General features: G+C 40.6%; 33 protein-coding genes. 30 read left to right on the top strand and 3 right to left on the bottom strand.

Annotation, left to right across the window (positions count from 1 at the left end):
- Positions 1 to 179 precede the first annotated feature (179 nt).
- From NML75_RS08360 to NML75_RS08300, 13 genes are all read left to right on the top strand, one after another.
- Positions 180 to 1,454: a glycosyltransferase gene (locus tag NML75_RS08360; protein WP_025170590.1), complete on the top strand. Its 1,275-nt coding sequence runs from the start codon at positions 180 to 182 to the stop codon at positions 1,452 to 1,454.
- Positions 1,451 to 2,431 carry an NAD-dependent epimerase/dehydratase family protein gene (locus NML75_RS08355; protein ID WP_004254079.1) on the top strand — a complete coding sequence of 327 codons (981 nt, stop codon included), beginning with the start codon at positions 1,451 to 1,453 and terminating at the stop codon, positions 2,429 to 2,431. The genes NML75_RS08360 and NML75_RS08355 overlap by 4 nt, the downstream gene beginning before the upstream one ends.
- Entirely contained in the window at positions 2,406 to 3,221 is an 816-nt protein-coding gene (locus tag NML75_RS08350) for an MBL fold metallo-hydrolase (protein WP_004254076.1), read from the top strand. Before NML75_RS08355 ends, NML75_RS08350 begins: the two co-directional genes overlap by 26 nt.
- Entirely contained in the window at positions 3,199 to 4,461 is a 1,263-nt protein-coding gene (locus NML75_RS08345; protein ID WP_004254074.1) for a F390 synthetase-related protein, read from the top strand. The genes NML75_RS08350 and NML75_RS08345 overlap by 23 nt, the downstream gene beginning before the upstream one ends.
- A gap of 14 nt (positions 4,462 to 4,475) precedes the next feature.
- Positions 4,476 to 5,420 carry a 3-oxoacyl-[acyl-carrier-protein] synthase III C-terminal domain-containing protein gene (locus NML75_RS08340; RefSeq protein WP_004254070.1) on the top strand — a complete coding sequence of 315 codons (945 nt, stop codon included), beginning with the start codon at positions 4,476 to 4,478 and terminating at the stop codon, positions 5,418 to 5,420.
- Between the two features lie 171 nt (positions 5,421 to 5,591).
- Complete coding sequence (cls, locus tag NML75_RS08335) at positions 5,592 to 7,124, top strand: cardiolipin synthase (protein ID WP_070678285.1); 1,533 nt, start codon at positions 5,592 to 5,594, stop codon at positions 7,122 to 7,124.
- Between the two features lie 442 nt (positions 7,125 to 7,566).
- Entirely contained in the window at positions 7,567 to 7,857 is a 291-nt protein-coding gene (locus NML75_RS08330; RefSeq protein WP_004254065.1) for a thiamine-binding protein, read from the top strand.
- Entirely contained in the window at positions 7,820 to 8,578 is a 759-nt protein-coding gene (locus tag NML75_RS08325; RefSeq protein WP_074324961.1) for an ABC transporter permease, read from the top strand. The genes NML75_RS08330 and NML75_RS08325 overlap by 38 nt, the downstream gene beginning before the upstream one ends.
- Positions 8,579 to 8,614: 36 nt before the next feature.
- Positions 8,615 to 9,622 carry an ABC transporter substrate-binding protein gene (locus NML75_RS08320; RefSeq protein WP_070678279.1) on the top strand — a complete coding sequence of 336 codons (1,008 nt, stop codon included), beginning with the start codon at positions 8,615 to 8,617 and terminating at the stop codon, positions 9,620 to 9,622.
- Positions 9,622 to 10,350, top strand: coding sequence for an ABC transporter ATP-binding protein (locus tag NML75_RS08315; protein ID WP_004254058.1), 729 nt, complete (start codon positions 9,622 to 9,624; stop codon positions 10,348 to 10,350). Before NML75_RS08320 ends, NML75_RS08315 begins: the two co-directional genes overlap by 1 nt.
- A gap of 326 nt (positions 10,351 to 10,676) precedes the next feature.
- Entirely contained in the window at positions 10,677 to 11,135 is a 459-nt protein-coding gene (locus NML75_RS08310; RefSeq protein ID WP_004254054.1) for a CtsR family transcriptional regulator, read from the top strand.
- A 6-nt stretch (positions 11,136 to 11,141) separates the two neighbouring features.
- Positions 11,142 to 13,574 carry an ATP-dependent Clp protease ATP-binding subunit gene (locus NML75_RS08305; RefSeq protein WP_070678276.1) on the top strand — a complete coding sequence of 811 codons (2,433 nt, stop codon included), beginning with the start codon at positions 11,142 to 11,144 and terminating at the stop codon, positions 13,572 to 13,574.
- Positions 13,575 to 13,647: 73 nt separating this feature from the next.
- A complete protein-coding gene (locus NML75_RS08300) occupies positions 13,648 to 14,421 on the top strand; it encodes an NUDIX domain-containing protein (RefSeq protein WP_004254048.1) in 774 nt (257 codons plus the stop codon).
- 36 nt (positions 14,422 to 14,457) lie between these two features.
- On the opposite strand, the gene NML75_RS08295 is transcribed toward NML75_RS08300, so the two are convergent.
- The gene (locus NML75_RS08295) at positions 14,458 to 14,688 is read right to left on the bottom strand and encodes a hypothetical protein (RefSeq protein ID WP_004254045.1); all 231 of its coding nucleotides are present in this window, start codon (positions 14,686 to 14,688) and stop codon (positions 14,458 to 14,460) included.
- 275 nt (positions 14,689 to 14,963) lie between these two features.
- On the opposite strand from NML75_RS08295, the gene NML75_RS08290 reads away from it, so the two are divergent.
- Positions 14,964 to 15,656, top strand: coding sequence for a hypothetical protein (locus NML75_RS08290; protein ID WP_004254042.1), 693 nt, complete (start codon positions 14,964 to 14,966; stop codon positions 15,654 to 15,656).
- Positions 15,657 to 15,868: 212 nt separating this feature from the next.
- Complete coding sequence (locus NML75_RS08285) at positions 15,869 to 16,555, top strand: DUF1275 family protein (RefSeq protein ID WP_004254040.1); 687 nt, start codon at positions 15,869 to 15,871, stop codon at positions 16,553 to 16,555.
- Between the two features lie 51 nt (positions 16,556 to 16,606).
- On the opposite strand, the gene dusB is transcribed toward NML75_RS08285, so the two are convergent.
- Together dusB and hslO are read right to left on the bottom strand one after the other, a co-directional pair.
- A complete protein-coding gene (dusB, locus tag NML75_RS08280) occupies positions 16,607 to 17,587 on the bottom strand; it encodes a tRNA dihydrouridine synthase DusB (RefSeq protein ID WP_025170587.1) in 981 nt (326 codons plus the stop codon).
- Positions 17,574 to 18,446, bottom strand: a complete 873-nt coding sequence (gene hslO / locus NML75_RS08275) for an Hsp33 family molecular chaperone HslO (RefSeq protein ID WP_004254034.1) — start codon at positions 18,444 to 18,446, stop codon at positions 17,574 to 17,576. The genes dusB and hslO overlap by 14 nt, the downstream gene beginning before the upstream one ends.
- A 391-nt stretch (positions 18,447 to 18,837) precedes the next feature.
- Here hslO and dltB (NML75_RS08270) point away from each other — a divergent pair, with 391 nt between their 5' ends.
- The 15 genes from dltB (NML75_RS08270) to NML75_RS08200 form a co-directional block, all read left to right on the top strand.
- Positions 18,838 to 19,992 (top strand): D-alanyl-lipoteichoic acid biosynthesis protein DltB, encoded by a 1,155-nt coding sequence (dltB, locus tag NML75_RS08270; RefSeq protein ID WP_004254024.1) that lies wholly within the window; start codon positions 18,838 to 18,840, stop codon positions 19,990 to 19,992.
- Positions 19,993 to 20,028: 36 nt separating this feature from the next.
- On the top strand, positions 20,029 to 21,201 hold the full coding sequence (gene dltD, locus NML75_RS08265) for a D-alanyl-lipoteichoic acid biosynthesis protein DltD (protein ID WP_004254022.1): 1,173 nt from the start codon (positions 20,029 to 20,031) through the stop codon (positions 21,199 to 21,201).
- Between the two features lie 450 nt (positions 21,202 to 21,651).
- Positions 21,652 to 21,783: a teichoic acid D-Ala incorporation-associated protein DltX gene (locus NML75_RS08260; RefSeq protein WP_004254020.1), complete on the top strand. Its 132-nt coding sequence runs from the start codon at positions 21,652 to 21,654 to the stop codon at positions 21,781 to 21,783.
- 20 nt (positions 21,784 to 21,803) lie between these two features.
- Positions 21,804 to 23,354 (top strand): D-alanine--poly(phosphoribitol) ligase subunit DltA, encoded by a 1,551-nt coding sequence (gene dltA, locus NML75_RS08255; protein ID WP_004254019.1) that lies wholly within the window; start codon positions 21,804 to 21,806, stop codon positions 23,352 to 23,354.
- On the top strand, positions 23,351 to 24,595 hold the full coding sequence (gene dltB, locus NML75_RS08250; RefSeq protein WP_070678274.1) for a D-alanyl-lipoteichoic acid biosynthesis protein DltB: 1,245 nt from the start codon (positions 23,351 to 23,353) through the stop codon (positions 24,593 to 24,595). Before dltA ends, dltB (NML75_RS08250) begins: the two co-directional genes overlap by 4 nt.
- A 14-nt stretch (positions 24,596 to 24,609) precedes the next feature.
- Entirely contained in the window at positions 24,610 to 24,849 is a 240-nt protein-coding gene (gene dltC / locus NML75_RS08245; protein ID WP_000351968.1) for a D-alanine--poly(phosphoribitol) ligase subunit DltC, read from the top strand.
- Positions 24,842 to 26,110, top strand: coding sequence for a D-alanyl-lipoteichoic acid biosynthesis protein DltD (dltD, locus tag NML75_RS08240; RefSeq protein ID WP_070678271.1), 1,269 nt, complete (start codon positions 24,842 to 24,844; stop codon positions 26,108 to 26,110). Before dltC ends, dltD (NML75_RS08240) begins: the two co-directional genes overlap by 8 nt.
- Positions 26,111 to 26,357: 247 nt before the next feature.
- Positions 26,358 to 26,798 carry a zinc-dependent transcriptional regulator AdcR gene (adcR, locus tag NML75_RS08235; RefSeq protein ID WP_004254011.1) on the top strand — a complete coding sequence of 147 codons (441 nt, stop codon included), beginning with the start codon at positions 26,358 to 26,360 and terminating at the stop codon, positions 26,796 to 26,798.
- Positions 26,798 to 27,502: a metal ABC transporter ATP-binding protein gene (locus tag NML75_RS08230; RefSeq protein WP_004254010.1), complete on the top strand. Its 705-nt coding sequence runs from the start codon at positions 26,798 to 26,800 to the stop codon at positions 27,500 to 27,502. The genes adcR and NML75_RS08230 overlap by 1 nt, the downstream gene beginning before the upstream one ends.
- On the top strand, positions 27,495 to 28,301 hold the full coding sequence (locus NML75_RS08225; RefSeq protein WP_004254009.1) for a metal ABC transporter permease: 807 nt from the start codon (positions 27,495 to 27,497) through the stop codon (positions 28,299 to 28,301). The genes NML75_RS08230 and NML75_RS08225 overlap by 8 nt, the downstream gene beginning before the upstream one ends.
- A gap of 9 nt (positions 28,302 to 28,310) precedes the next feature.
- Positions 28,311 to 29,813: a zinc ABC transporter substrate-binding protein AdcA gene (locus NML75_RS08220; protein ID WP_004254008.1), complete on the top strand. Its 1,503-nt coding sequence runs from the start codon at positions 28,311 to 28,313 to the stop codon at positions 29,811 to 29,813.
- A gap of 130 nt (positions 29,814 to 29,943) precedes the next feature.
- Positions 29,944 to 30,798 (top strand): VOC family protein, encoded by an 855-nt coding sequence (locus NML75_RS08215; RefSeq protein ID WP_254804369.1) that lies wholly within the window; start codon positions 29,944 to 29,946, stop codon positions 30,796 to 30,798.
- Between the two features lie 537 nt (positions 30,799 to 31,335).
- Positions 31,336 to 34,932 (top strand): DNA-directed RNA polymerase subunit beta, encoded by a 3,597-nt coding sequence (gene rpoB, locus NML75_RS08210; RefSeq protein WP_070678265.1) that lies wholly within the window; start codon positions 31,336 to 31,338, stop codon positions 34,930 to 34,932.
- Positions 34,933 to 34,970: 38 nt separating this feature from the next.
- The gene (gene rpoC, locus NML75_RS08205) at positions 34,971 to 38,618 is read left to right on the top strand and encodes a DNA-directed RNA polymerase subunit beta' (protein ID WP_004254004.1); all 3,648 of its coding nucleotides are present in this window, start codon (positions 34,971 to 34,973) and stop codon (positions 38,616 to 38,618) included.
- 259 nt (positions 38,619 to 38,877) lie between these two features.
- On the top strand, positions 38,878 to 42,053 hold a 3,176-nt coding region (locus NML75_RS08200; RefSeq protein WP_254804368.1), incomplete at its 3' end, for a CshA/CshB family fibrillar adhesin-related protein.

The following is a 42,053-nucleotide window of genomic DNA, read 5'->3' as shown; positions in this document are numbered from 1 at the left end:
TCAATACTTAAATTGAGGCAATTGCCTTTTTTTTTATATTTGATTTTGATTGTTATTATCTGTAAATTTACATTTAGTTTTCTTAAATGTTTCGTTACATTTTCATGTCCAAACTAATAAATGTGTAAAGAATTATCTTATCGATAGTTCTTTTTTTTAAAATTTGATATCCTAGACATATGAAAAGAATCAAAATTGATGTTGTAGTTGTTCCTTTAAGTGGACATTTGTACCCAACAATGAATTTACTCATCCCCTTACTTAATAACCCTCGATATGATATTCGCTTATTCACTGGTCCTCAAAAAAAGGCCGTTGCTGAATCTGCAGGTTTTCATGTAGTTCCAATATTAGAAAATCACATTGAGGATTTTGAACGTGCAGCTAATAATGATAAGCAATTAGGGATATTATCAGCTTATCAACAACTTTCTTCTAGTATTGATTTAATTAATGTAGTTTCAGATCAATTATTGGAAGAGTGGCAAAAGAATCGCCCTGATATCGTCATTGCTGATTTTATAACCTTGTCTGGAGGTTTAGTAGCTAATCAACTTGGAATTCCTTGGATCACTACCATGGCTACACAATTTGTTTTAGAGACTACTGACGGCCCGCCTTGTCTAATTGGTGGTATGGGGAGTCCTAAGAATGGTTGGCAAGTTTCAGTACAATTTTTAGGTAGAAAAGCAACTCGTTTAGTGAAACGAATTGTATCTTTTCTGCTTCGTGATCGCTTAAAAAGATATCATTTTAAATTGTATAATCAACTCGGTCATGAGACCATTTATTCTCCATATTCAATTCTTGGTATTGGTATGAAAGAAGTAGAATTAAAAAAGGGATTTCCAAAACACTACAAGTGGATTGGTCCTTCTGGTGCTTCAGTTGAGACAGGAGAGGATTATCCTTTAGATTTATCAACATTTTCTAATCAAAAGAAAGTCTTAGTGACTTGTGGTACACAACTTGCTTGGGCTAAAGAAAACCTTATCTATCAAGCTAAGCAACTTGCAAAAGCTCATCCAGACTGTCATTTTTTTGTGACACGTGGTGTGGGTGGAGAAGCCTTCCAATGTGAAAATCTCATGGAGAACCTTTCCGTAGTTTCTTATCTACCTTATAAGGAGTACATTCCCCAGATGGATTATGTGATTCATCATGGGGGAGCTGGGATTTTTTATCAATGCATTATTTATGGTAAACCAGCTTTGATATTACCTCATGATTATGATCAATTTGATTATGCCGTTCGTGGGGTTGAAGCCGGTGTTGCTTTCTCAGCTAAAAGAGATAATAGCAAGGCCATTGGACAAGCCTTTGAGGAGCTGTTAGCTAAAGAAAATTGGCCAGAATTAGAGACTTTACGCCAAGCAACACAGTATTATCATCCGACGGAAATCTTAGAGAGCGAAATCCATCGTCTGCTAGAAGATAAGGAGAAGGAAAAATGAAAACAGTTTTAGTAACTGGAGCGACAGGTTTCCTGGGTAAATATGTTGTAGATGAATTAGTCCAGCATGGCTATCAGGTTCGAGCTTTTGGTAGAAACAGTAAGGTTGGTCGCTCTTTAGAGAATTCTTCGATTAGTTTTTTTCAGGGTGATTTGACCAAAGCTGATGATGTGCTAGAGGCTTGCAAGGGGATGGATCTGGTCGTTCATGCGGGAGCTCTATCAACCGTTTGGGGTCCGTGGGAAGATTTTTATCTGGCTAATGTATTAGGGACAAAGTATGTTCTCGAAGCTTGTCGACAAGCTGGTATTCAACGTTTAGTCTATGTATCCTCACCAAGCATCTATGCTGCTCCTAGAGATCAACTAGGGATTAAAGAAAGTGATGCTCCAGAGGAAAATAATCTCAATAACTATATCCGTAGCAAATTAGCTTCGGAGAAACTCTTTAAAGATTATCCAGATGTTCCTAGCATCATCTTAAGACCTCGGGGCCTGTTTGGGATTGGGGACACTAGCATCTTGCCACGGGTTATCAATCTGAGTCAAAAACTTGGAATTCCTTTGATTGGGGATGGGCGTCAGCTCATGGACATGACTTGTGTGGAAAATGTTGCTCTGGCTATCCGTTTGGCCATAGAAGCTCCAGAAGCTAAAGGTGAGGTTTATAACATTACTAATGGTGAACCGAGGGCTTTTAGAGATTTACTAGAGGAAAGTTTGACAGGTCTGGGTTATCCAATCAAATATAGAAAAATTCCAGCATCTCTCTTATCAGGAATTGCAAGTAGTTTAGAATTTATATACAAGACCTTGAACCTTAAAGGGGAGCCACCTCTAACTCGATATACCTATTATCTGCTTCGCTATAGTCAGACTCTTGATATTAGTAAGGCTGAGAAGGACTTAGGTTATCATCCGAAAATTAGGATTTCAGAAGGGATTGAACAATATGTCCAAGATTATCGAAAGCATTGAGTATTTCCCAGCCGGATATTGTACGAGTTATGCCGGTTTGCTTTTTAAGGGTGTCAAGAATAGAAAGATGACTTTCCCCGCAGGAGTGTTCCTTATCAAGCACAGGGATAAGGGCTATCTGCTCTATGATACTGGCTATCACTATGATATTAAGAGGCAACTTCGTTATGGCTTGTATCGTCTAGGAACGCCTGTTCAAATGACGGAGAAAGATCAGATTTCGCACTTGCTGAAAGCTAAAGAGATCAAACTAGAAGAAATCAACTATGTCTTGCTGTCTCATCTACATCCAGATCATTTAGGAGGGGCTAGCTTCTTTCCGAATGCAAACTTTATCCTGACCCAGGAAGTCTATGATGTATACAAGAAACCAAAATTAAAAGATTTAATTTTTAAAGAATTTTTACCGAGTGACTTCGAGGAAAGATTGACAGTCATCAAGGCAAATCAGCAAAATGCTAACTTTAAGTATCGCCCTACCTATGATTTGTTTGGAGATGGTAGTATCTTAGTTGCTTCTATTGATGGGCATGCTAAGGGGCAAGCTTGTCTCTTTATTCCAGATTATCATCTCTTTATCGCAGCAGATCTTTGTTGGGGAATTGACCTTTTACCCTACACCAAACAGATGCATCTGATTCCTTCCTTGGTGCAAGATAGTAAGGATGACTATATCAAGGGAACAGAGCTCTTGGAAGAGGTTTTAAAGGATGGGATAGAAGTGCTGGTTAGCCATGACCCTGTAGAAAGGATTGAGCGGATCTTGTATGAAAAAAATAACCTTTCTTAAAACTTTTATCCAAACTCGTTGGCTTCATAATTTTAAGTCTCGAGAAGCATTAGAAAACTATCAGAAAAAGCAACTGGTTAGCTATATGGACTTTCTCAAGCGTGAGTCACCTTATTTTAAAAATGGTGTACCTAACGACTTTGATCATATGGACAAGGCTTTTATGATGACGCATTTCAATGAGCTCAATACTCAAGGTGTGGATCGAGACGAGGCCTTGGCTTTGGCTATCGAAAGTGAAAAGACCAGGAATTTTACAGAACTCAAAGGAGAAATAGCTGTTGGGTTGTCTTCTGGGACATCTGGACACCGGGGACTCTTTATCACAACCGAAAAAGAGCGCAGTATGTGGGCAGCAGCTATCTTGGCAAAAATGTTGCCCAAAGGTCACCTTTTTGGGCAACGCATAGCCTTTTTCCTCAGAGCGGATAATGAATTGTATCAGACTATCAATACGGCACTTATTCGTTTAGAGTACTTTGATATTTTCAAGAATACAGATGAGCACATAGAGCGTCTCAATAGTTATCAACCGACCATTGTGGTAGCGCCTGCTTCTATGTTGATTGAATTGAGCAAGCGTCTAAAAGATGGGGAGTTGGTCATACACCCACAAAAAATCGTTTCGGTGGCTGAAATCTTGGAAGATAGTGATAAAGAGCGAATTTTGAGCGCTTTTGAGTTGCCGATTATTGACCAAGTCTACCAGGCAACCGAAGGTTTCCTAGCTTGCACTTGCTCTGCTGGGAATCTTCATCTCAATGAAGACATCATTTTTGTGGAAAAACACTACTTGGATGACCGACGTTTTTATCCGGTGATTACGGACTTTAAACGAATCAGTCAGCCTGTTTATCGCTACCAGCTCAACGATATCTTGGTTGAGAATCCTGAACCTTGTCCATGTGGATCTCATTGCACAAGGATTGACAAGGTCGAAGGGCGTTCTGACGACATCTTCTATTTTGATGGACAGGACGGAGATCAGGTAACGATTTATCCTGACTTTATCAGACGTTGCATTCTCTTTGTGGAGAATGTTGGAGATTATCAAGTCAAGCAACATTCTGAGAAGCTAGTGGAAGTTTGTCTGAGTCGAAGAGATGAGCAGGTTGAAACAGCGATTACAGAGCAGTTTCGACTTTTGGCGCAACAAAAAGAGTTTAAAGAACCTGAAATACAATTTTCAGATTATCACTGGGATACAAGTCGTAAGCTCAAACGTATCCAACGTTTATGAAAGGACAAAAAATTATGACAGAAGTAAAAAGACATGTAGAAATTGTAGGATATGGAGTCTGCCTCCCAAAAAATACGGTGCAATTTAAAGACCAGACCCGTCATCGTGTGGTTGAAAATGAAGAAACGCAACTAGATTTGGCAGAAGCAGCTATCCAAGCTGCACTTGAAAATGCAAATTTGAGTATGAAAGACATTGATTGCCTGGTATCAGCTAGTGCGGTTGGTGTTCAGCCGATTCCTTGTACGGCAGCTTTGATACATGAACGTGTGGCAAAAGGGCTCTCTATCCCAGCTATGGATATCAATACGACTTGTACAAGTTTTATCTCTGCTTTATCAACCATGTCACATTTGATTGAAGCTGGGGAATACCGTCGTGTTTTGATTGTATCCAGTGAAGTTGGTAGCTTGGGTCTCAATCCAAAGCAAAAAGAAAGTTATGAACTCTTTAGTGATGGGGCAGCAGCCTTTATTTTCCAATCAAGTGATAAGGATAAGGGAGTTATCGCTAGTCTTCAACGTACTTGGTCAGAGGGGGCTCACGATACAGAGATTCGTGGAGGCTTGACTTCTTATCAACCAAAAGAGTACTCTGAAGAGACCAAGACAAATTTTATGTTTGATATGAAAGGCAAGAAAATCCTCTTGCTTTCTGCTCGTGTCATTCCAGAAATGTTCCAAGAATTCCAAGAGAAATCAGGCATTTCTAAAGATGCTGTAGACTATATTATTCCCCACCAAGCTAGTCGCGCTCTTCCTTTGGTCATGGGAAAACTGGGTGTAGACGAAGACAAGTACCTTAATCTCGTTACGGATTATGGAAATATGGTCTCCGTTGCTGTACCTTTTGGTTTGGCTTATGCACTCGATCATGGCTATGTAAAAGAAGGAGATACCATCTTCTTGATGGGAACTGCAGCTGGTATGACGGTCAATATGTTGGCTTTGAAATTGTAAAATAATAGCAGGCACATATAAGTGGCCTGCTTTTTAAATTAATTTTAAACATAGAACTATCGGCCTATACAGAAAAAGCTTGATAACTTTTACGAAACTAAGTATACTAGAAGGTAACAAGCGTTTTCAGACAGTATATTAGGGAGTATACTTAGAAATTGAGAGGGAGATATGGGAATAAGAAAATTTCGCTTATTAATGTCCAAGTATGGCTTTAGTATTGCGATTATCCTGATAGAATTATTTCTTGTTTTCGGAATTATTCTTTACATGAGCCAGATTGCTCCGATTATTTGGGTGACTCTTGTATTTTTGATTAGCGTAGCAACCGTTATAGCGATTGTCAATCGTTCGATGTCACCTGAAAGCAAAGTGACTTGGTTGATTGTGACCTTTGTACCGGTGTTTGGTCCACTGCTTTATCTCATGTTCGGTGAGAGAAGACTATCAAAAAAAGAACTGAAACAACTCCAGGAATTGAATTCTATTGCATTTCATGAGAATAATGGGCGGCAACTCCATTTACAACTACAGGAGACAGACAAACCAGCTTACGGAATTATCAATGCCTTGCTACATATGGATAGTAATGCAGAAGTCTATGACCAGACAGATTCACAATTTTTCGCAGATGGAGAAGAAATGTGGAAGCAGATGCTGGAGGATCTTAAAAGAGCAGAAAAATTTATTTTTCTAGAATACTACATTGTCGACGAAGGTTTGATGTGGGATAGCATACTTGAAATTCTGGAAGAAAAAGCAGCTCAGGGAGTCGAAATCAAGATGCTCTATGACGACATCGGTTGTATGGTGACTTTGCCTGGGGATTATACTGTTCATTTGCGTTCTAAAGGGATTGATGCTCATAAATTTAATAAGGTGATTCCTCGTATGACAGTGGCCTATAATAACCGTGACCACCGGAAAATATTAGTGATTGATGGACAAATTTCCTATACTGGAGGAATCAATCTTGCAGACGAATATATCAATCATATTGAACGTTTTGGACACTGGAAAGATAGTGGGATTCGGATTGATGGTCCGGCGACTCAAGCATTTACCAGACTATTTCTCATGAACTGGTACATCAACCGTGGGGAGATTAGTGACTTTGATCAGTATCATTTGGAAAATCAGACACGATTTGGTAGCGGTCTTTGTATCCCATACGGCAGTGGACCTAAGCCAATCTATAAAACTAAGGTAGGGAAGATTGTTTATCAAAATCTGATTAACCAAGCAGAAGATTTTGTTTATATCACAACGCCTTATCTCATTATCGATTATGATTTGACAGAGGATATAAAAAATGCGGCTATGCGAGGCGTAGATGTGAGAATAGTTACTCCCTTTGTACCAGACAAGAAGCTCATTCAACTGATAACACGGGGAGCTTATCCAGATCTTTTATCTGCGGGTGTTCGCATTTTTGAATACACACCTGGCTTTATCCATAGTAAGCAAATGATTGTTGATGATCGATTTGCGGCTGTCGGCACTATTAACTTGGATTATCGTAGCTTGGTTCATCACTATGAAAATGCAGTACTACTCTACAAAACAGAGTCAATAGCGGATATTCGAAAAGATTTTGAAGGAATTTTTGAACAATCTCAAGAAATCTTCTCGGATACCATAAATCCTACATGGTATCAAATGATGATTAAAGAAGTAACACAGTTATTTGCACCTATGCTTTAATTGAAAGAATTAACTGAGAATAGATGATTAGAGGAGAGGTTGGGACAAAAGTCCTAGCCTCTCAATTTTCTTTGGATTGTCGAGCAAGACGCAGTGGTTGAGTGGGCTTTACTACGCTGATTTCATCAGCTTTTACAGCCCTACTCAACTGTGCGGAGGTGGGACGACGAAATCGAATTCTAACGAATTACCGATTTCTGTCCCACTCTCTTTTTCTGTAAGCAGTTTCCTTGACATCTTATTTATTTTTCGTTATCATATGTCCATATAATATATGGGAGTCTGTGTACAGTCTGAGAGGAAGTGTTAAACTTCGACCGCACCTGATCTGGGTAATGCCAGCGTAGGGAACGATACTTGGCCTAATTTTGCACCTTTTTCATATATGGAAGAGGTTTTTCTTTTTTTACAAAGAAAAACTGTAACTTAGAAGGAGGTTTTAATGAAAGCAAGCATTGCTTTACAAGTCCTGCCCCTGTCACAAGGGATTGACCGCATAGCTGTAATTGATCAGGTCATTGCTTATCTGCAAACTCAAGGAGTGGCCATGGTGGTGACACCCTTTGAAACGGTTTTGGAGGGGGAGTTTGATGAGCTTATGCGCATTCTCAAAGAAGCGCTAGAAGTGGCAGGTCAGGGAGCAGACAATGTTTTTGCCAATGTGAAAATAAATATAGGAGAGATTTTAAGCATCGATGAGAAACTTGAAAAGTATAATGAGACGGCATATTAGTCTGCTAGGATTTTTGGGTGTCTTATCCGCTTGGCAGGTGGCGGGACTCTTAAAACTCTTACCAAAGTTTATCCTGCCGACACCACTTGAGATTCTCCAGTCTTTTGTTCGTGACAGAGAATTTCTCTGGTACCATAGTTGGGCAACCTTGAGAGTAGCCTTATTAGGTTTGGCCTTGGGTGTCTTGATAGCCTGTATCATGGCCGTCCTTATGGATAGTCTGAGTTGGCTCAATGACTTGATTTACCCCATGATGGTAGTTGTCCAGACCATACCGACCATTGCCATGGCCCCTATCCTAGTGTTATGGTTGGGTTATGGAATCTTGCCCAAGATTGTCTTGATTATCTTGACGACAACTTTTCCTATTATCGTCAGTATTTTAGATGGTTTTAGGCATTGTGACAAGGATATGCTGACCTTGTTTAGTCTGATGCGAGCCAATCCTTGGCAAATCCTGTGGCATTTTAAAATCCCTGTCAGCCTGCCTTACTTTTATGCAGGACTTAGGGTCAGTGTCTCCTACGCCTTTATCACAACAGTGGTATCTGAGTGGTTGGGAGGCTTTGAAGGACTAGGTGTCTACATGATTCAGTCCAAAAAACTGTTTCAGTATGATACTATGTTTGCGATTATTATTCTGGTATCGCTGATCAGTCTTCTGGGTATGAAGCTAGTCGATATCAGTGAAAAATATGTGATTAAATGGAAACGTGCTTAAAAGAAGCGTTTTAGAAAAAGAAAAGAGGAATTAAAAATGAAGAAAACATGGAAAGTGTTTTTAACGGTTGTAACAGCTCTTCTAGCTGTCGTGCTTGTGGCTTGTGGCCAAGGAACAGCTTCTAAGGATAACAAAGAAGCAGAACTCAAAAAAATTGACTTTATCCTAGACTGGACACCAAATACCAATCATACAGGGCTTTATGTTGCCAAGGAAAAAGGTTATTTCAAAGAAGCTGGAGTGGATGTTGATTTGAAATTGCCACCAGAAGAAAGTTCATCTGACTTGGTTATCAATGGCAAGGCGCCATTTGCTATCTATTTCCAAGATTACATGGCTAAGAAATTGGAAAAAGGAGCAGGCATTACTGCCGTTGCAGCGATCGTTGAGCACAATACATCAGGGATCATCTCTCGTAAATCTGATAATGTAACTAGTCCTAAAGACTTGGTAGGGAAGAAATACGGAACCTGGAATGACCCAACTGAACTTGCGATGTTGAAAACCTTGGTAGAATCTCAAGGTGGAGACTTTGAGAAGGTTGAAAAAGTACCAAACAACGACTCGAACTCGATCACACCGATTGCCAATGGAGTTTTTGACTCTGCTTGGATTTATTATGGTTGGGATGGAATCCTTGCTAAATCGCAAGGTGTGGATGCCAACTTCATGTATTTGAAAGACTATGTAAAAGAGTTTGACTACTACTCACCAGTCATCATTGCAAACAACGACTATCTAAAAGACAACAAAGAAGAAGCTCGTAAAGTCATCCAAGCTATCAAAAAAGGTTACCAATACGCGATGGATCACCCAGAAGAAGCGGCTGATATCTTGATCAAGAATGCCCCTGAGTTAAAGGATAAACGTGACTTTGTCATCGAATCTCAGAAATACTTGTCAAAAGAATATGCAAGCGACAAGGAAAAATGGGGGCAATTTGATGCGGACCGCTGGAATGCCTTCTACAAATGGGATAAAGAAAATGGTATCCTCAAGGAAGACTTGACTGATAAAGGATTCACTAACGAATTTGTAAAATAATGACAGAAATTAGACTTGAACACGTAAGCTATGCCTACGACAATGAAAAGATTTTAGAGGACATTAACCTACAAGTGGTTTCAGGTGAAGTGGTCTCCATCTTGGGACCCAGTGGTGTTGGAAAGACCACCCTCTTTAACCTGATTGCAGGGATTTTAGAAGTCCAGTCAGGTAGAATTGTGCTTGACGGGGAGGAAAATCCCAAGGGGCGTGTGAGTTATATGCTCCAAAAGGATTTGCTCTTGGAACACAAGACTGTCCTTGGCAATATCATTTTGCCCCTCTTGATCCAAAAGGTGGACAAGGCAGAAGCCATTGCCAAAGCAGATGAAATTCTTGCTACCTTTCAGTTGACGGCTGTAAGGGATAAGTACCCTCATGAACTCAGTGGTGGGATGCGCCAGCGTGTTGCTTTACTCCGTACCTACCTTTTCGGGCACAAGCTCTTTCTTCTAGACGAGGCCTTTAGCGCTTTGGATGAGATGACTAAGATGGAACTTCATGCCTGGTATCTTGATATTCATAAACAGCTAGGGTTAACGACCTTAATCATCACCCATAGTATAGAGGAAGCCCTCAATCTCAGTGATCGCATCTATATCTTGAAAAATCGCCCTGGTCAGATTGTTTCTGAAGTCAAACTTAATTGGTCTGAAACTGAAGACAAGGACGTTCAAAAAATTGCCTATAAACGCCAGATATTAGAAGAATTGGGCTTGGAACTATAGCTAAAAAACTGTGAAAAACTCACACTACAAAAAAACTTCGGTACATCATTAATGATACCGAAGTTTTATTTTTATAGATTTTACGAAATATTTCTTAGATTTGATGATAAATAACATACTTTCAAAGGATTTGAAAGCTAGTTGTAATTTTTTTATTATAACATAAATGTTGAAATGTAGAATAGAAAATAAAGTATAGTTTGCTAACGGTAGCTATTTTTAAAACTCAGTATTTTCAAGGATTGAGCCCTAAAAGTTTGACTTATAGAGTTGTAAATGATAGTATAGTCAAAGATAGTCAAAGTTTAAGAAGGAGGTAGCAAGCTATGAAATTTAAAAATACATCAGACCATATCGAAGCCTATATCAAGGCGATTTTAGAACAATCTGGTATCGTAGAATTGCAACGAAGTCAGCTAGCGGATACCTTTCAAGTCGTACCTAGCCAGATCAACTATGTGATTAAGACTCGTTTTACAGAGAGTAGAGGATATCTAGTTGAGAGTAAGCGTGGTGGTGGAGGCTATATTCGTATTGGTCGAATCGAATTCTCTAACCATCATGATATGCTCCGCGATTTGTTGTATTCAGTGAGTGATGAGGTGAACCAAGTCATCTTTGAAGATGTCTTAAGACTCTTAGTCGAACAAGAACTCATGACCCGCCAAGAAATGAATCTATTATTAGCTATGGGGACAGACCGAATTCTAGGTGAGGAAGCTAATTATATTCGTGCCAATATGCTTCGTCAGTTGTTGCATGAAGTAGATAGAAAAGGAAAATAAGACGACATGAAATATTCAAAAGCATTGAGAGAATGCATCGATAGTGCCTTTCTGGTAGCGAGTCGCTTTGATGCAGATTACCTAGAGTCTTGGCATTTGCTGATTGCCATGGCCAATCATAGCTACAGTGTTGCTGGAGCAACTTTAAATGAATTCCCGTATGAGATTGATCGTTTAGAGGAAGTAGCTGTAGAATTAACAGAAGCAAACTTTAACCATAAGGAAGATTATAAGGAGCTCCCATTTTCCTATCGTTTGAACGTCTTGATGTTGGAGGCGGAACATGTTGCTTCGGTTGTACATGCCAAAGCATTGGGAACAGAGCATCTTCTCTACGCTATCTTACATGATGGCAATGCCCTAGCTACTCGCATTTTGGAAAAAGCAGGATTTTCTTATGAAGACCAGAAAGATCAAGTCAAGATTGCTGGGCTTCGTCGTAGTCTTGAAGCGCGTGCTGGTTGGACAAAGGAAGATTTGAAGGCTCTGCGTCAGCGTCACAGATCAGTAGCAGATAAGCAAAATTCTATGGCCAATATGATGGGTATGCCTCAAACTCCAAGTGGTGGTTTGGAAGATTACACTCATGACCTCACAGAGCAAGCTCGTTCAGGCAAATTGGAACCAGTTATTGGACGTGACCAAGAAATCTCTCGTATAATCCAAATCTTGAGTCGAAAAACAAAAAACAATCCAGTTCTAGTTGGAGATGCAGGTGTTGGTAAAACAGCTCTGGCACTTGGCCTTGCACAGCGAATTGCCAACGGAAATGTGCCTGATGAAATGGCTAAGATGCGTGTCTTAGAACTTGATTTGATGAATGTGGTTGCGGGAACCCGTTTCCGTGGAGACTTTGAAGAACGTATGAACAATATCATCAAAGATATCGAGGAAGACGGTAAGGTTATCCTCTTTATAGATGAGCTTCATACCATTATGGGATCAGGAAGTGGTATTGATTCGACCTTGGATGCGGCCAATATCCTGAAACCTGCCCTAGCGCGTGGAACTCTGAGAACTGTTGGGGCAACCACTCAGGAAGAATACCAAAAACACATCGAAAAAGACGCAGCCCTTTCTCGTCGCTTTGCAAAAGTGATGATTGAGGAACCAAGTGTGGCTGATAGTATGGCTATCTTGCGTGGCTTGAAAGCAACTTATGAGAAACACCACCATGTCCAAATTACAGATGATGCTGTCGAAACAGCTGTCAAAATGGCACATCGCTATTTGACTAGTCGTCACTTGCCAGACTCAGCGATTGATCTTTTGGATGAAGCGGCAGCAACTGTCCAAAATAAATCAAAGCACGCTAAAAAAGATGAGTCAGGTTTAACAGCAGCGGACAAGGCCTTGATGGATGGCAAATGGAAACAAGCAGCTCAGCTCATTGCAAAAGAACAGGAAGTTCCAGTCTATAAAGATCTAGTAAAAGAGTCTGATATTTTGACAACCTTGAGTCGCTTGTCAGGTATTCCAGTTCAAAAATTGACACAAACGGACGCCAAGAAATATCTCAATCTAGAAGCTGAACTGCATAAACGTGTTATCGGGCAGGAACAAGCGGTATCAAGTATCAGTCGTGCCATTCGCAGAAATCAATCAGGTATTCGTAATAACAAACGTCCAATTGGTTCCTTTATGTTCCTAGGACCAACAGGTGTTGGTAAGACAGAATTGGCCAAAGCCTTGGCAGAAGTTCTCTTTGATGACGAGTCAGCCCTCATTCGTTTTGACATGAGTGAATATATGGAGAAATTCGCAGCTAGTCGTCTCAATGGAGCTCCTCCAGGTTATGTAGGCTACGAAGAGGGCGGAGAGTTGACCGAGAAGGTTCGTAACAAACCGTACTCAGTCTTGCTCTTTGACGAGGTAGAAAAGGCCCACCCAGATATCTTTAATGTGCTCTTGCAGGTCTTGGATGATGGTGTCTTAACAGACAGTAAGGGTCGCAAGGTTGATTTCTCAAATACCATTATTATCATGACGTCAAACCTTGGTGCGACAGCTCTTCGTGATGACAAGACAGTCGGTTTTGGAGCTAAGGATATTCGTTTTGACCAAGAAAATATGGAAAAACGGATGTTCGAAGAGTTGAAAAAAGCTTATCGTCCAGAGTTTATCAACCGTATTGACGAAAAGGTGGTCTTCCACAGCTTGTCAAGTCAAGATATGCAGGAAGTGGTTAAGATTATGGTCAAACCATTGATTGCAAGTCTCGCAGAAAAAGGCATTGACTTGAAACTCCAAGCATCTGCCCTTAAGCTTCTAGCTCAGAAGGGATATGATCCAGAAATGGGAGCTCGCCCACTGCGCAGAACTCTGCAAACAGAAGTAGAAGACAAACTAGCAGAACTCCTTCTTACAGGTGAATTGAAAGAAGGTAAGACACTTAAAATTGGTGTCAAAGCTGGTCAATTGAAATTCGACATTGTATAAAACAAGAACTATTAATCTATAATTTGTAGATCCACCCTCTTTATTGCCATCAAAAGCAGAAAGGAAGTAGAAGATGATGAATCAGATAATTCCAACCGGGATGACAGAAAAAGAGTACTTTGAAGTTCACGCTAGTCAAGCTGAATTTTTAGACTGGTACCACAAGCAAGCACTCCCTCAGTATGAAAAACCAAGTGTGACTGTGGATATGGTAGCCTATTGCTTTGCAGAAGGGAAAATGAAACTCTTTCTGATTCGTCGGAAGGCACACCCTTTTCAAAATTGTTTAGCGCTAGTTGGTGGTTTTATGGATAAAGGGGAAGATGCTGCCCATGCTTGTCAACGTGAGGTAAAAGAAGAAATTAATCTTGAACTTCCACTAGAAAAGATTGAACAGTTAGTGACAGTATCTACTCCTGGTCGTGATCCCAGAGGTTGGACAGTTACCATTGCCCACTTGGTTTACCTACCTAGTCGAGCTCTTGACTTAGTCCAGGCAGGAGATGATGCAAAAGAAGTCGTTCTTGTAGATGTTGATTTTCACACAGGCAAGTGTTACTTGGATGGCAAAGAACTTGACGAGAAGGACTTTGCATTTGACCACTTATCCATTATTCAAACATCCATCAAGAAGATTCAAGAAGCTATCGACTATGACGCTCGTTTCCTTTATTTACTAGAGGATGAGTTCACAGTGGATGATGGGTTAGCCCTCATTGAGACTCTATGCCCAGGCAAATCATGTACGAGTGATAGTTTCTTATCGAAATATGGTCATAGCATAGAGGAAGTTGGATTTAAACGGATTCCTCAGAAGGAAGTTATCACTATTTATCGATTAAAATAAAAAAGTGAGGTCGGGATTTTCTCGACCTCTTTTTGTTTAAGGATGTTTATCTTTATTAGAATTGCTCATGATTCGAATGAATAAATCTTTGTATTTATATTTTAAATAATGTTCGTGTAAATACAATAAAGCCACGTAGACAATCATGAAAATGGCAGTTAGGTAGAACAAATCAAATGTTGTTTGAGCGTAATGAGTAGCACCCCCATAAGAAACGAAAGCAGCTAAAATCAACCAAGGAAGATACTTGTAATAGTTTCTTAACATAAGCCTACACCTCCAATATCTTATTTCAATTTTATTATAGCCCTTCAAGAAAAAAATGCAAGCGATTACACTTATAAAATATAGTATTTTTAGTAGGAAAAATTTCCTGTTTTTTAAATTTTTAACGAATAATAGAGATAGGAGGATTAAAAAAAACAAATATAAATAAAAACCAAAACCATATATAAATAGTTGACAAACCCTAAAACAAATATTACAATAACATTACAGAAGTATTTCATAACATTTCAAAAAGATTACATGGGAGGCGCATCATGAAAACAAAACATTCAATTCGTTTACTAGCAGTAGCAGTATTGGCTTCAACTTTGCTTTTAGGAGCATGCGGAAATAAGAAAGAGAACACTGCAAGTGATAATTCTAGTAAGACAACACAAGCATCTTCTAGTTCTAAGGCGAGTTCTTCAAGTAAAGAGAACAAAACTCAGAAATCATCAAATTCAACTTCATCAGAAAAAGCTAAGTCATCATCTTCTGATCAGTCAACGACTACTGCTAATCAATCGCAAGCAACACCAGCACCAGAAACAAAACAAAATCAAGAACCTTCTGCTAAGCAAACCCCTTCTCAAGCCCCATCCAATCAACAAGGAACACAAGCAAACCCGAATCAGTCAGCTTATGATCCAGCAACTGATCGCAAACTTCAAGACAAGCAGGCAGAACACAACAAACGTTATAAAGGCGTCTTGACTATGGTGGACAAAGACTTTTCGGCTGCAGCTGGGAATTGGAAGGGGGCTAATGGTGAAACTATCACGGTCTCATCAGGTGGCCAGTTTACAGTGGAATCTGCTGATGGTAAGAAAGAAAACTACTCTATCCAAAGTTATTCTTATACCCTTGATGATGGAAAATACAATGCGGAAGTAGGTGGTGGAAAAGTCATTCAAATTACAACAGGAGCGGATGGTACGGTATCTAGTGTTGTCTTGATTCAACCATAGAATTTAGTACTGAAATAATTTGTTTAAAAATAGCTCAGTTGATGAATACTTACAGCATTCCCAGTTGATAAGACGTCATACATGAACTCCAGAGATGAGACTAACTTAGGAGTATATGTAATCATGTCTACTTGAACTGACCGTTTTTCACTTAGTTTCTTTCAGAGAAAGTGGTATAATGAAAAAATCAAAGGGAAACGAGTGATGAATCAATGCCAGATAAATTAATTTTACCTCAAAATACACGACTAATGGGAATATTTCTTGGCTTTATAGGTGGTTCTTTGGATGTGTTCTGTCACATCCAGTACCATAGTTTGGTGGCAACACAGACAGGGAACATTCTTCTACTGATATCAGATTGGCACGATTCACATGTTATCAATACAATGCTGCGATTCTGCTCCATTATTTTCTTTTCCCTAGGATTTGTTTTTGCCTTACACGTGAAGGAATATCGTAAAACAGCCTATTGGCGGGTTAAGATGCTACTTCCCTTATTTATCGGAACCCTTGTTCTTCCCTTCTTTTCCCGCTTTCCTCTATTAGAAGTCCCTTTTATTGCTTTTGGAACTGGAATGATGATGCTGACATATACGGGCAGTTTGATTGAAGATCATCCCTATGTCATTTTTATGACTTCTGGAAATTACCGAAAAATGCTGACTGCTTTGTATCGCGTCGTTAGAGGAGAAGGAGACGTTCAAGAATATCGCCGTCAAGCCTTAAACTATGGGATTGTTGTAGGGAGTTTCGTAGTAGGGGCAATTAGTTTGGCTATATCTATGCATTTTTTCCATGAATGGTCTATTTGGATTGTCAGCTTCAATTTGTTTTTGATTATGTCCTACTATATAGCTAGGGTGAAGCAATTAGATTTACAAGATGAAAATATATAAAAAGGCAAGGCTCGTTTTTGAGCTTTGCCTTTTTGTGAAGTAGATAGAAGGTTATGCGTTGTTTAGTTGCAAGAGTGCTTCAATCTCTGCAAGAGTGCTGGCTTGTGAAATGGCTCCACGGAGTTTAGCAGCACCAGATGTCCCACGGAGGTAGTGAGGGGCTAAGCCGCGGAATTCGCGAACGGCAATGTGCTCGCCCTTGAGATCAATCAAGCGTTTCAGATGCTCATAAGCAATCTTCATCTTGTCTTCGAAGGTTAAATCAGGCAGGATTTCTCCTGTTTCAAAGTAATGATTGATTTGATTGAAGAGGTAAGGGTTGCCCATAGCGGCACGGCCAATCATGACCGCGTCGGCACCGACTTCTTCGATACGTTGTTTCGCTTCTTGAACCGTACGGATGTCTCCATTTGCAATAAATGGAATCTTGGTCAGAGCTTGCGCAACCTTGTGAAGGGTCTCGAGGTCAGCGTGCCCCGTATACATTTGTTCCCGAGTCCGTCCATGCATGGCGAGGGCAGAGACACCTGCTGCTTCAGCTGCGAGGGCATTCTCCACTGCTAGAGAAGGGTCCGACCAACCTGTCCGCATTTTGACAGTGAGAGGGATATCAAGGACAGATTGGACCTTGTTGATGATAGAGTAAATCTTATCTGGGTCCTTGAGCCACATAGCCCCAGCTTCGTTTTTCACAATTTTGTTAACTGGACAGCCCATGTTGATATCCACGATATCTGTCTTTGTATTTTCTTGGATAAATTCAGCTGCGCGAGCTAGGCTATCTTCATCGCTACCAAAAAGTTGGATGGAAACAGGGTTTTCGCCCTCGTCGATATGAAGCATGTGTAAGGTTTTTTCGTTGTTGTATTGGATACCCTTATCAGAGACCATTTCCATAACAACGAGCCCTGCGCCAAGTTCTTTTGCGATAGTACGAAAGGCTGAGTTGGTTACGCCAGCCATAGGTGCGAGGACCGTCCGGTTTGGGATCTCGACGTTCCCAATCATAAATGGTGTATTAAGATTTGTCACGAATGAGTTCCTCCAAGTCGTTTTCATCAAAGTTATAAGTTGTTTGGCAGAATTGACAAGTGATTTCTGCCCCATGGTCTTCCTCTTTCATTTCCTCAAGGTCTGAACTTGGAAGGCTGGCAAGAGCATCCATAAAGCGTTCTTTGCTACAGTCACATTGGAAACGAATTTCTTCTTCGGACAGACGTTTGTAGGGCTCGTCACCATAGATAGCCTTGAGAAGGGCTTCGATATGGTCGTCACTTTCTAGAAGAGTTGAAATGGCTGGCATCTCTTGGATTCGTTTTTCAAAACGAGCGATTTCTTCCTCTTTGGCATTTGGCAATACTTGGAGCAAAAAGCCACCTGCAACTTCGACCTTGTCGTCTTTGTCTAAAAGAACATTGAGGCCAACTGCTGAAGGCGTTTGTTGACTTTCTGTAAGATAGAAAGCTAGGTCTTCACCGATTTCTCCAGAGATGAGAGGAGTCATGGAGTTGTAGGGATTTCCAGTGCCATAGTCTGTAATGACTAGAAATTGACCATTGCCGACAAAAGGTCCGACAAGGACTTCGCCAGTTGCAGTCTTTTTGATGTCAACACCTGGATTTTGCACATAACCTTTGACGTTGCCCTTGGTATCTGCAACTGTGATAATGGCACCGAGGGAGCTAGTCCCAAGAACCTTGACGGTTAGCTTGGTATTCCCTTTTTCATTGGCAGCGAGAATCTGACTGGCGATTAAAGTACGACCAAGCGCTACAGTTGAACTAGCTTGGGTTTGATGTTTTTCTTGAGCAGTACGGACCGTTTCCGTGCTATCTAGAACAAAAGCACGAAAAGAACCACTTTCTGATATTGTTTTAATAATTTTATCCATAGCTACTATTTTAGCATAAAAATGCTTAAAGGGGGAGTGGTGTGTTTGCTAGTTCTGAGGATTATTCTGGTATTTTTTATATTATGTTCCGATTGAAGGAGAAAATGAAAGGGGTAACGAATATATTTAGGAGACTTGATGGGAAAAGCTGAGTCAAGTTAATTATTTACTATTAGATTTTATTTATTTTGTAAATAATTTTGTCTCGTTATTGGGATTTTAGTGGTAAGAGTCATTTGTTTTTTTATTTTAGGAAATTGGATAATAGAAGTATATAGTTTTTAAATTATGATATAATGAATAAAGTTAATTATCCTTGATAATATGATAGGGACTAATCCTAAAATGACAAATCAGGAGATGAGAAAAAGAGAAAAGGAGTCCATTTGGTATGAATTATTTTGAGGGGAATGAGTTTTTCCTTCTATTACTTGTGGTTTTACTGATTGGCTTTGTTTTAAACTATTTTGGCAAGCGTAAGGATTATTATATTTTAAGTCTGTCAATTTTATTTGCAGGAGCCATCTATGGTAAGAGTAAATCCATGGTTGTTTATCTATTGGCTTTCATCATCTACCAATATGTCCTAGTTTTCATAGCACAAAGAATGGATTCAAAACAGTTAAAACCTCTAGTTATGTTATCCATTTTACCTTTAGTGGTCAATAAAGTCTTTGCAATAACCCAGCTACATTTGTTGGCTTTTATTGGGATTTCCTACATGTCCTTTAAGACCATTCAGATCATGCTAGAAATATCGGATGGTTTAATCAAAGAAAAAATCACTGTAAAAGATTATCTGCAGTTTCTACTCTTTTTCCCTACAGTTAGTTCTGGGCCAATCGATCGTAGCAGAAGATTTCTAAAAGAGATCAATGAAGTCATGCCTAGAAAAGACTACCTAGAGTTAGCAGGTGATGGTATTTATCGCATCGTTTTAGGTCTTCTCTACAAGGTTGTTTTATCAACCTATGTTTACCAGATACTACTTGCTCTAAGCAATACTGGTACAGTTGTCTACTCAATCAAATATATGTACCTGTATACTCTCTATCTGTTCTTTGACTTTGCGGGGTATAGTTTGATGGCTGTTGGAAGCAGCAATGTTTTGGGTATTCAGACACCGATGAATTTCAATAAACCTTTCTTGAGTATTGATATCAAGGATTTCTGGACTAGATGGCACATCACCTTGTCAACATGGTTGAGAGATTTCGTATTTTCAAGAGTTTTGATGCAGGTTATCAGAAAGAAGTGGTTTAAGAATAGATTACACAATGCAGCCTATGCCTATATGGTCAACATGTTGGTTATGGGATTTTGGCATGGAATTAGTGTCAGCTACATCGCTTATGGATTTTACCATGGAATCTTGATGTCTGGATTTGAAATTTATCAAAAGAAAAGCAATTTTTATAAGAAACATAAAAATAAAACTTGGTACAAGCTAATAAGTTGGTTTGTGACCATGAATTTAGTTATGGTTGGCTTCTTTATCTTTTCAGGTGAACCTTATAAGATAATTATGGCAATTCTAAGTAGATAAAGAGATTTGCTAAAACAAGGAGATTGGAAAAACAAGATGATTAAGTTAAAAGCATTTTTACTATCGCTTGTGCTCGTAATTGCGACTCTTGCTCTTTTAAATGTGACATATGTCAAGAAGATTGACGACTATTATAAAGTCAAGGACAATAGTATTCGCTACAGCACTTCTTATGAAAAGTATAAAAGTAGAGATATTCTAACAAATAATATCACTCCCAATACACTAGTTCTAATGGGTTCCTCAGAGTTAGTTGCGACGATAAATGAAGATTACCATCCCAATAAAATTTTTAACTACAATGATTTTAACATTATGCAGATAGGAACCAGTTACTCTCAAAATATCATTCAAGCTACGACCTTGAGCTCGATTGAGGGGGCTATGAGCAAGCGAAAAGTAGCCATCGTAGAGTCTGTTCAATGGTTCGAAAAGGATGGGACTCATCAAGACGCCTTCTTAAACAAGGCCTCTCAGGAACATATTTTTCACATGCTAGATAACGAGAAAATCAGTAAGGAAACGAAAGAAAAACTGATTAATCGCATTATTGAGATTACCAAAGGAAACAAACAACAAAATGATATCTATAAAAAGTATAAAAGCTATTTCATAGAAGGAAAAGGAACAATCATTGATAAAAAACTGTTGGAGTTTGACAATGCCGTTTATTCCTTTAAGCTTAAACGAAAATTCTATGAAAATCATGCCAAATCAGACTATCCTGCACTAGGGGATGAAACTCCGGATTATAATTGGGAGCAGATGACAGATCAGTTTGTAGAAGAAGTTAAAAAGAAAACAGATAACAATGATTATGCTGTGGATAATAACTACTACAATACCTACTTGAGAGACCGCTATGCTTCGTTGAAAGATTCTAACAAAGACTTGAGTTACATAGAGTCACCAGAGTATTCAGATATGGAACTCTTCTTGACAGTTGCTAAGGAATTGGGAATTGAAGTTGAAGTCATTATCTTTCCTGTAAATGGTAAATGGAATGATTACACAGGTGTTTCACGAGAAATGCGTGAAGAAACTTACAAAAAAATAGAAAATATTGCCAAAAACCACGGTGCTACGGTGTTAAACTATGGAAATAAAGAGTATGAAGATTACTTTTTATTCGACGTGATGCACGTTGGGGTGAAAGGATGGATGGAAGTTGAAAAAGAACTTTACAAATTTGCAAATGAAACTAACTGACACACATCGTTTACTATTGTGGACCTTGTTTTTCTACACAGTTATTTTAAGCATCGTAATCTACTGTTTTGTGACTGATTTTTCGAACATTCAAGATTTCATCTATAGTGAATTTTAAGATTACATATTATAAAAATCTCTAGATAAAGGGAATTCTACCGATAAAGTGAGACATAAGATAAGGCTCTATAATATTTATAGTGGGGAAGTCCTCTATAGGTAGTATAGAGCCTACTTTGTTGTAGCTCCCAATATAATCTATACTGGGAAACATTAAAGCTATCAGTAGAAGGTATCATATGGAACGATTTAATGATGTTGAAATGTAGTGGAAATGGACGGAAAACAATTGAAAAAATAGTTTATAAAGTGGTATAATAGCAGAAAATAAGTTAGTAAGAAATTGATTTTATTTTAGTTGAAAATTACAGGAATGAAAGGTTTTTCTTGATGAAACAGAGAAATGAACTCTATCTCTTTCTTGGTCGGACAGCCTTGTATTTTATCATTTTCTTGGGCCTGCTTTACTTTTTTAGTTATCTCGGTCAGGTTCAAGGTAGCTTTATCTATAATGAATTTTAACTTAAAGGAGAAACCCTATTGTGTCAAATAAACCAATAGTAGATATGATTGAAACCATTGAGCATTATGCTCAAAAGCAGCCTAATTTTCCGGTCTACAATGTCCTTGGAGAAGAGCATACCTATGGCCAATTGAAGGCTGATTCAGATAGCTTAGCAGCCCATATTGACCAAATGGGACTTCCTGAAAAGTCACCTGTTGTGGTCTTTGGTGGCCAAGAATATGAAATGTTAGCAACCTTTGTGGCCTTGACCAAATCTGGCCATGCCTATATCCCAATTGATAGCCATTCTGCTTTGGAGCGCGTGTCTGCCATTCTTGAAGTAGCAGAACCAAGCTTAATCATCGCTATCAATGAATTTCCATTGGGAAACCCAGCTGCTCCAATCATGCCCTTGGAGCAAGTGCGTGAAGCTTGTGCGGTTCAGCATGCCTATGATTTGCAACATCCGGTCAAAGGGGATGATAACTACTACATCATCTTTACTTCGGGGACGACCGGGAAGCCAAAAGGGGTGCAGATTTCACATGATAACTTGCTCAGCTTCACCAACTGGATGATTACAGACAAGGAGTTTGCAACGCCAGAACGTCCGCAAATGTTGGCGCAACCGCCCTATTCCTTTGACTTGTCTGTCATGTATTGGGCACCAACCTTGGCTCTTGGAGGAACGCTTTTTGCCCTCCCATCAGCCATTACTCAAGACTTCAAACAACTCTTTGCAACTATCTTTTCTCTTCCGATTGCTATCTGGACTTCGACACCATCTTTTGCAGATATGGCCATGCTGTCTGAAGATTTCAATGCTGAAAAGATGCCAGGCATTACCCATTTCTACTTTGATGGGGAAGAGTTAACTGTTAAAACGGCTCAAAAACTGCGTGAACGTTTCCCGAATGCGCGCATCATCAATGCCTATGGACCAACAGAAGCAACCGTTGCTTTGTCGGCGGTTGCTATCACAGATGAGATGTTAGCGACACTTAAACGCTTGCCAATTGGTTATACCAAAGAAGATTCTCCAACCTTCATCATTGATGAGGAAGGAAACAAATTGCCAAATGGAGAGCAAGGAGAAATCATCGTGTCTGGACCGGCTGTTTCAAAAGGTTATATGAATAATCCTGAGAAAACAGCAGAAGCTTTCTTCGAATTTGAAGGTCTGCCAGCCTACCATACAGGAGATGTTGGAACCATGACGGATGAAGGCCTTCTTCTCTACGGTGGACGGATGGATTTCCAAATCAAGTTTAACGGCTACCGTATTGAGCTAGAAGATGTTTCTCAAAACTTGAACAAATCTCAGTACATTGACTCGGCTGTTGCGGTACCGCGCTATAATAAAGATCACAAGGTTCAAAATCTCTTGGCCTATGTTATCTTAAAAGATGGGGTCAAAGAACAATTTGAGCGCGAGATTGATATTACCAAAGCGATCAAGGAAGACTTGGAAGATATTATGATGTCTTATATGATGCCTTCGAAATTCCTCTACCGTGACAGCTTGCCGTTAACTCCAAATGGGAAAATCGACATCAAAGGGTTGATTAGTGAGGTTAACAATAGATGATGGAGCTTCTTAAACAGCTTCCTCATATTGAGCCTTATGGGAATCCGCAGTACTTTTTGTATGTGATTACTGCTATTTTGCCAATCTTTATCGGTCTTTTTTTCAAAAAACGTTTTGGCTGGTATGAAATATTGGTTAGTCTCTTCTTTATAGTCACTATGTTGACGGGAGGCAAGACCAATCAATTGGCTGCCTTGGGTATTTATCTGTGCTGGGAAATATTGCTCCTGCTTTTCTACAAGCACTATCGAAAAAGCAAGGATGGCAAGTGGGTATTCTACCTCGTTAGTTTTCTGTCCCTCCTTCCCATCATCTTTGTCAAGGTGCAACCAGCTATTAACGGTACACAGTCTCTGCTGGGATTCGTAGGAATCTCTTATTTGACCTTTCGTTCAGTGGGAATCATCATCGAACTTAGAGATGGAGTCATTAAGGATTTGAAAATGTGGGAGTATTTGCGTTTTCTTCTCTTTATGCCGACATTTTCAAGTGGTCCTATTGATCGTTTCAAACGTTTTAATGAAAATTATAAGACGATACCAGAGCGCGATGAGTTGCTAGATATGCTAGCCGAGTCCGTTCGGTATATCATGTGGGGATTTCTGTATAAATTTATCCTAGCCCATATTTTAGGCGAGATTTTATTACCACCGCTAAAGAATTTAGCTTTACAAACAGGTGGCGTCTTTAACTATTATGTAGTGGCCATCATGTACACATTTGGTTTGGAACTCTTCTTTGATTTTGCAGGTTACTCTATGTTTGCTATAGCTATTTCAAATCTGATGGGGATTCGTAGTCCGATCAACTTCAACAAACCCTTTTTGTCAAGAGATTTGAAAGAGTTTTGGAATCGTTGGCACATGAGTTTATCCTTCTGGTTTCGTGACTTTGTCTTTATGCGCATGGTCATGGTGATGACGAGAAAGAAGCTTTTTAAGAATCGAAATGTGACCTCAAGTGTCGCTTATATTGTAAATATGCTGATTATGGGGTTCTGGCATGGGATAACATGGTTTTATATCGTTTACGGGCTCTTTCATGGAGTGGGCTTAGTCATTAATGATGTCTGGGTTCGAAAGAAAAAAACGCTCAATAAAGAACGTAAGAAAGCAGGACGACCTCCCTTGCTTGAAAATCGTTGGGCTCAGTTGCTTGGCATGGTGATAACCTTCCATGTCGTAATGGTTTCATTCTTAATCTTTTCTGGATTTTTGAATGATTTATGGTTTAAAAAATAGAAGGAAATTAAAAAATGGATATCAAATCAGAAGTTATTGAAATTATCGATGAATTATTTATGGAAGATGTTTCTGACATGATGGATGAAGATCTTTTCGATGCAGGTGTCTTGGATAGTATGGGAACGGTTGAATTGATTGTAGAAATCGAAAATCGCTTTGATATACGTGTCCCGGTTACAGAATTTGGCCGTGATGATTGGAATACAGCCAATAAAATCGTGGCAGGGATTACGGAGTTAAAGAATGCTTAAACGCCTGTGGTTAATCTTCGGGCCGATTCTTATTGCAGGTTTATTGGTTCTTCTACTCATTTTTTTCTATCCTAGTAGTAAGAGTCATAATCTAATGGAGGAAAAATACTCTGCAGCCTCAGTAAGTGCAGAAAGTTTCAAAGAGAGAAGTCAAAAAGTGAGAGCTCTCACGGATCCTAATATGCGTTTTATACCCTTTTTGGGTTCGAGTGAATGGATTCGTTTTGATAGCATGCATCCAGGAGTGTTGGCTGAAAAGTATAATCGCTCCTACCGTCCGTATTTTATGGGGCAGGCAGGAGCCGCTTCTCTTAGTCAATATTTTGGGATGCAACAAATCACATCTGAACTTGAAAACAAACAAGCGGTATTTGTAATCTCTCCACAGTGGTTTACAAAAGAGGATCATGACCCGACTATTTTTCAAACTTATTTTAACAATGATCAGTTGACTGCCTTCTTGGAGAATCAATCTGGAGACGTAGCTTCTCAATATGCGGCTAATAGACTCTTAAAGCAAAATCCAAGAGTTCCGATGAAAGGAATTGTTGAGAAGATAGCTAAGAATGAACAGTTGTCAGACTTTGATCAAACGATGGTTAATATCTCTGCCGAGTTCAATGAGAGACAAGCTGCCCTTTTTGGTCAATTCTCTATTCGAGGCCAATTAAAGTATAAAGATCATATTGAAAAATATTTGAGCAGTCTCCCAGATCAGTTTTCGTATGAAGAATTGGAAAATATTGCACGTAAGGATGCAGAGGAAAATACGACCAATAATGATTTGGGGATGGATAACCACTTTTACAATACTCAACTTAAGAAAGATTTAAAAAAGTGGGAAGGGTATCAAAAAAATTACAACTTCCTCCAGTCAAGGGAATACAATGATTTGCAGTTAGTGCTCAATCAATTTGCCAAATCTAAGGTGAATGTACTCTTTGTCTTTCAACCTGTCAATAAAAAATGGATGAATTATACCGGATTAAGTGAGGAAATGTATCAACACTCTGTTGAAAAGATCCGTTACCAGTTGGAAAGTCAAGGTTTTACCAATATTGCTGACTTTTCAAAAAACGGAGGAGATCCATACTTTGTCAAGGATACGATTCATATCGGTTGGTTAGGTTGGTTGGCGTTTGACAAGGTTGTAAATCCTTTTTTGAGCAATCCAACAACAGCACCTAGTTACCAAATGAATGATCGATTCTTTAGCCAGGATTGGGCAAATTACGATGGGAATATTAAAGATTTTCAATAAATAGCAAAAGAGCCCGAACCTTGTTTTGGGCTCTTTGTAATGAAAGATTTTTGGTAATGGACAGTGTTGTAGCGGCCTCTTCATTTGAATAAGGGTAAGTAAAAAGAGATCAAGAAAATGAAAACATAAAAAATTGTTTTCATCTTTTTTCTTGACTCTATACTTGGATGTGATATACTTAACTAGTAAACAAACAGACTGAAAGTACTGTAATAATAGAAAAATTGTTTGAAGAAAGGGGCAAATCATGAGACAATTAGCAACAGAAATTGATCATTTTTTAAATGAAGTAATCCTGAAAGCTGAAAATCAGCATGAAATTTTGATTGGTCATTGCACGAGTGAAGTGGCCTTGACGAATACCCAGGAGCATATTCTTATGCTCTTATCAGAGGAGTCATTAACGAATTCGGAGTTGGCTCGCCGTCTCAATGTCAGTCAAGCAGCTGTCACCAAGGCCATTAAGTCCTTGATTAAAGAGGGGATGTTGGAGACATCCAAGGATCCTAAGGATGCAAGAGTGATCTTCTATCAATTGACAGACTTGGCACGACCAATCGCTGAAGAGCACCATCATCATCATGAGCACACCCTCTCGACTTATGAACAAGTTGCTAGTCAATTCTCGGCTGAGGAGCAAAAAATTATCCAGCGGTTTTTAACTGCTTTAGTAGGAGAAATCAAGTAATGAGATACATCACAGTAGAGGATTTGTCCTTCTATTATGACAAGGAACCTGTGCTTGAGCATATCAATTACAGTGTTGATAGTGGGGAATTTGTCACCCTCACTGGAGAAAATGGAGCCGCCAAGACGACTCTTATCAAGGCTAGTCTTGGTATTCTACAACCAAGATTTGGAAAAGTTACCATTTCAAAGACCAATACTCGTGGGACAAAACTAAGAATCGCCTACCTTCCTCAACAGATTGCCAGTTTTAATGCAGGCTTTCCAAGTACCGTTTATGAATTTGTCAAATCAGGTCGCTATCCAAGAAAAGGTTGGTTCCGTCGTCTAAATGCTCACGATGAGGAACATATCAAGGCTAGTTTAAACTCTGTTGGTATGTGGGAACATCGGGATAAACGCATTGGCTCCCTTTCTGGCGGGCAAAAGCAAAGGGCTGTTATCGCACGTATGTTTGCTTCAGATCCTGATATCTTTATCTTGGATGAGCCGACGACAGGGATGGATGCGGGAACCAAGGATGAGTTTTATGAACTCATGCACCACAGTGCCCACCATCATGGCAAGGCTGTTTTGATGATTACTCACGATCCTGAAGAAGTTAAGGACTACGCAGATCGTAATATTCACCTGGTCCGAGACCAAGATTCCCCATGGCGTTGCTTCAATGTCCATGAAAGTGACCAGGAGGTGGAGCATGTTTAATCTATTGTCTTATGATTTTATGCAGCGAGCCTTTTTGGCTGTTATTGCCATGAGTCTCTTTTCACCAGTTCTTGGGACCTTCCTAATCTTGCGTCGTCAAAGTCTTATGAGTGATACTTTGAGTCACGTCTCGCTTTCAGGGGTTGCCTTTGGCTTGGTTTTAGGAATTTCTCCGACCATTTCAACCATTGTGATTGTCTTGATTGCAGCGGTCTTCCTTGAATACCTACGTACGGTTTATAAAAGCTTTATGGAGATTGGGACAGCCATTCTCATGTCTACAGGCCTTGCAGTTTCACTTATTGTTATGAGTAAGGGTAAGAGCTCTAGCTCTATGAGTCTGGACCAATACCTTTTTGGTTCTATTGTGACTATTAGTCAAGAGCAGGTCATTGGTCTCTTTGTTATTGCAGCGGTTGTTTTAATCCTGACCTTCCTCTTTTTAAGACCTATGTATATTCTAACTTTTGATGAGGATACAGCTTTTGTCGATGGTCTTCCAGTGCGTACCATGTCTATTCTCTTTAACATGGTAACGGGTGTGGCTATTGCACTCATGATCCCAGCAGCGGGAGCGCTTTTGGTATCGACTATCATGGTCTTACCAGCAAGTATTGCTTTGCGTCTAGGTAAAAACTTTAGTTCTGTGATGATACTTGCTAGCGTCATTGGTTTTCTAGGCATGGTTGCGGGGCTTTATATTTCCTATTATGCAGAGACACCACCAAGTGCAAGTATCACCATTATCTTTGTAGTTGTCTTTTTAGTAGTCAGCTTACTCAAACGTTTTATCAAATAGGAGAAGAAAATGAAAAAACTAAGCCTACTTTTGGCAAGTCTTGTGACCTTATTCTTAGTCGCTTGCTCTAATCAAAAACAAGCAGACGGGAAATTAAATATCGTGACAACTTTCTACCCTGTCTACGAATTTACCAAGCAAGTAGCAGGGGATACAGCCAATGTCGAACTTTTAATCGGGGCTGGAACAGAGCCACATGAATATGAACCATCACCTAAGGCAGTCGCTAAAATCCAAGATGCTGATGCCTTTGTTTATGAGAATGAAAATATGGAAACTTGGGTTCCTAAACTTTTAGAATCTCTAGATGCAAAAAAAGTAAAAACCATTAAAGCTACTGGAGATATGTTGCTTCTTCCAGGAAGTGAAGAAGAGGAAGACCATGACCATGGTGAAGAAGGTCATCATCACGAGTATGACCCTCATGTATGGTTGTCTCCTGCGCGTGCCATTAAGCTTGTAGAGCACATCCGTGACAGTTTATCAGCTGACTATCCTGATAAAAAAGCAACCTTTGAGCAAAATGCAGCTGCCTATATCGAGAAATTGCAAGCTCTGGACAAGGCCTATACTGAAGGACTTTCTAGTGCAAAACAAAAGAGTTTTGTGACTCAGCACGCTGCCTTTCGTTATCTTGCCTTGGACTACGGACTCACTCAAGTCTCTATCTCTGGGCTTTCGCCAGATGCGGAACCCTCAGCAAGCCGCTTGGCAGAATTGACCGAGTACATCAAGAAAAACAAAATCTCTTATATCTACTTTGAAGAAAATGCTTCTCAAGCCCTAGCGAATACCCTCTCAAAAGAAACAGGAGTGAAGTTAGATGTTCTGAATCCTCTTGAAAGCTTGACCGAAGAGGACATGAAGGTTGGAGAAACCTATATCTCTATCATGGAGAAAAACCTCAAGGCACTCAAGCAAACAACTGATCAGGCAGGAGCAGAGATTGAACCAGAAAAGGCAGAGGAAACTAAAACCGTTCAAAATGGCTACTTTGAGGATGCAGATGTTAAGGACCGTACCCTGAGTGATTATGCTGGCAACTGGCAGTCAGTCTATCCTTTCCTTGAGGATGGGACTCTTGATCAAGTATTTGACTACAAGGCTAAATTGACTGGTAAGATGACCAAGGATGAATACAAAGCCTACTATCAAAAAGGTTACCAAACAGATGTAAACAAGATTAATATTGCAGATAATACTATGGAATTTATCCAAGGAGGCCAAAGTAAGCAATATACTTATAAGTATGTCGGCAAGAAAATCTTGACTTATAAGAAAGGGAATCGTGGAGTACGCTTCCTCTTTGAAGCGACTGATGCAGACGCCGGACAATTCAAGTATGTTCAGTTTAGCGACCACAATATTGCTCCGGTCAAGGCAGAACATTTCCATATCTTCTTTGGAGGCACTAGCCAAGAAGCCCTCTTTGAAGAGATGGACAACTGGCCAACCTACTATCCAGATGGCTTATCAGGTCAAGAGATTGCTCAAGAAATGTTGGCTCATTAAATCCAAACAATCCTTCCTACACGGGGAGGGTTTTTCTTGTGTTATCAGCGTTGAGCATCTGGATTGACATTGGCTGAGAAGGGAGTACAATAGATGTAATTAAAACAGTTACAACAAAGAGAGGTTTTCTATGGTTTACGAATATAATAGTCAGATTTATTTGGCTGAAGTAGCTTTAAATGTCAAGGACTTAGAAAGTCAGACAGCATTTTATCATCAGTTGCTTGGGTTGGAGATTTTGAATCAATCGGAAAATAAAGTTCTTTTAGGTGCCGGTGGGAAACCACTAGTTCGGCTAATTAAGACAGATGATACTAGCAATCCTAAGCAGAGCTACGGACTTTATCATATGGCCTTGCTCTTACCGAGCCGAGAAGACTTGGCTAATGTTTTTAAACACTTGCTCGGTTTAAAGATACCTCTAGTGGGTGGAGCGGACCATGGTTATAGCGAGGCTATCTATTTGGAAGATATAGAGGGCAATGGCATTGAACTCTACAGAGATAAACCTGTAACAGTATGGGATATTCGTGAGGATGGCCGTATTATTGGTGTGACAGAAGAACTCTCTGCTCAAGATATCTACCAACTAGGAAAAGAAATCGAGCCTTTTGTGATTGCAGAAGGCACTCGTATGGGCCATGTTCACCTATCTGTTAAGAATAGCCGAGAAGCGAGTACATTCTATCAAGAGTCTCTAGGTCTGGAGGATAAATTCACGATTCCACATGCCAGTTGGATCGCATCAGGGGCTTATCGCCATCATTTAGCTGTAAATGAATGGGGTGGCAAAAACTTAGTTCGACGTAAGCATGGAATGGTGGGGCTAGCCTACTATGTGGTTGAAGTTGAGAACAAAGAGGAGTTGTTGAAGGTTTTTGCTCAATCTCAAGGTAATGAGGTGATAATTCAGTGGCTTTCTTCTGCAGAATTTAGTATAACTGATAGCGATGGCATTGTGACGCGAGTTAGAGTGGGAAATTAAAAAAGAGCGGTTCAGTCTACTTTAGAAGTAGTTTGAACTGCTCTCTTTTTTATTCAGGTTTTTCGAGGATGAAAAGCTCTTTTGTTATGTACTTACTGTCCGTATATCCTAATTTTTCATAGCTAGCAATTAAGGGATTTATGTAACTATGAGATGAAGAAACTATAAGAAAAATTACAAAATTATGAAAATTACCTTTTCTGAAAACAATCCACAGCTATACTAAAGCAAGAAAAATCCTTCAAAGGACTTGAAAAATTAGAGAAAATCGGGTATAATATGAGTAATCATTTGTCGTAGGTTTTGTCTGAAATATTGTCCGGACAAGGCTCACAGCAGTTAAATCTCCTCAAAAAAGTCGGATTTAACTGCTCTTTTTGTGCTTTTTTTCGGTATTTTTTGCATCTGTAACAGAGATTTAAAGATTCTGAAAAATTAGTCAAGGGGGATAAGTTGATAGGGGTTTTAGAACCATTAAACGATAATTATTAGCTTAGGTGACTAAGCTTGGAACTTTATTTACAAAGGAGAATCATCTTGGCAGGACATGACGTTCAATACGGGAAACATCGTACCCGTCGTAGTTTTTCAAGAATCAAAGAAGTTCTTGACTTACCAAATTTGATTGAAATTCAAACTGATTCATTTAAAGATTTCCTAGACTATGGTCTGAAGGAAGTGTTTGAAGATGTATTGCCAATTTCAAACTTCACAGAAACAATGGAGTTGGAATTTGTTGGCTACGAAATCAAAGAACCTAAATATACGCTTGAAGAAGCTCGCATCCATGATGCTAGCTATTCAGCACCAATCTTTGTAACTTTCCGCTTGATTAACAAAGAAACTGGCGAAATCAAAACTCAAGAAGTCTTCTTTGGTGATTTCCCAATCATGACTGAGATGGGTACTTTCATCATTAACGGTGGTGAACGTATTATCGTATCACAGTTGGTGCGTTCTCCAGGTGTTTACTTTAATGATAAAGTAGACAAAAACGGTAAAGTGGGCTACGGTTCAACTGTAATCCCTAACCGTGGAGCTTGGTTGGAACTGGAAAGTGACTCAAAAGACATCGCCTACACTCGTATCGACCGTACACGTAAAATTCCATTTACGACTTTGGTTCGTGCTCTTGGTTTCTCAGGCGATGACGAAATCTTTGATATCTTTGGGGACAGCGAGTTGGTTCGCAACACTGTTGAAAAAGATATCCATAAAAACCCAATGGACTCTCGTACAGACGAAGCTTTGAAAGAAATTTATGAGCGTCTTCGTCCAGGTGAACCAAAAACTGCTGAGAGTTCACGTACCTTGCTTGTGGCTCGTTTCTTCGACCCACGTCGTTATGACTTGGCAGCTGTTGGACGCTACAAGATTAACAAGAAATTAAATATTAAAACTCGTTTGCTCAACCAAACAATCGCTGAACCATTGGTGGACCCTGAAACTGGTGAAATCTTAGTTGAAAAGGGTACTGTTATGACTCGCGATGTCATCGAGAGCATCGAAAGCCATTTAGATGGCGATTTGAACAAGATTGTCTACACTCCAAATGACTCAGCTGTTTTGACAGAACCAGTTGTTCTTCAAAAATTCAAGGTTGTGGCACCAACTGATCCAGACCGTGTTGTAACAATCATCGGAAATGCAAATCCAGATGATAAGGTTCGCACTATCACTCCGGCAGATATCCTTGCTGAGATGAGCTACTTCCTTAACTTGGCTGAAGGTATCGGTCGTATCGATGATATCGACCACCTCGGAAACCGTCGTATTCGTGCCGTTGGTGAATTGCTTGCTAACCAAGTACGTCTTGGACTTTCACGTATGGAACGTAATGTTCGTGAACGTATGTCTGTTCAAGATAACGAAGTATTGACACCTCAACAAATCATTAACATCCGTCCAGTGACTGCGGCGATCAAAGAATTCTTTGGTTCTTCACAATTGTCACAGTTCATGGACCAACACAACCCACTTTCTGAGCTGTCTCACAAACGTCGTTTGTCTGCCTTAGGGCCTGGTGGTTTGACACGTGACCGCGCTGGATATGAAGTGCGTGACGTGCACTACACTCACTATGGTCGTATGTGTCCAATCGAAACACCTGAAGGACCAAACATCGGTTTGATCAACAACTTGTCTTCATATGGACACCTCAACAAGTATGGTTTCATTCAAACACCATACCGTAAGGTTGACCGTGCAACTGGTAAAGTTACCAACGAAATTGTTTGGTTGACTGCCGATGAAGAAGATGAATACACAGTAGCTCAGGCTAACTCTAAATTGAACGCAGATGGAACTTTTGCTGAAAAAGTTGTCATGGGACGTCACCAAGGGGTTAACCAAGAATATCCAGCATCAAGCGTTGACTACATGGACGTTTCTCCTAAACAGGTAGTTGCCGTTGCGACAGCATGTATTCCTTTCTTGGAAAACGATGACTCCAACCGTGCCCTCATGGGTGCCAACATGCAACGTCAGGCTGTTCCGTTGATCGATCCTAAAGCGCCTTTCGTTGGTACTGGTATGGAATACCAAGCAGCCCATGACTCAGGAGCTGCAGTTATTGCACAACATGGTGGTAAGGTTACCTATGCGGATGCGGACAAAGTAGAAGTTCGCCGTGAAGATGGTTCCCTTGATGTTTACCACATCCAAAAATTCCGTCGTTCAAACTCAGGTACTGCTTATAACCAACGTACCCTTGTTCGAGTTGGCGATGTCATCGAAAAAGGTGACTTTATCGCTGATGGACCTTCTATGGAAAAAGGTGAAATGGCGCTTGGACAAAACCCAATCGTTGCCTACATGACATGGGAAGGGTACAACTTCGAGGATGCCGTTATCATGAGCGAACGCTTGGTGAAAGACGATGTTTACACATCAGTTCACCTCGAAGAATATGAATCAGAAACACGCGATACAAAGCTTGGGCCTGAAGAAATCACTCGTGAAATTCCAAACGTTGGTGAAGATGCCCTTAAAGACCTCGACGAAATGGGTATCATCCGTATCGGTGCTGAGGTTAAAGAAGGGGATATCCTTGTAGGTAAAGTCACACCTAAGGGTGAAAAAGACCTTTCTGCTGAAGAGCGTCTCTTGCACGCTATCTTCGGTGACAAATCTCGCGAAGTTCGTGATACTTCCCTTCGTGTACCACACGGTGCCGATGGTGTCGTTCGTGATGTTAAAATCTTTACACGTGCAAACGGTGATGAATTGCAATCTGGTGTTAACATGCTAGTTCGCGTATACATCGCACAAAAACGTAAGATTAAGGTCGGAGATAAGATGGCCGGACGTCACGGAAACAAAGGGGTTGTCTCTCGTATCGTTCCTGTAGAAGACATGCCTTACCTTCCAGACGGAACTCCAGTCGATATCATGTTGAACCCACTTGGGGTGCCATCACGTATGAATATCGGTCAGGTTATGGAACTTCACCTTGGTATGGCGGCTCGTACTCTTGGTATCCACATCGCAACGCCAGTCTTTGACGGAGCAAGTTCTGAAGATCTTTGGGACACTGTCAAAGAAGCAGGTATGGATAGCGACGCTAAGACTATCCTATACGATGGTCGTACTGGTGAACCATTTGATAACCGTGTGTCAGTTGGTGTCATGTACATGATCAAACTTCACCACATGGTTGATGATAAATTGCACGCTCGTTCAGTCGGACCATACTCAACCGTTACACAACAACCACTCGGAGGTAAAGCTCAGTTTGGTGGACAACGTTTCGGTGAGATGGAGGTTTGGGCGCTTGAAGCCTATGGTGCATCAAATGTTCTTCAAGAAATCTTGACTTACAAGTCTGACGATATCAACGGACGTTTGAAAGCTTATGAAGCTATTACAAAAGGAAAACCAATTCCAAAACCAGGTGTTCCAGAATCGTTCCGAGTTCTTGTAAAAGAATTGCAATCTCTTGGTCTTGACATGCGTGTCCTTGACGAAGACAATCAAGAAGTGGAACTTCGTGACCTTGATGAAGGAATGGACGAAGATGTCATCCACGTAGATGACCTTGAAAAAGCCCGCGAAAGAGCAGCTCAAGAGGCTAAAGCAGCCTTTGAAGCAGAAGAAAATGCAAAAGCGGAAGCAACAGAAGAAGCTGCTGAATAAGAATAAGCAGTTCACTTATAATAGAAAGGGAAGAAATAGTGGTTGATGTAAATCGTTTTAAAAGTATGCAAATCACACTAGCTTCTCCAAGTAAAGTCCGTTCATGGTCTTATGGAGAAGTCAAAAAACCTGAAACAATCAATTACCGTACGTTGAAACCAGAACGTGAAGGACTCTTTGACGAAGTGATCTTTGGTCCTACAAAAGACTGGGAATGTGCTTGTGGTAAATACAAACGCATTCGTTACAGAGGGATTGTTTGTGACCGTTGTGGTGTTGAAGTAACGCGTACAAAAGTTCGTCGTGAACGTATGGGGCACATCGAGTTAAAAGCTCCTGTATCTCATATCTGGTATTTCAAGGGGATTCCAAGCCGTATGGGCTTGACCCTTGACATGAGTCCTCGTGCCCTCGAGGAAGTTATCTACTTTGCTGCTTACGTGGTGATTGATCCAAAAGATACACCACTTGAGCACAAATCTATTATGACAGAGCGTGAATACCGTGAACGCTTGCGTGAATTTGGTCATGGTTCATTCGTTGCCAAAATGGGTGCCGAAGCGATCCAAGACCTCTTGAAACAAGTAGATCTTGAAAAAGAAATTGCTGAACTCAAAGAAGAGTTGAAAACAGCTACTGGACAAAAACGTGTGAAAGCTATCCGTCGTTTGGATGTTTTGGATGCTTTCCACAAGTCTGGAAACAAGCCTGAATGGATGGTTCTTAACATCCTTCCAGTTATTCCACCAGATCTTCGTCCAATGTTGCAGTTGGATGGTGGCCGTTTTGCCTCATCTGACTTGAACGACCTTTACCGTCGTGTTATTAACCGTAACAATCGTTTGGCTCGTTTGCTTGAGTTGAACGCGCCAGGTATCATCGTTCAAAATGAGAAGCGTATGCTTCAAGAAGCGGTTGACGCTTTGATTGACAATGGCCGTCGTGGTCGTCCGATCACAGGGCCAGGTAGCCGTCCGCTTAAATCATTGAGCCATATGCTCAAGGGGAAACAAGGACGCTTCCGTCAAAACTTGCTCGGTAAACGTGTTGACTTCTCAGGACGTTCCGTTATTGCCGTTGGTCCAACTCTTAAGATGTACCAATGTGGTGTGCCACGTGAAATGGCAATCGAGCTCTTTAAACCATTTGTCATGCGTGAAATCGTTGCGCGCGATATCGTTCAAAACGTTAAAGCGGCTAAACGCTTGGTAGAACGTGGAGATGAACGTATCTGGGATATCCTCGAAGAAGTTATCAAAGAACACCCAGTGCTTTTGAACCGCGCACCTACCCTTCACCGTTTGGGTATCCAAGCCTTTGAGCCAGTCTTGATTGACGGTAAAGCCCTTCGTTTGCACCCACTTGTCTGTGAAGCCTACAATGCCGACTTTGACGGGGACCAAATGGCCATCCACGTACCTCTTTCAGAAGAAGCCCAAGCAGAAGCTCGTATCTTGATGCTTGCTGCTGAGCATATCTTGAACCCTAAAGATGGTAAACCAGTTGTTACTCCATCTCAGGACATGGTTTTGGGTAACTACTACTTGACTATGGAAGAAGCTGGTCGTGAAGGCGAAGGTATGGTCTTCAAGGATCGTGACGAAGCTGTCATGGCTTACCGTAATGGTTATGTTCACCTCCACTCACGTGTTGGTATCGCAACAGATAGCCTTAACAAACCATGGACAGAAGAGCAAAAACACAAAATCTTGCTTACAACTGTAGGTAAAATCCTCTTCAACGATATCATGCCAGAAGGACTACCTTACTTGCAAGAGCCAACAAACGCTAACTTGACAGAAGGTGTCCCGGCTAAGTACTTCTTGCCATTAGGTGGAAATATCAAGGAAGCTATTGAAGGGCTTGAACTCAACCCACCATTCAAGAAGAAAAACCTTGGAAATATCATCGCTGAAATCTTCAAACGTTTCCGTACGACAGAAACATCTGCCCTACTTGACCGTATGAAGAACCTCGGTTACCACCATTCAACTCTTGCAGGTTTGACAGTGGGTATTGCTGATATTCCAGTCGTTGAAGACAAGGCTGAAATCATCGAAGAATCACACAAACGTGTAGAACAAATCACAAAACAATTCCGTCGTGGTATGATCACAGACGATGAGCGCTACAATGCTGTTACAGCTGAATGGCGTGCTGCCCGTGAAAAACTCGAGAAACGTTTGGTTGCCAACCAAGATCCTAAGAACCCTATCGTTATGATGATGGACTCTGGAGCCCGTGGTAACATCTCAAACTTCTCACAGCTTGCCGGTATGCGTGGTCTGATGGCTGCTCCGAACGGACGTATCATGGAATTGCCAATCCTTTCAAACTTCCGCGAAGGTTTGTCAGTACTTGAGATGTTCTTCTCAACTCACGGTGCCCGTAAAGGTATGACCGATACGGCCCTTAAGACAGCCGACTCAGGTTACTTGACTCGTCGTTTGGTTGACGTTGCCCAAGACGTTATCATTCGTGAGGATGACTGTGGAACTGACCGTGGTCTCTTGATCCGTTCTATTACTGAAGGTAAAGAGATGATTGAGTCTCTAGAAGAACGTCTCAATGGTCGTTACACTAAGAAAACTGTTAAACATCCAGAAACTGGTGCAGTTATTATCGGTCCAAATGAATTGATTACAGAAGACAAGGCGCGTGAAATCGTCAATGCTGGTGTTGAAGAAGTGACTATCCGCTCAGTATTTACATGTAACACTCGTCATGGTGTTTGCCGTCACTGTTACGGTATCAACTTAGCGACTGGTGATGCGGTTGAAGTTGGTGAAGCAGTTGGTACAATCGCTGCCCAATCTATCGGGGAACCTGGTACACAGCTTACAATGCGTACCTTCCACACGGGTGGTGTTGCCTCAAATACCGATATCACTCAGGGTCTTCCTCGTGTCCAAGAAATCTTTGAAGCCCGCAATCCTAAAGGGGAAGCGGTCATCACAGAAGTCAAAGGGGAAGTTACAGCAATCGAAGAAGATGCTTCAACTCGTACTAAGAAAGTCTTCGTTAAAGGTGAAACTGGCGAAGGCGAATACGTGGTACCATTCACAGCACGTATGCGTGTAGAGGTTGGCGATCAAATCTCTCGTGGTGCAGCATTGACAGAAGGTTCTATCCAACCAAAACGTCTCCTTGCTGTACGTGATGTCTTGTCAGTTGAAACTTACCTCCTCGGTGAAGTACAAAAAGTTTACCGTAGCCAAGGGGTAGAAATCGGTGACAAACACATCGAGGTAATGGTTCGTCAAATGATCCGCAAAGTTCGTGTCATGGATCCAGGGGATACAGACCTTCTTATGGGTACTCTCATGGATATCAACGACTTTACAGATGCCAACAAAGATGTTCTTATCGCAGGTGGTGTTCCAGCAACTGGTCGCCCAGTCCTTATGGGAATTACCAAAGCCTCACTTGAAACAAATAGTTTCTTGTCAGCAGCTTCCTTCCAGGAAACAACTCGTGTCCTTACAGACGCAGCTATCCGTGGTAAGAAAGACCATCTCCTTGGTCTCAAGGAAAATGTTATCATCGGTAAGATCATCCCAGCTGGTACTGGTATGGCTCGCTACCGTAACCTTGAACCACAAGCAGTCAACGAAGAATCCCTCCTTGCAGATTCACAAGAAGAGCAAGTAGATGCCCAAGTCGAGACTGTTGAAACAAGTGAATAAACCTATTTATCCAAAAGAGGGGCAATTCCCTCTTTTGGTGTGTATAGGAAATGAAATCGTAATGTATATTTTCTTGAAATAATAGTAAAAAAATGGAATAAATGTATATTGATTTCAACTTTCAAAACAATGAGCATAATGCTTGGTTTTTAAGTACAATAGTGCTAAAATAGGAGCGTTGCATGTTTGGGATTTTGTAAAAAACAATGCATAAATTATAACAATATATACACTCCCGAAAGGGTAATGGAGGTAAATCATGAAAAATGATCTGTTTAACGACCGAATTAGTCGATTCTCGATCCGTAAGCTTCATGTAGGAGTTTGCTCGGTCTTACTCGGAACGTTGGTAATGCTCGGAACTGCTACAGGTGTCGGAGCTGATGAAGTAACTGAAGAAAAACAAGCTGACGGAGTTGCAGCTACAACAGAAGTAGAGAAAACTGAAGCTCCTGTAACTACAGAAGCAGCACCTGCTAAAGAAGTAACTTATAAAGCAGAAGCAGCACCTGCAGTTTCTACTGAAGTAAAACCGGAGCTAAATAGCGACAAATTGGCAGCTTACGTTGCTGAAATTGAAGCAAACGTGGCAAATGGTAAATACAGCAACAAGACAGACGAGAGCGTTGAAATTCTTAAGGTAGGTCTTGCTAATGCTAAAAATGCACTTACTTCTGCTACAAGCCAAGCTGAACTTGACGCAGCTTACCAATCACTTGTAACTATTGTCAATTCTAAGCTTAAAAACAAAGAAAAAGCTGTAGCCGAAGAAAAAGTAGCAGCTACTGAAAAGACAGAAGCCACTACAGGTAAGCCTGCAGAAAACACTAAGCCAGCTGAAGGTACTAACGCAATCGCAAATACAGGGAAAAACGACCCTCGTAATGGTAAAGAGATTGACAAAAACACAGCCTTCCGTGCAGATACAGCGACAGCTACTGGTGTAGGAGCAGACGTTGTCGATGCAACTTCAACTCCAAAGGTTGAAAAACCAGGATATACAACAGACCTTGACGCAAAATCTTTGACTAGCCAGATTACATGGTTGGACTTTGGAGATGTAGCCAACTGGACAGGAACCACTACGACATTAGTACCTGCCGCCGAAACTAAACCAACTGAAAACTTACAAGAGAAAATGGCTCTTCAAGTTGGAGCTACCTATACTAAGGAAATCATGCCTGGATATGTGGTGACCATCAAAGTTAAGTCTTTGAAACCCTTCCAAGCAACTGAAATCTATAAGAAGCGACTAGAAAGCCAAGGAGCTACTGACGCAGAAAAAGCAACCTATGATCCAAATGCTCGAAACGGTTTTGTCAATAATTCAAGTTCACCTACTTCTAAGTTACATTTCAATAACGGTGATGAGGCCATGATTACCGCAGAGCCTCAAAATGGTTATACCGAAGTTAAACATGAAGGAATTGATACCAAAGCCAAGAAGACAACCATTGCTTCAGCGATAAATGGTGGAAATATTGGTGTGCAATTTGAAATTTCTGCCACCTTCCGTGGTAAAGTTGTTAAACCGGCTATTGTAATGGCTGATGGTGAGTCTGCCAACCCTGGTGAATTTGTTATGTTCACTACCAACGGACAAGGTTGGCAACATCTTGGAGAATGGAAAAAAGATTATAGAAGATATAGTGTACCGTACATGATACAAGATACGGATAATCTTTTTGGCCCTAACCCTACGACTACTATTAATGGTAAATCATTCTACGGAATTAACCTTAACCAACTTCGCGGGTCTAATCAAGTTGGCCCAGATAAGAAACCAGTCGCTTGGAAGTATTTTGGGAACCCTGACCAAGTAACTGGTGGTCTTGGGACTGGTGTCTTTGGGCCAAATATTTCTGCAGGCGATTCCTCTGTTCCCCTTGTTATGACGCGTGGAGCATCTGAAGTGGGACTTTACATCGCTTCGGGTGGTAAACAGTCTGCTATGCTAGGGTTCTTCCCACTTGATGAAGGGGATGCTCCTGAGTCATACGGTAAGGCAGTTCATACCATTGCAACTGTTGACGGTGTTACTGGAGCTAAAGTAAATCAACCGTATCTTGGTAATGTGAGCCCAGATATGGATGAAAACACTACTCAAGACTGGTTCGGTGATGATAAGGCAACTACGGCCGATGAAGGAATTAACCAATTGCTTCCAGATGAACTCAAAGGTACAACCAATGAGATGATTAAGATGGATCGTACCAAACCAGGCAACTATAAGATGTCAATTCAAGCTCATACGGATGGAGCTTCAGAAGCACATATCTATGGTTGGGTAGACTTTAACCAAAATGGTAAATTCGATGAGGATGAACGCTCAAATCTCGCTACAATCACACAAGATGGCACTGTTGAGTTGACCTTTGCAAACAGCAAGACTTACGTCGACCCAAGCGTTAAAGAGTTAGGTGCTCGTGTTCGTATCGCTAAGAAAGCGAACGAGATCGAAAGCCCAACTGGCATGGCCTTCTCAGGTGAAGTAGAAGACTTCAAGACTCAAATCACCCACCCACCAAAAGGAGAATTTAAGGAAACAAGTGGCCCTCAAGGTACGAAACAATCAGCAACTGTAACCTTTACAGCACGTGGAGAACATAAGTTTGAACGTGATTCTACTGCTATTATTGATGAAACTGTAGAACCATACATTGTTGACAAAGATGGCAACCGAGCAACCCTTGACGCAGACGGTTACTATGTCGTTCAAGGACAAGGTAAGTACAAGATTACTGCTAAAGGTAAAGATGTAGATGTTGAGTTTATTCCTGAGGACAACTTCCTAGGAACAGCTGATGGTATCTCTATCCGTCGTTCAGATAATAATGGTTATGATACTGGTTGGTCAACAAAATTCCCAGACCAAGAAGCAAACGTTAATGGTCAGTTGAATACCATGGATGGTCTTTACATCCCAACAGTTACTCCGATTGAAATCGAAGGGGTTGACAAAACATCTAAAGATATTCAAGGTGCAACTCAAAAAGAAACACCTACCTTTAATACAACAGCTTCTAACTCAGCTGGTGATAAGATTGTTATTGCTCCAAGCACGGACTATCCTGCTAAGTTGGTAGATCCAGCAACAGGTCTTACTACTGATGCGACATCTGTAACAGTAGCAGGAGAAGGGACTTACACTATTAATCCTACAACTGGTGAAGTAACCTTCACTCCAGAACCAAGCTTTACTGGTACAGCCAAAGGTGTGGAAGTTACATTGTCAGCGCCAGTTGGACGAAATAAAGACGGTCAGATTCAAAAAGAGTACATTAAGACTGCTACAGCTAAGTACACACCAACTGTAGTAGGAGTAACACCAACTGCAACACCAGCAGAAACAAAAGATATTCAAGGTGCAACTCAAACAGGTAAGCCTGAATTCAAGGGTGGTACAGTTGAAGTTAACGGTTTTGAGAAGACTGT

Origin of the sequence: Streptococcus sp. CF4-3 (assembly GCF_024295385.1) — a bacterium.
GTDB classification, from domain to species: Bacteria; Bacillota; Bacilli; order Lactobacillales; family Streptococcaceae; genus Streptococcus; species Streptococcus infantis_I.
Note: the sequence above shows the minus strand (reverse complement) of the source record. Positions and strands in the feature narration are given on the sequence as shown.

Bases quoted from the DNA above. Each gene is read 5' to 3' on its own strand.
- NML75_RS08220 (WP_004254008.1), top strand. From the start codon at position 28,311: ATGAAAAAACTAAGCCTACTTTTGGCAAGTCTTGTGACCTTATTCTTA.
- NML75_RS08300 (WP_004254048.1), top strand. From the start codon at position 13,648: ATGATGAATCAGATAATTCCAACCGGGATGACAGAAAAAGAGTACTTT.
- NML75_RS08330 (WP_004254065.1), top strand. From the start codon at position 7,567: ATGAAAGCAAGCATTGCTTTACAAGTCCTGCCCCTGTCACAAGGGATT.
- adcR (WP_004254011.1), top strand. From the start codon at position 26,358: ATGAGACAATTAGCAACAGAAATTGATCATTTTTTAAATGAAGTAATC.
- dltB (WP_070678274.1), top strand. From the start codon at position 23,351: ATGATGGAGCTTCTTAAACAGCTTCCTCATATTGAGCCTTATGGGAAT.
- NML75_RS08310 (WP_004254054.1), top strand. From the start codon at position 10,677: ATGAAATTTAAAAATACATCAGACCATATCGAAGCCTATATCAAGGCG.
- NML75_RS08315 (WP_004254058.1), top strand. From the start codon at position 9,622: ATGACAGAAATTAGACTTGAACACGTAAGCTATGCCTACGACAATGAA.
- NML75_RS08340 (WP_004254070.1), top strand. From the start codon at position 4,476: ATGACAGAAGTAAAAAGACATGTAGAAATTGTAGGATATGGAGTCTGC.
- NML75_RS08230 (WP_004254010.1), top strand. From the start codon at position 26,798: ATGAGATACATCACAGTAGAGGATTTGTCCTTCTATTATGACAAGGAA.
- cls (WP_070678285.1), top strand. From the start codon at position 5,592: ATGGGAATAAGAAAATTTCGCTTATTAATGTCCAAGTATGGCTTTAGT.
- NML75_RS08295 (WP_004254045.1), bottom strand. From the start codon at position 14,688: ATGTTAAGAAACTATTACAAGTATCTTCCTTGGTTGATTTTAGCTGCT.
- NML75_RS08285 (WP_004254040.1), top strand. From the start codon at position 15,869: ATGCCAGATAAATTAATTTTACCTCAAAATACACGACTAATGGGAATA.
- NML75_RS08345 (WP_004254074.1), top strand. From the start codon at position 3,199: ATGAAAAAAATAACCTTTCTTAAAACTTTTATCCAAACTCGTTGGCTT.
- NML75_RS08290 (WP_004254042.1), top strand. From the start codon at position 14,964: ATGAAAACAAAACATTCAATTCGTTTACTAGCAGTAGCAGTATTGGCT.
- NML75_RS08350 (WP_004254076.1), top strand. From the start codon at position 2,406: ATGTCCAAGATTATCGAAAGCATTGAGTATTTCCCAGCCGGATATTGT.
- NML75_RS08360 (WP_025170590.1), top strand. From the start codon at position 180: ATGAAAAGAATCAAAATTGATGTTGTAGTTGTTCCTTTAAGTGGACAT.
- NML75_RS08320 (WP_070678279.1), top strand. From the start codon at position 8,615: ATGAAGAAAACATGGAAAGTGTTTTTAACGGTTGTAACAGCTCTTCTA.
- dltD (WP_004254022.1), top strand. From the start codon at position 20,029: ATGATTAAGTTAAAAGCATTTTTACTATCGCTTGTGCTCGTAATTGCG.
- dltC (WP_000351968.1), top strand. From the start codon at position 24,610: ATGGATATCAAATCAGAAGTTATTGAAATTATCGATGAATTATTTATG.
- dltD (WP_070678271.1), top strand. From the start codon at position 24,842: ATGCTTAAACGCCTGTGGTTAATCTTCGGGCCGATTCTTATTGCAGGT.
- NML75_RS08325 (WP_074324961.1), top strand. From the start codon at position 7,820: ATGAGAAACTTGAAAAGTATAATGAGACGGCATATTAGTCTGCTAGGA.
- NML75_RS08260 (WP_004254020.1), top strand. From the start codon at position 21,652: ATGAAACAGAGAAATGAACTCTATCTCTTTCTTGGTCGGACAGCCTTG.
- NML75_RS08225 (WP_004254009.1), top strand. From the start codon at position 27,495: ATGTTTAATCTATTGTCTTATGATTTTATGCAGCGAGCCTTTTTGGCT.
- hslO (WP_004254034.1), bottom strand. From the start codon at position 18,446: ATGGATAAAATTATTAAAACAATATCAGAAAGTGGTTCTTTTCGTGCT.
- NML75_RS08305 (WP_070678276.1), top strand. From the start codon at position 11,142: ATGAAATATTCAAAAGCATTGAGAGAATGCATCGATAGTGCCTTTCTG.
- dltB (WP_004254024.1), top strand. From the start codon at position 18,838: ATGAATTATTTTGAGGGGAATGAGTTTTTCCTTCTATTACTTGTGGTT.
- NML75_RS08215 (WP_254804369.1), top strand. From the start codon at position 29,944: ATGGTTTACGAATATAATAGTCAGATTTATTTGGCTGAAGTAGCTTTA.
- NML75_RS08355 (WP_004254079.1), top strand. From the start codon at position 1,451: ATGAAAACAGTTTTAGTAACTGGAGCGACAGGTTTCCTGGGTAAATAT.